We start from the raw sequence: 43575 nt of genomic DNA, 5'->3' as shown, positions 1-43575 counted from the left end.
TAATTAATTCTAGAGCTTGTTCATGGTTCATGCGAGAACACTCTCCTTATCTAAGTCTTTCACGGCTGATTTAATGCGATTAAAAATTTGACCAGCTCCTTTTGGCGTGGTTACGCCAGTATACTCTTCCAAATCTGGGCTCGCAAATCCTACCTCCACCAAACAGGCAAGATCCGCCCTATCAAAGTAGGCTTTATCTAGTAATCTACTGAGATCATATTTACTTTGAGACCAATCGTAGTTTTGACTTGGATCGTACATAGTCACTCGTGACTCCTCCATACGAGCTACACCCTTGCATTGAACGTATATTCTTTTTCCAGATGGGCTAACCACAATTAAATCCAATTGGTTGCGTAGGTCGTCGTTTCTGGACGGTTCTAGTACTTCATAAACTTCTTTACCTCCAATATCTCCAGCTTGGATGGCAAACGCAGTAGCCACTTCTGCCATAACTCCGCGGTATAGTTGATCAATATAAGTAGTACTTGGCTCTTCGCCATTAATTGTTGCTGCCTTATTTATTGTGCGCAGGCCTTCCCAAAAGCTTTTTGCTTCATCGTAGGTTACATTATTATTAAGAAATACTGAAGCTACCAAATGCGTAAATATGGCACCTCTATACGCCGCTTCAGCTCCAACGTCATCTCTTTCCGGTTTAATCCCAAGTCTTGCAGCTTTAACCTCACGAGCACGATTAGTTACAAAAAGTTCTGTGGTCATTGTCATCATTGCGATAAAGCCAATTTCTTCTTTCGACAACTTTTCTCCTCTAAAAACATCTGCGTCACCTACGATTGTGGCGTCAATAAACTCATCCATAAGGGTACAAAATTCTTTAATGGAATCATTAGTTGTTCTTCCTTTACTTCTTTCACCGAAAGATTCGTTGAAGGTACTACTTGCCTCTCTGGCTACGCTTTCAGAGATTTCAGTTATTCGTTCTGATGGCACCATGTTAAATTCTATACTGGCGTTTTTGACGGTAATATCTTCCAGGGTTTGCATAACTTGAATATTATCATATTGGGCTAATTAGGTTAATATAAAAGTTATGTCCGGGAACTTTTCTTTAGAACTTCTGTTTACTTTACTGGCCGCCGTGGTTGGTGGAGCTGTTGCCAAGAAGCTGCGCTTACCGTTGGTCGTTGGTTATCTCGTCGCCGGTGTCGTCATCGGCGTGGCTTTTAAGGTTCGCTTTGGGGTTGGAACTTTAACACCGGCTCTGGCCGAACTCGGCGTTGCCATGCTGCTCTTTTCGGTGGGTCTGGAATTTTCATTATCACGTATTTTCAAAACCGGGCGCCCTGCAATCTTGGGGGCATGCCTTCAGATTCTGGCGACAATCATTGGCAGTACTTTAATTTTTACGATCTTTTTTAACTTTTCTTTATTTAAAGCGCTATTTTTTGGTAGTTTAATCTCTTTGTCATCGACAGCCATTATCGCCAAGAGTCTAGCCGACAAGGGCGCTCTGGAATCCGTTTATGGCGAATTACTCATCGTCTGGCTGCTGATTCAAGATCTGGCGGTGATTCCGCTCCTGGTCATCTTTTCGGCTTCTGGTGATCTTTCCGGCGGTAGTGTTGTCTTAACCATTTTATTATCACTTTTAAAAGCGGGAGCGTTTCTGGTCGTCGTTGTGCTGGTTGGCCGTAAAGTAATACCGTTGATATTCTCTAAACTAGCATTTTTGGGGAGTCGGGAACTACTGACTGTGGCTTCGTTTGCGGCTTGTGTCCTTTTAGGCTTTGTCACATATTCTTTTGGTATCTCCTTTGCCGTTGGAGCTTTCTTAGGTGGCGTCATGCTGGCCTCAGCGGAGCTTAGTCACGAAATCCACGGCATCATTAGGCCCTTGCGCGACCTTTTCGCGGCGGTTTTTTTCGTATCTCTGGGATTCCTAGTAGATCTACCTGTCATAAAAAGTTCGCTGTTTATTATTATAATAATATTTATAATCGTTATAACGATAAAGTTCGCCGTTAGCTTTTTGACAGTTAAATTCTTAGGATACCATCGTCAAATATCTTTTAAAGTCGCGATGGGTTTAACGATGACTTCGGAATTCGCCTTCATCATTGCAGCCCTAGGACTGCGACTTAATCTAATTACCACGGAATTTTATCAAGTTTGTTTGGCGGTTATCATTTTGTCACTTTTAGTTCTGCCGGTTCTCTTTGATAAAGCGGATTATATTTATTGGTGGTTGTCGGGGTTGCTTAATTGGACTGGAGAGAAGCCGGCCCGAGTTGTCATCGCGCGGTCAAATGACACGACTAACCACGTCGTTCTGGTTGGCTATGGCCGAGTGGGGAAGCATATCGCGGAAGCTCTCATCACGGCCAACATTCCGGTCGTGATCGTTGATTATAATCTGCATGCTCTTAAAGAAGCTCGAATGCATGGTCTGTCCTTCGTCTACGGCGATCCTGCCTCCGAAAGTGTTCTTAAGGCGGCCCATATTGAGTCGGCCCGGGCACTCGTCCTAGCTGTTCCTGATGTAATGGCGGAAGAACTGATTATTAAAGAAACTCGTCGGGTGGCCGCAAATCTTAAAATATTTTGTAGGGCGCACACTGCGGTTGATGCTGACTTTTTACGAGGCTTTAACGTCACCGCTGTTGTTGAGCCGGAGCTGGAGGCCGCGAAGAGCATTGTGGAGAAGTTAATATAATAAGAATTTGAAATTTTCAATTTACAATTTGAAATCAATATACGCTCGCTTGGCTCGCTACCAATTTGTAAAGTAACAACAACCGATGTTTGAAACATTTAAAATTTAATATTGAATTCAAATTTCAAATTAGGGACAAAGTGATTGACCGTGGTTACTCTCGCTGCTAAACTAACTTAATGCACTTCGATTTGGTCTCCCTAATCCAAAGTTTTGGGTATGTTGGAATTATAGGAATTGTTTTTGCGGAATCGGGTTTACTCTTTGGTTTTTTTCTACCAGGGGATAGTCTCCTCATTACTGCCGGCTTGCTGGCAGCCCGCGGTCACCTTAACATTTATCTGTTGATCATCTTATCGTCCGTGGCCGCCATTGTCGGCGACTCCGTTGGGTACTGGTTTGGGCGCAGAGTAGGGCACCGGATTTTTAATCGTAAAGAAGGCCTCTTTTTTCACGAAAAAAATATTCAAAAAGCCGAAGAATTTTATAAAAAACACGGCGGTAAAGCCATCATTTTGGCCCGTTTTATGCCTTTTATTCGGACTTTTGCTCCAATTGTAGCCGGCATTGGCAAAATGGATTATCCGCGGTTTTTAGCTTTTAACGTCATCGGCGGTCTGTTCTGGGTCCTTTTAACGTCTCTGTTTGGCTATTTCATTGGCAATTTGATCCCAAATATTGATCGCTATATATTGGTTGTCATCGCGGTCATTGTTGGTCTATCAGTCCTGCCCTCAGCAGTGCATTTTTATAAAGAAAACAAAGTCCTCATCAACGGGAAGCTTCGAAAACTCCTCTTGTCATTCCGGGCTTAACTAATAATCTATTTACGTAATAATTTGAAATTTTCAATTTACAATTTGAATTCAATTTTAAATGTTTAAAAATTTAAATTTTAAAAATTGAATTCAACAATTTGCCACAAATTGGTAGTGAACGAAGTGAACGTTCATTTCAAATTTCGAATTGAAAATTAAATCCATCTTGTTGTCCTCAATATCTCTGTCCATCAAACTCCCTCTTGACGTCACACCCAACCTGAATCTAATATCTACTCAATGCCCAAAAGAGTTACTGCCACTTCACGCCGGAATACTACGAAAAAAGCTTCCTGGAAGGCCGTCCGCAATCGTCATACTTTATCGCACCGGCTAAAACTCGCCGGAATTTCTATTTTAGGGATCCTGGTGGCCGGGGTCGTTTTTGGTGGTTTGTCTTTCGCGCAGTTTATTAAATCACCGTTGTCGCTCGCTTCCGGCAGTTTTCCAGAAGGCCGTGTTTGGAACGACGTCACCCCTTTAAATCTAGTCATTATCGTTACTGATGACCGTTTGGAAGAAGTCAAGAAATTAGGGATAGCGACTTTCGATAAACATCAAAAAAGTCTGTCTTTCGTGTCGGTTCCAACCAACGTTACTGTTGACTACCCATTAGGTCTGGGAGCTGCCCCTTTGTCATCTGCCATTATTTTAGGTGACAGCTTAAATCCCAAAATTGGTTTAGGCTTAATTTCCAAGGTCATCTTAAAGAATTTAGCCCTTCCAATTGACCGTTACGCCTTAATTACCGAGTCGAATTTAGCCAAATGGACTAGTAATCCGGCCGATTTTAAAGAATCATTGCGTTTTAGAAATATCGGGCATTATCCACAAATTCTTACTTTTATAAAAGAAAATATCGTTACCAATTTAAGTCTAACCGAAATGGGGGACGTGCTACTATTTTTAAAGACGGTAGAGCCGCAAAAAACCAACATCGCCGGTTTTTCCGGTCTTGGTGAAACACTAGATAGCCACTGGTCTGATTTTTATACCCGCGGCCTCCTTAAAGAAAAGCGAGTGCCTGTCCTCATCCTTAATGCCACTGACCGCGAGGGCTTGGGTCTGTGGGCGGTGCGATTTATCCAGAATTTAGGCGGCGATGCTTTAACGGCCACTAATGCCACCGGTAATTATGCCAAGAGTTTCATTATTACTAGTGATCCCAGCCTCCCGGTCGTCTCGCTCCTCGGTCGCACTTTAAACATTAGTACCGTTTACAATACTCGTGACTTACCAGCCCAAAAAGAGTACTCCAGCAGCCGCGCCGAGGTCACTCTCGTCCTTGGCCTTGACCAAATGAGCGTTTTGTGATATAAATCCCATTAAGTCTCTCTCTCCTTTCTTCACCCGCCCTCCAAAATTAGGGGGCGGGTATTTAATTGTGGTCATAATTCCTCTTGTCATTCCGGGCTTGACCCGGAATCCAGTAACCTCCGATTTACTCTCATTTGTCATCCGAATTAATCCGAATCGAGTCCGAATATTTCCGAATATCGGTTTAAGTTTTACGAACTTTATGTGGCCTTCTCTCAATCCACGTAGGGGCGCAGCCCCAAAGGGGAGCCTTCGGCTCATGCTGCGCCCATACAAGATCGAGAAGAAGGCCTTTAAAAAGATCACTGACAAATTTATGCTCAAGCAGTAAACTGTCAATCGATGTGACTGGATTCCGGGTCAAGCCCGGAATGACATATTCTAAAAGCACTTGCTTCCTTAATTGTGTCGGACTATACTCCCATTATCCAGCGAATCTTTAAGTACTTAATATAGTGCTGATTACCGTTCTCGTTATATTCGCAATTGTTGCAGTAGCGGGCTATTTAGCCTGGCGGAGTTCCTATGAGCCCCAGAAATCGGTTTCAAAAACTTTTGACAACGCCGTTTTAGAAATTAAAGTTCCCAAAAATAACACCGAAAAATTGTCTGTATTAGATCTTCACAAAGCGCCTATCGCTTCGGAACAGATGTTTTCCTCGTTGCACGGTTTGCTGCAATTGTCTTCAGAAATTCAAGAACACCTATCATTTGAAATCGTGGTTCGCAGCGGCGAAATCGTCTTTTACGCCGTCGTTCCTCGTCATCTCCAGTCATTTGTAGAAGGTCAAATTTACGCTCAATACCCGGATTCTCAAATTAAAGAAGTTAAGGATTATATGACTGAAGTGGCTATTGGTGGTGAAAACGCCGTTACCGGGGCTTATTTATCACTATCAAAACCCACATTTTTTCCGATTAAAAGCTTTTTGGATTTCGAAGTTGACCCGCTATCTGCCATTACCGGCGCTCTTTCCGGCATTAACGATGCTTCTTTGGCCGGTATCCAGATTCTGCTGCGACCGGTCCCCGACAAATGGCAAAAGGCCGGCTATAGCTATGTGGAGAAGATTCGGATGGGGCTAAAACCGGTGACGATATCAATGTCAGAAATTGGTAAAACCTTCACGACGGAATTATTAAGTATATTTTTAGATATTCCCAAAAAGCTTTTCACGACAGCCGCGTATGTACCACCGGCGCGCACTGCCGATAAAAGTCAGCCGGTGCGGCTTTCAGCCGGTCAAGATTTAGAATTAAAGGCGGTCGAAAATAAACTCACTAAGATGGGCTTTGAGGTGGGAATTCGCCTCATCGTCAAAAGCTATACCAAAGCCCTAACCACCGAATATTTGCGGGCTCTTGAGGCTTCTTTTACTCAATTTTCCACTTCTCATTTAAATAGCTTTGCCGCTGCCACGGCCGCTGTTCCCGAAGCTTTTACCGATGACTATATTAAGCGACGCTTTCCCGATGCCTCATCCTACATTCTAAACACGGAGGAGTTGGCCTCTATTTTCCATTTGCCATCAGCCACCGTGGAAACGCCCACCATTTCCTGGGCCTTCGCGCGTCGCAGTGAGCCTCCTTTGAACTTACCAACGAAAGATTGCACTTATTTTGGGGTCACTACTTTCCGCGACAAGGCTCTAAAGTTTGGGATTCGCGATATTGATCGCACTGTTCACATGTACGCGATAGGGAAAACCGGCACCGGCAAGTCGACTATTTTTAAGAATATGATTGTTCAAGACATCGAGCGTGGGGCCGGGGTAGGGGTTATCGATCCGCACGGTCAGCTTATCGAAGAACTCTTAGAATTTGTGCCGGAGCATCGACTAAAAGACGTCGTTCTGTTTGATCCTTCCGACACCGCTCGGCCGCCGGCTTTGAATATTCTAGAGTGCCCGGATCAAGCTCAAAAAAACTTAATGGCTTCGGGACTAGTTGAAGTCTTTAAAAAGAACTTTGAAAATTCCTGGGGGCCACGTTTAGAATATCTCCTTAATAACTGTTTTTTAACGCTGCTGGAAGTGCCGGGGACGACTCTCCTTGGCGTTCTGCGTCTTCTAAATGATGATAACTATCGCAAGTTCATTCTGTATCAAGTAAAAGACCCGGTCATAAAACGCTTCTGGGAGGTAGAGTTCATGGAAATGAAGGGCAACCAAAAGCTAATTACCGAAGCCGTTAGCCCTATTCAAAACAAAGTCGGTCGTTTCCTGTCTTCTTCCACGATGCGCAATATTCTCGGCCAAAAAACCTCTTCTATCAAACTAGACGAGATTATGGACACCGGCAAAATCTTCTTCGTAAGCCTGGCTAAAGGTAAAATTGGAGAAGATAACTCTAATTTACTAGGCTCAATGATCATTAGTCGTTTGCAATTTATGGCCATGCAGCGGGTTACGCGGCCCGAAAGCCAGAGGCCCTACTTCTTCTTATTTGTTGACGAGTTTCAGAATTTCGCCACCGGGGCATTTGCCAACATTCTATCCGAAGCTCGGAAAATGCACCTCTGCTTGCATTTAACTCACCAATACGTCACTCAGCTCCCGGAAGAACTGCAGCAAGCCGTCTTTGGCAACGTTGGCACCTTTGTTGCCTTAACACTGGGCGCGGTTGACGCTAAATATCTGGCTCCCGAATTCGCGCCGGTTTTTAACGAAACCGATCTTATTACTCTAGAACCCCATCACATGTACGTTAAAATGATGGTTAACGGGATGACCTGTATGCCTTTTTCAGCGGCCTCTTTAAAGCCACCAGTGCCCCCGGAGAAGAACTTTAAGGAAGAGGCTCGTCGACTCTCCAGTCAAACCTACGGCACTGATTCCGCCTTTGTAGAAGAGAAGGTAAAATTGTGGATGAATCGACAATTTAACATGGGGATGGCGATCGCCGACGAAAAACGTCACGGTGTTGTACCGCCTTCAACTCCATTGATCAACGTCGATCCCTTATTACCAACGTCAGTACAATCAAAAGACGTGATTGACGATGAGGAGTAGGGGAGTATAGAGTGGTTAGTATCTAGTCATTCCGGCCCCGGAGCCGGAATCCAGTAAACGATCAAAATCCAATCGAATTTACTGGATTGCGGGTCAAGCCCGCAATGACATATTGATTAATATGACAAAAAAGAGTCCTAAAGTGCAAATTCAATTCATAAATCAGGCCTTGCAGCAATCCGCCGCGAGCCTGGCAACAGCTAAGACGCTCATGAAAGAGCTGGAAGATAGCCTTTCCGAATTTTTACCCTCCCCCAAAGACCTGCCCGGCATTATTGGCAAGTTTGACGGCACTTATCTTGTAACCGACGACAACCAAAAATTCCAAGTCCCCGAAAATTACGCCAGTAAATCTAAATTAGTGTATGGCGATACTCTTAAAATGATTGAGGGGGCAGAAGGCGCCACTTTTAAACAGATCGAACGGGTCAAACGAACTATTCTAAGTGGAATTCTCGCCAAGAAGGACGGCAAGTTCGTTGTACTTACCTCTGATGGCAGTCATAACTTAATTCCGGCGGCTGTTTCTTTTCACCATGGTCAAGAAGGCGACGAGGCTCGCGTAATTGTTCCCGAAGAACATCGTAACTGCTCGTTTGCTACTTTAGACGAAATTCCGACTCGTGATGCCGAATTTAAGATTCCGGCTCCGAAAGTGGAAGTTGAGGGAGAACATGAGGTTAAACATGAAGAGACTAAGTCAGTCACTTCTGTTAGCGAAATTACTAGTATTAATATTCCGGAAGTTTTGACCACAAAGCCGGTTGAAATTAAGCCTGTTGTTAAAAAACAGAAAGAGGCTGTTAGGAGTATCACTACTGAGCCGGAGGTCAAACCGAGATTTAGAAAAGTAACTCCAGAATTTGATCCGCGTATTAAGCCAATTCCACAGCCGGAACCATTTCCATTGGTAAAAAAGCCAGCTGCGCCTCTGCAGTCCCCACCTCTTCCACCCCCAGGCAATGGGGCCGTCACCAGCCTAGTTGGCGACGACGACCTTCGGTAATACTTGTTCTACAGGTGTATAATCTTCTCTTAGCAAATAACACATAAGGAGAGTTATGAGAATATTAACCAGTAAGAAACAGGTCGCCAGATTTGGGGATGTTGGAATTGTTTATCTAGGATCAAGTTCACGTTCAAAGGCGACCTATCAAAGAGTCGTCATTTTTTTCGATAACAGTGTCTTAAGGGTGAGACAGATTCATTGCGTGTTGCAAAACCTTGGTTGGGCAGAGGTCACAGTAAACGATGAACCGGACTTTTTAATATTGAATACAGTTTCGATTACGGTTCAGATTCCCATATCCAACCATCCGAAAAATTCTCGAGAGATGATGACAAAGCTTTTGACTGATTTGTGTGAAGCGGTCTCCAGAGTTGTTACTGAACACCCCGTGTGGTGGAGTTATTGAGGTCTGTTCGACGACGTGCCTGAAGTTTTTTCCATGGGGAAGAAATAGCAGGCACGTTTTCATTTTCATACGTCATTCCGGCCTTGGAGCCGGAATCCAGTAAAAGATGCGATCCAACGATGTAGGGGCGGGGTTTTCCCGCCCGCATAGATCCACATCCGTGAAAATCCGTTGATAATCCGTGAAGATCCTGCTTAAGGTTTGGTGTTACTGGATTCCGGGTCAAGCCCGGAATGACTAATCAGAGCTATAACCTTGCGCTTGCAGCTGAAACGCCTTTTCGTAGACCCCATGTTTGTCCAATAATGCTTGATGGATGCCTTCTTCGACAATTTCACCGTGGGCCAGAACGATGATCCGGTCGGCGTTTCTAACAGTCGAAAAGCGGTGAGAGATAATGATTACCGACTTGCCTTTAAACGACTCGTAAATGCGATTAAATATATTGTATTCAGAAACGGCGTCAATCGAGGCCGTCGGTTCATCAAAAATGACGACGGGGGAGTCGCGGTAGAAGAATCTCGCAATGGCTATCTTTTGCCACTGGCCGGTTGATGGTCTATCTATGCACTTTAGCGCCGTCGCTGATACCCTTCTTTAACGAACTTCCTTATTAACTTAATATTCGGCCAACGCAACCGTTATACCCGATAGTATTTGACTTATAGGAGCAAATAAATGGACGCAAAAGAAAGAGAGCAACTGCTTCAGCTAAAGCTCGATCGTAGAACTTCCGTTCGCGGAATGCACTGGGCCAACTTCCTTCCGCAGCAAGGTAGCTACTTAATAGGCTACGGCTGGATCCCGTTGACGGAAGTTAATCTCGACGGAAAGCCTGTTGGTGACGATTTTGAATTTGCCTTTGAGGGTGAATTGCGGTACTTCATCATCAACACCGATTTCGCGAGGGGGTTCGTAGCGATTAGCCTTACTGCATCTGATCGTGGGGAAGCATTGGCTGAGAGCATCACTTTGGCGAAGCATCTATTTTGTTATCGCTCCGAGCTCGTTTTGTTGCGACAAGCCTCGACGGGACGATGATATAGAGGAAGAAATAGCAGGCACGTTTTTTGTTTTTTGAGGGCGCTATGAATGGCGCCCCTACGTTGGTTTTCTGGCGATTAATAAAATCAAACGTAGGGGCTTGATTCATCAAGCCCTCAACCCAACAGAGAAATTTTTGTGATTGTTTCTATCTCGGGCCCATATTTTAGGGTTTAGAACAATGTACGTCCTAATTCGCTTATAATCATCATAATCCCAAATAATATGATCATAATAACCTCGTTGCCAAAGATGCTGACCTATTAAATGCGACGCTTCTGCTTTAAAACTTCTAATCATCTCACCTAAAATATAGACAGGTTTACCATTTTTGCTGGCCTCCTCGTTCATTAAGCTTAAATCTGCATGAATATGGTTTGGCATGATTTGGTACTCATCAAGTTCCACTGGAAACTTCTGGGGTAAATTTTCCCACAAACCTTTAATCTGTTTACCGGTTTCATTTAACTTCATTTCACCTGGCGAGTATTTCGTGATAACGTCTGGGAATTGCGTTCGTGCGATGGTTAAATCGACGCCGGTTGAGGGCGCCATGAATGACGCCCCTACGTTGGGGTTGGAGTCACTTGACGACTCTGTTTCTATTCTAGGATCAGGGATTAGTGCTTCGCCTAAGATAATTGACGGATCCGAATTAATAATCTCTCCAAAAAGATATTTACGATCGGCGGTACAAATTGTTACAAAATAGTCAGCGTCAGATTTGTAGTCGAATCCTTTAAGTCTGGGGTTACGACGATGGTAGTAGGGCATTTACGGTTTAATTATATTATAAATCTTTGAGGGCTTGATAAATCAAGCCCCTACGTTCTTGTTCTACGGTATTACTCTTCAGTCGTTTCGTCTCCTACTTGAAAGCGGGCTTCGGGGTTAATGCCTTGCTTTTCGGCCCGAAATATGGGTTTAGGGCTACGAGCTAACATCTCTACGAAAGTCTGCCGTTCAACTCCCAGGAATGTCGCCGTCATTTCTTTAACACCAAAGACTTTCTTGGCGTTCACGAAGTCTGCAATGTCGGAGCTAACGCAGCCGATGGCCCGATCATTCTTATCTTGCACGATGACCTGGTCGGCATTGATCTTTAAAGTAAACACTTGGCCGGAAACGATTTTGCGAGGATTAATTTTTTGGGAATCGAGGTGAGCGGTGATTTTCTTGGTGGTCCCGGGCTCAATTAAAAAGTTACCGGCAGTTTCGGAGCCGCGATAAGAAGTAGTAACAATGCCGCTTTTAAGCTGATCCAAATTTCGCTGAGCTACGGGGTGAAGTGGGTCAATTTTAAGGACTTTTTTAAAAGTTTCTACCGCTTTGGGGATTTTAGTAAGTTCAATGTAAGCCCGACCGAGTCTGCAAAGAGCTTCCACGTCTTCAGAATTCGCTTTAAGTATTTCTTGATTTAGTTCTACGGCCGCCGGCCAGCGTCTTTCCAGGGCGGCGGTAATTGCTTGGTCTTCCATCGTGTTGAAGGTTACTTGAGTGGGGACGGATTGTCAAGAAGTCACTTTGTCATTCCGGCCCCAACGCTGGAATCCAGTAAACGGTGGAGATGATTAAATTTTTAATTTTTAAAAAACCGGATTTAAAATATTGTAATATTAAAAATTTTTTAAGATATTAAAAATTAAGAATTAAAAATTACGATCCTTTACTAGATTCCGGGTCAAGCCCGGAATGACATGTTTTTTCTACTAATTCACTCTTTCCCTAACCACATATGTCTTCCGTCCGGAGCTTTCAAAATAGGTCCGCATCAACAGCTCCCCAATCAAACCGGTACTTATCATCTGAATACCAATAATTATCATTAAAATCGCAATCGTAAACAGTGGCCTATTAGCAATGGCTTGGCCGAGAATTCTGATGACGACTAAGTAAGCGGTCAGAATAAAGCCGATGCCTGCCACAATACCTCCAGTGACCCCAAAGAGGCGTCCCGGCATCGCCATGAAAGGCTTTTTGGCGAACTTAAGCATAAAGGCCAGCGTCATCAGATCTAAAAGTACTTTAATAGTGCGCTTGTTGCCTTTATAGGCAGAGACGCCAAAGTCGCGATCATTAAATTCGACTTCAAATTCCGTCATCTTCGGGCTAAACACAGTCAAATAATCTGGAATAAAGCGGTGCATTTCTCCGTACAGCTTCAGATTATCCGTCAACACTTTCCTAAAACCTTTAAGGCCGCTTCCTCGATCTTTCATATCAACCCCCGAGATTTTAGTGATCAACTTATTAGCCATTCCGCTTTTAGCGGCTTTTTGACCACCCCAACGGCCTTGTCTATTTGTATTTACAAAGTCATAGCCTTCATTAAGCTTTGCAATTACTTTAGTAACGTTTTCTAAGGGGATTTCTAGGTCAGCGGAAAGGACTAAGACGTAGTCGCCAGTAGCCACATCAAAACCGGCCTGGTAGGCGCAGCTTTGGCCAAAATTACCCATTTGATTGATGCCGACGATATTTGCGTGGTCCTTTGAATAGCTCTTCATGACCTCCCAGGTTTTGTCTTTAGAGCCGTCATTAACGGCAATAATCTCTAAATCCAGTTTTTCCTGTTTGGCCAGGTCCAAAAGACCATCGAAAGTTCGATTAATATTCTTTTCTTCGTTGTAACAGGGGATAATAATAGAAGTTTTCATATTCTTAAATACTATCACGGTAAATCTGCCAGTGTATAGGTTTTCTTTCCTTGACTCTCGAAATAGATCCGAATCAAAAGTTCACCTAGGAGTCCCAGGACCACAAATAAAGCTCCAAGCATCATCATTAAAATAGCCAGTAGGAGTAGGGGACGGTTGGCGATACTGTGATTTAACACCAAGCGTTCAAAAGCCAGCTCAATACTTAAAATAAGACCAATTCCTAGAGAAACTAAACCAGGACCGGCAAAAATCTTTATTGGGGTGGTTGAAAACGGTGGCGTCGTTGCGGAAATTAAGAACTTTAAGAAGAGAATTTCAAGTAAGGCTTCAGGAGCATTAATCGAGTGTTTAGTCTTGTTTTTGCTTTTAGTGGCCACGTGTTCAATGTCTAACTCTTTAAAATTGGCGCCGTGCAGGCTGGCCAGCGCCGGTAAAAATAAATGGTGACTACCGTATATCTTCAGGTTTTTAAGAACACTTTTTTTAGACAGTCGCATCGGCGAAGTAATGTCATAAATTCGTTTGCCAGTGATAGCACTAATTAAGCGATTGCCAATTTTGGCCATAAGCGCTCGAGCTTTATTACTGTGAAGCTTGCCCCGCCGTCGTCCCACAATCAGATCGTAGTCTCCGTCCTTCATAGCGCTTAAAAACTTAGGAAGTTCCTCAGGATGGTTTTCTAAAGTAGGGCTAATAGTGAATACTAAATCACCTTTAGCAGCATCGAAACCAGCTTGCAATCCCGCGGCCATGCCGTAGTGACGGGTAAAAGAGAGGACTTTTATATGGGGGTCAGTTTTCTTTAGAGCCTGGATTTTTTGTAGAGTATTGTCGGTAGAGGCATCGTCAATGAAGACGATTTCGTAAGAAGTTGGGTGCTCCGCCAAAACCTTCTCGAGCCGTTCATAAAGCTCATTTATGGTATCGGCGTTGTTATGTAAATAACTGACAACAGACAGGTTCATAGACGTAAACGAGTATACTCTAGCATTTACGCTATATCAAATTAGACGTTGGGAAGCGTCTTATACCACTCTGGCATCATTTTAAAGACCTCAACTTGCCGCCGCACCCCTTCTTCCAATGTCGCTTGAGGCGTATAGCCGAGAATCTTCTTGGCTTTGCTAATATCGGCGCTGGCGGCCACATCACCTTTGTCTACTTCCACAATGTCGTACGGCACGGGCTTGTTCATGACGACTTCTATGGCTTTAAACCAATCCATAATCGATTTCGGATCCGAAGTTCCAATGTTAAAGATGTCAAACTTCGTAGCATAGTCAAGGCACAGAAGAATACCGGCCACTTGGTCATCGATGTACGTGCTGTCTTTAGCGCTATCTAAGCCTTTGCGACCGTAAATTTGGACGTTTTTGTTGTTGTAGGTGAAGTTAATGGCTCGTTGCATGAGCATTCCGTATGGTCTTTGTAACGGTCCATATATCGGCCCGAAGATGCGGTCGATTACAATGGGGAGACCATAGACGACGGAAGCAGCATGGCAGAGGACTTCACCAGCCACTTTCGTAGCCCCATAAGGTGAGGCGGCGTTGGTCACGTTATCTTCTTCGGTTACTTTCTTATCCTCGCGGTTGCCGTAGACAGACGAGGAAGAGCCGAAAACAAACTTTTTAACGGCATTTTCTTTAGAGACATTTAGTAAATTTATAGTGCCATCAACGTTTACAGAGGTGTAGAGGCGAGGATTCTTGGTCGAAAGGGGCACGCCGGCCATGGCGGCGAGGTGGACCACAGCGTCAAACTTTTCCTTTTCAAAAAGGTATTCTAAAAAGTCGTAGTTTACAATATCGCCTTCAATAAAATTAAAATAACCACGCTCTTTAGAAATCGGATTACGATAGAAAGACTCCATCTGCTTGTAGATCGGTTCAATGGTTTTAATAGGCAGAAACTGAGTTTTACGGCCCGCGGCTAAATTACAGAGGTCAACATTAATTTCTTTACACTCTTTGGGGTAGTAATTATTGAAATTATCAAAGCCGACTACGTCGTCGCCGCGCCAAACAAGAGCTCTGGCCACATAAGACCCAATAAATCCAGCGGCCCCTGATACAAAAACTTTCATACAATCATTTAATCACACCTTGTCAAAAACTAATACTTCTGCGAGTCTTTTGTCTTTTCCGGCAAGATCTAGCAGCACCCCAATTGCAGATATACCTTCGGTTTTGGCGATGATGTCTACTTGCTCTTTTATATTGTCTAAACTTAACGGAAGGGAGTTATCATTTTTGGGCAGCTTCCCTGCGTAAAGAAGGTAATAGAAATAAAAAGTGGTGGCACGAAGGACTTCTATTTCTTGTTGCTCTCTTGAAGCTTTGATACCATTTTTACTTAAAATTTGCTCGAAAGAGTTAACCGCTTGGGTGTTAACGTCACCAATAATGATTCTAGCGCCGGGCTTTGCGGTTCTTAAAGCTTCCGAAACTACTTGTTCTTGCTTGTCTTGAGGAATATACCGCATTACACCAAAAGATATAACCTCATCGATTGAACCTGGAGCAATACCCAGAGCCCCCGCGTCCATTACAAAGTTTTGAATCCGGTCGAATGGTATATTTGATGTAGTATGTGCATGATTGTAGGCTTGGTCGTGGAGGCAAACTACCGGGTTAAAATCGACATCCATGACTGTTAGGTTTTGATTTCTCAATACAGCTGCTCGGCTAAATACCCCCCAACCAGAGCCTATGTTAGCTACAACTCCAGATTGGCCTTTGGCCATATTGCTATACCCAAAGACAAATTCTGTCTCTTCATTAAAAAGCTGTTCTTCTCTTTTAGCTAAAGCTTCAAAAACTTCAGGATTACTAAATATTTCTTCGCGAAGAATTTCTGGATCAAGTATATTTCTTAGTTCTCCGTAAGCGATGCGGGTCTCGTTTCGGTAGCTATCCAGACTGGCTTTAAGATCCGCAAAGCTGTTATTATTTTCCTGCTTTTCTGTCATTGGTTGATATTATACTGCTCTTTGTATAAACTATTGAAGTGCGAGTTTTAGTGACCGGCTCAGCTGGCTTTATTGGCTACAATTTATGTCGAGATCTTTTGTCGCTCGGGCATTCCGTTATCGGTATTGATAAGCATTCTAATGATTACGCTGTCTCTATTAAAGAAAATCATACTGAGGAATTAAAGAAATTTAAAAACTTTGAGTTTATTAAATTAGATATCGTCAATGATGGGTTCGCGTCTATTTTGAGTGGACAAAAAGTCGATTACGTCGTTCACCTTGCCGCTAAAGATCTTTATTATGATTCTCACGATCGTATAGAGTATAGTCCGTATCTAGAGAACAACGTCATTGGGACTTCACGAATGTTTGAATTGGCCAAAACTCTACAAGCAAAGAAGTTTATTTTTGCGTCCACCCATAGCGTCTACGGTGTGACCAAAAAGGGCATATTTACCGAAAAGAAACTAATCCCGCAACCGATTTCACCACATGGCGCTTCAAAACTAGCCGCTGAGCATGTAGTTCACTACATGAGCAACTTTTATGAGCTGCCTTCAGTCATTCTTAGAATCTTCTCGGTTTACGGTCCGGGGATGCGGCCTCACACAGTTATCCCACATATTATTGATCGAATTAATTCCGATCGGCCTCTGGAATTGTATGGTAGTTCTTCTCAAAAGCGAGACTTTATATATATTGATGACGTGATCAGTTACATTAAAGCTGCCTTTAACAAGCGTTTAAAGTATCAGGTAATAAATGTCGCTAGTGGAAAATCGATTTCATTAGAGAGCTTAGCGGGGGAGATAGCCAAAATTTTAGGTCAAGATAATTTGGCTGTCGCTATAAATCGTTCTTCGAAAGATTTTAGTAAAGTGCTTGTTAGTGATGTTTTAGCAGACACCAGTCGAGCTAAAAAGCTTCTTAAACATTCTCCACAAATAACACTAGAAGAAGGTTTAAAGAAGACAGTGGTGTGGTATTTAGCCAACCCCGATATCCTCAAACTCAGCGCATAACTTATAGACCTTGACAAATCTCCTATAGTTATTTATAATCCCTCACAACACATTTGGTATACCGTATTTGTATATCTTTTGTATGTAATCCAAAAAACTTCATAAGGAGACGAGACAGTGGAAACAATTAATGTTTTAAGTCGGATGTATGGTAAGGCTGACGTGGCAGGATTCGTGGCGACAACTCAGAAGGCGTTAGCGCCATATGATTTGCGCTTCGTCATCTGCACGAACGTAGGTGACGCTGTTGCCGATGTGGCCAGTAAGCTTTCGAACGTGTCGGTGATCTTCGCGGACATGAATCGTTTTGATACTCCAGTCAATGCGCTCCTGAAGGTGGCGGCTAAGAATGGTGTGTTCTCACCAAACGCCTTGTTTTTAAGCCCTGGCATCAGCATAACCGCTAACCACATTTTGGCGGCCGATGCTCAAATTCAGACATATGACCTGTTTTCCTTTAGCTGGCAGGTCGAAGGGATGCTCAATGACGGCTCACGTCCTGGTCGACTTGGCTACAACTCAGCGATGCTGTACAACGGTCACCTGCTGTCAAATCACACCGGAAATGTGCCTGAACACNNNGGTGATGTGCAGCACGGTCCAACAGGTGGTGGTGAGGAAACTACCCAGATGGCTTCAGTGCTTAAGCATGGTGATTACAATGCTAACCAGGTGTTATTTGGATTCGACCGGACCGTTATCCCATCAGCGGCTAAGACTTCGACAGGCAACATCGGCTTCGATTGGAAAATCGCTCGAAAAGTTCCGATGGCTCTGAAGTACTTGGAAATGCTGGGGCTGACGGAAGCGGATCTGATGGCACACATCAAGATCTACAGCTAGAAGAATCAAGTGCAGAGGCGTACGACTCTCGGTAAAGATCGTTCGTACACCTCTGCAAGTGACATTTTAGCACTTGTGAGAACAAAAATTGAAGGAAATCATGAATATTAAATTTAGCAGTCAGTTCCGCGACGGAATTTTTAAAGCCTTTAAACTTTGGGACTCAAATGAGGCATATAACGCGAATCGTTACGGTGATATGCCTGAAGTTCCGGAGGAGTTCCAAGACGGTCTGCGTCGCAGTGTTGAGTTAATGCTGGAGTCTTTGGTTCCTTCGGTACTGAAGAGTTCGGGGGCTGAGATTGTTACGCTTTCGACTAGTTTACATGCTAAACCTGAAGACGTAGCGCTTTGCTTTCTGGCCATTAAGTTTGCTAATGATTACGTTCTGGCTAATCCTGATGGGAGACGTATTAATGAGGCAATACTTAAGGTGATGTTTCCTTTCAATCAGGAACTTCTTCAAGCTATTGCCGCTACACTTTTCGCCCGTAACTTTGCGACCGAGAAAATAAGCACAGGCAAATCTTAATAATTCCGCTAGGCAGTACATCTACTTTTCCACGGGGGGAATTTAGATTTACTGCCATTTTTTATTGACTACTTAACGAGCTTTGCGAGTTTAGCAACAATAAATCCTTCTTAGCTTCAGCGCCGGAGTCACTGGATTCCGGGTCAAGCCCGGAATGACATGTGAGTGGGCAGTTGCTTTTTATTTTTTCTGGGGGTATCGTGGAACTTGCTCTTATGTCCTCAGAAAATGCAAAACCAACGATTACGTTTGTGGGAGCGGGGTACGTGGGGCTGCCGTGGGCGGCTTACTTTGCTAACAACGGTCACAAAGTCTTCGCGGTTGACATCGACACCTCTAAAATAGATTGTATTAATTCCGGTAGTTGCCCGTTTGATGAACCTGGCCTTGGAGAAATCGTCGCACGGACGGTTAAAAGCGGAAATTTAGTCGCTACCACAGATTATTCGGTGGCCATTCCTACTTCTGACGTTGTTTTTATTTGCGTTGGCACTCCAGCCGACGAAAGTGGACATGCTGACCTTAAATATCTCTTTGCTGCCGCTACCGAAATCAGTAAAAACTTAGGCGATCATTTTACTGCCATCGTCGACCGGTCAACTGTACCCCCAGGAACCGCCGAAAAAGTCGACGCTTTCCTAAAAGAACATGTTACCGATCCCAAAAAGACTTACGCCGTGGTTTCCAGTCCCGAATTTTTACGTCAAGGCTACGCGGTAGAGGATACCAACGACCCTTCTCGGGTCATTATTGGGACTGAGGACATACGTGCGATTGCCTTGATGCAGGATATTTACAAAGATCTGACCTGCCAAAAACCAGTAATGCGCTGGGAAAGCGCCGAATTAGTTAAGTACGCTTCTAATGCTTACTTGGCTTTACGGATCGTTTTTGCCGATCAACTGGCTAATTTAGCCGAAGGAATTGGGGCAGATGTAAAAGAGGTTATTGCCGGGGCGGCTCTGGATCCCCGAATCGGTAGCCATTTTTGGTACCCAGGCCTTGGTTATGGCGGTTACTGCTTCCCCAAAGATGTTAAAGCCATCGCGTCTGTCTGCAAAGATGTGCGACCTGGCCGGAATATCTTTTCCGATATGGACGAGTTAAATACGACTCGAATTTCAAATTTCAAATTTCAAATTTCAAATTCTTTGGGCGGCTTAAAAGGTAAGAAGATTGCTGTGTGGGGTCTTTCGGCCAAGCCGCAGTCTCCGGATATGCGTGGTTCAACACCCATGCTTTTGGTAGAAGCTTTAAAAGCTGAAGGGGCTGTCATAACAGCGTTTGACCCATATGTCACGTCTGACGTTAAAGATCCGTATGACGCGGTAAAAGACGCTGACGCGCTATTAATTTTGACGGAACATAAGGTTTTTAAAGATTACGATTATGACCTGGTCAAGAAAAGTATGCGAGGGGATGTCATCCTTGACGCAAAGCGGATATTAGATCCTATTAAAATGAAGAGTCTGGGGTATAATTACCTTGGGACTGGTTATGGTAAGTAAGTATTAATAATAATTTGAAATTGAAAATTTGTTTTTACTGGATTCCGGGTCAAGCCCGGAATGACTAGTGAAATTATGTCAGGACATTCTCATTGGGCGACTACTCGCCGTCAAAAAGAAGTTAAAGACGCTAAAAAGGGCCAAATTTTTACTAAACTGGCTCGTAATATTACTATGGCCGCTCACCACGGTGGGAACCCCGATGACAACCCGTCTTTAAGACTAGCCATTGATAAGGCTCGGGAAATGAGCATGCCTATGGATAACATTAAGCGAGCGATAGACCGCGGTACTGGCACCGGCGAGGCTCGCTTAGAAGAGGTCAACTACGAAGGTTACGGCCCGGGCGGAGTAGCGTTTTTGGTTAAATGCGTTACCGATAATAAAAATCGCACTGTTTCCGAAATCCGTAATATTTTTAGTAAATCCGGCGGTAACATGGGGGAGGCGGGCAGTGCCGCTTACGTTTTTGGCGGTGATCCTGAGAACCCGCAATTTACCATTCCGGTAGACGAAGAAACTTATGCAAAAGTCGAGAAGTTGGCTGACAATTTGGAAGATAATGATGACGTGCAAGTAGTTTATACTAATGTTGAGTAGAAACTTACCACCTGTCATTCTGAACTTGATTCAGAATCCAGAAACAGATTAAAATTTTATTGGAATTACTGGATTCCGGGTCAAGCCCGGAATGACATATCTATATATGATTATACTAGGAATAGATCCAGGGACTGCTACAACTGGCTGCGGCGTCATCAAAGTAGTCGGCAAAGGAAAGCCGACGATGATTTCCTACGAAAAAGTCGTTACCGAAGCTGGCAATGAAATGACTGGTCGGCTCCTCAAACTGCACACTAACCTCACCGCCGTTATTAAACATCACAAACCCGATGTAATCGCTGTAGAGCGGCTTTTCTTTAATACCAATGTTAAAACAGCCATGACAGTGGGGCAGGCCCGCGGGGTAATTATGCTGGTAGCGGCTCAAAATAAACTACCTTTTTATGAATACACCGCCCTGCAGGCCAAGAGTATTTTGATATGGGTGAAGAGATTAAATCTGACGACTGCGCCGACGCTTTGGCCATGGCCGTTTGCCATTGGTCTAAATCCACCCAGCCGCAGCTGTCTAAGAAAGAGGCGATTAAGAAATCCGCCGCTTCTAAAAAGAAACTAATCTCCTGAGGCGTGTATAATTAAAACCATGAAAAGAGCCGTTTTCGTAGGATTATCACTTCTCTTAGCTGCAATATCAATCGGACTTTTCTATATCAACAATAACTCCAAATACTGGGTACTATTTGTAATCATTATAATTTCGTCCATACTATCAATTGCTTTTGCCAAGTTCGTACTCAAAAATAACTCATTTCTAGTCATCATCGTTCTTCCGGTAGCACTTGTAGCCGGTTTTGGTTCGGTGAGCCTCTTTTTTCCTAACTTAAATATTTACTTCCGAGGACTATTTTTCTTGGCGGCGGCCGTTAGTTTTTATATCACTTTTTTAACACTCAACGTCTTTACCGTCGTTTTAACTCAAGAAGAAGTGCACGTACCACTCCTCCGGGCCGCCGTAACCGTTGTCTCCCTTCTATTTAGTCTGACTTTATTTCTGTTGTACACTATTATATACAAGTACAGCACTATTTTTGCCGTCCAGAGCGCCATTATCTTCATAATCACCTTCCTTTTAAACCGTTTTTATTTTTGGAGCTCCACCTTAGAAACCCCGGTGGCTTTCGAAAAGGAAGCCTTCATGAGTGCTTTAATCGTTTTTGAAGTCTCTTTAGCCCTGTCCTTTCTCCCAATTGAGGCCTTCTTCCGGGGTTTTGCTCTAGTGGGCGTTGTTTACGTGATCAATGGCCTTCTCTTGGGTCGCCTAAAACACACCTTAACTCGTAAAGTGCAGCTGGAGTACGGGGCCGTGTTACTGTTTGTTTTGGCTTTATTACTAATTTTTAATTTTTAAAATGCCTGTCGAAACTGTGTTTACTGACAACCCAATCGATACCGGAGAAGTAGTGACTAGTATTGACGTTATTACTAATTTCGCCGCTAATTTAAATAGTAATATCGAGGAAAATAGAGTTAACGCTTTAGAAGATTTAGCTTCGGCTACTAGTGATTGTATTTACGAATTAAGGGATCATATTGCCGAAGCTCTAATCTCGGGCACTACGCCAACAGTTAATGCCGGAATTTTTTTATTGTGGCAAGTCGCTAAGCAGGAACAAAGTGGCAGTATTGCTACCGAAATTTTAACCAGTGTTTTAGGGTCTACGCGTACCTCCGAGGCGGCCTATGATAGTTATTTATTCTTTACTTTAGAGGAGTTAGCCACTCGGGTACCAAAATCAGATAATGACGACCCTACTTCCTATAATAATTACCTACAAGTGTTACCTGACTGTTTACTGGAAATAGCCGCTCGGGCTGCAGCTACAAGAAATTCGCCCCTAAATATTCCAGAGGCTGTTGTAGCATATGTTGACACTTTTTATAATAACTCGCCCGTTAACGAAGCAATAGCGGCATCGTATATAACTAACCGTCGGGTTGCGGCTGCTTTTACACTGTATAAAATGGCTATAGAGGCAGAAGAGGATAATTTGTTTACTTTATTAACAGATACCGCGGAGCGTCAAACCATTAGTCACATTGATAAAGTTACTACGCCGGCAGCTTATAACCGATTAACGACTAACTTAAACTCGTTGGGAGCGGAATACCAAGATTACTTCAGTAAAGTGGCTCGATTAGTAACGAAAATAGCTAGCGCTCAAACCAACATTAGTTTAGATTTAGCGGGAGCCTTAGTTACTGGCTTTACTGCTAGTTTTGAGGATTTAGAAATTTTTAGAGATGTGCCACTTGATGGTCGTGCGCTGGTATTGGCTTGGCAATATTCGGCCGCCACCGGGGTGGATCAGAAAGGCGAGAAATATAAGCCCGATTTTGCAGAGGCCGTCAACAGAAATTTACTAGCCATTGAAAAATTAGAAGAAGCTCGCCCTGGGGCTACTTGGGCGTTAAGTGGCCCACCATTTGGCATCGCTAATTTTGCCCGTTACCCCCAAACTTTATTAACAGATCAGTATGATAACATGGATGCCAATTTGCCTTATATTGCTGTATTTAACCCGAAAGGTGAGGGGTGCGATTGGAACGGGGCGTTTTACCAACAGGCATTACTTCATGACTCGATGTTTAGGCAGCTACAGAAACTTCATAACGAAGGCCATCCTCAGTATTTAATACGGGCTTTTGAGGGGGCTAGTACTTCAGAATTCAATAAAGGTTTGATTCTCTTAAAACATCGTTATTACGATGAAGCCATCGAAAAAGATCAACAGGGTCATAGAATTTCTGTACTTTTTGATTCCGGGCATGGGAATGTTAACGAGATCTTAAGAGGTGGGGAAGTGGGGGATAGGCAGCGCACCTTAACTCGCGCTCAAGTGGCCAGTTCCACTAATTTTAGAGGTGACGTTATTTCGGCGGCTGGGGCGAAGCGTTTTTTTGAGCCTCGTTTTACCTATATTCTTAACTCTTGTTCTACCGGAGAATTAGGAGCAATTGGACATGATACACTACAGCAGGCGCTTAATGCTCGAGTATTGGCTCCCCGGACTCCCGCCTATGTTGATAACGTTACCTTTAGCTTCGATGAACACGAACAGCTTATTGCCACCGCCACTCATATTAACAACGAGACTAAAGCTGTAGTCACTACTATTAGTGAAGCGAGCGGTCAAACCCTTGTCAAATTACCAGCTACGAGAGTGGGGGAGTTGACTTGAAAATACCAGTGGTTACAGCCAAAAGGGTACAATCTGTACCCTATAGTTTAGTAGAGTAGGTTAGCAGACCTATAGCGAGAGTGCTAACCCTTCGACTGGCTAAGACCAAGTCCGTAATGCTGTAGGTACAAGTAAATCTATATCAAATATAAATTATGTTGCTATAGCAATGAAAACGATGTATCGAACTTGGCGTGGTTAAGCCATCCTGAGAGCTATAGATTTAGGGTCATATGTGGATAATCCTTCGACAAGCTCAGGACAGGGCGGAGGGGCCTGTCATAGTTTGTCTGGTTCGACCCTTCGACGGGCTCAGGGCAAGCCGGCCCACATCAGAACAGCATTAAGTGGAAAGAGTACCTTTTAATCATTTTTATTTAAAAATCTTACTAGTTATTAATTTGGAATTGAGCGGTAATTATTTATAGATTTATTTCCAAAGCTAATTACATACCCCATTAAAGTTCCCAAGCCTTCCAACCAGCTTAAAATTGATATAATGTCGTTAAACATACATTTTACGACGTTACTCATATCTCTTCCCTAGGGTAGCTGTCGCCGTTGATTTTACAAGAATGCTTATTAATATTATTGTTTGATTAAATAAATTTTATATTTAAGTTACGCCACTTTAGACTTTATTAGTTACTGCCTACCCTGGGATTTGTGTCTACAAATTTCTAATAGCATGTCGTAAATCCTGTAAACGTCGTTTGGGCCGGTCGTGAATATTTTGAATGGGTCTCGCCTATTTTAAATATGAGAAATCATCTTAAAGCTTTAAGGACGGTATTTGCACGGGGTATCCAATATCCTCTATTGAATTCTTTACTCCTTAAATCTAATTGTACAACGTCGTAAATTATATATAAAAACCAAATAAACGTAGGGGTCGCATTCATGCGACCCTCAACAGATCGGTCCGAGGGCGGGATAAATCCCGCCCCTACGTTGCCGATTGATTGATATGAATTGAAAAATAATACCCGCCGCGAATTGGTATTCGAAGCGGGTTTGTACGGACTTATTAGTTAGCTCTTCAGATCTACGTAAGGTATTTTTAATGCGTTAAAGCATTTCTTTACAACGAACTCTAGGTTTTTGTTACTTAGTCTTGGTTGCAGATTACTAATGAATATTAATAGCAAATCTAACAACTGCTGCTTATACTCATCAAAGTTATATTGACAGGGTTCAGCAAGGCTAGAAGCCCAAGCGTCTAACTTTGTGGTAAATTCCTCGATTGTCAGTACATGCGGCGGGGCGTTGTTCGACAGCCCGAAAGCCATTTTTAGCTGGCGTAACGCCTCATTATAGAGTAGATACGGTAAACCAGTGTTACTCTGATTAAGACCGCATAGACTGGCTTGCGAGATTCTAAACTTTACCGGTATTTGCCTGCCCATCTCTTTTCTCCTTTGCAAAGTCGTAAATCTGCCTACTAATCAGCCGTTGCCATACTTAGTTTTCCATTGACCGCAGCTCGTAATTCCGAACAAATTGCAGATCTTTGTTCGCTATTTAACCTGCTATCGCTGTCAACCAGATTTTTGACAGCCTTAACAATTAAATCCGTGATGTCCTTTTTTATAATGGTCCAGCTATAGGGGTAGTTTTGCTTGAATAGCGTAATCCCTGTCATAGTGGCCTCTTGCAACTGCCCAACAGTCACTACGTGTACCGCTCTTTCGGGATCTACCCGGTTCGCTAAAACTAGGTTATTTGTTTCTCGGCTACGGTGTCGGATTCCTACAGACCAAATCAATGCGGCGAAAGCCCACCAACGGTCGTCTTTTCTAACTTTAGATAGCAAGCTTTCCAGGCTCTCAGGATCTTCAGGTCTAACTGGTAGTACCAGCACAATGTCACTATTATCCATTTTGCTCTCCTTTTATTATGTCAATTTGTTGCTAGGATTATGCACCTTGAGAGCCATTTTGTCAGTTGACAGATTTTAACACGTATTAAAAGTTGTCAACGGGATCGAAGGAACAATGGCTGGGTTCGTCAGCCGGAGTTATTGAGTGAGTGCTAGGCTTCGTATTTTGTTGTCACGACTGCTAGAGAATTAGGAATCCAGGCTTCGTTTGGCAAGATGCGCGCGGAGATTTCTAAGAGATGCTTAAGTTCATTATTCGGCTGATTTTGGATTTGATAAGGCTTCAGGGCCGTGTCTTTATTTCGGGCGATGTCCCGAGGGTTAAGAGTGCCTTTAAACTCGATGTTGACTTGATCACCTTTGATATAAGATTCCAGGAATCTAACGGCGTCGGCCAAATGCTGTCTGTCCTCGGTTGTCCTTGGAAAGCCAAGTTGCTCCAGAGTTTCGGCAGCTTCAAATAGCGGTTGCAGACCAAATACCTGATAATGCAAGGATTGACGCTCCCGAAAATCGATTGTTGCTCCAGTATCGTCGACGCTAGTCGCTAAATATTCACTTAAGTCACGATCGGTGTCAAACGCTAGTTTAGTGCCTTTCGCAATACCTCCCAGCTCTAAAACCGCGGCGGCGCTGGCGCGTAGGTTCAAGGAATGACAATAACGATTATTCTGCAGACCTTCGGTTAAATTTTCCAGTGGCAGCCACCAGTTTTGGTCTAATCTAGCAGTTCGGTCAGCCAGCTCGATGGCCGACTGCTGTTCTTCCGTGGTTAAGCCCTTCCAGGTAACTGTTGCTGCATTAAACATTTTGACGAAGATTTTTTGATCTAGCGGCAGGTAGGAGTTTTTAACGGCGTCATTCGAGGGTTTATAAGCTGCTTCCCATTCTGTTAAATACTGACCTAATTTGGCGGCGACTTCCTCTTTGACGACTGCGTCGGTTGCCTGCTCATATTTAGTTGCCAATTTTTCGCAATCACTAGAATCTTGATCCCAGGCCTCCGTCTTTTTATTTTCGCCACTTTTACGGTCAGCGATTGGCACTAATATGTCGTTTGAAGGGTGTGGGACGAAGTGATCGAGGTTGCTGTAATCATTGGTTTCAGAAGCGTTTTTCATAATAGTCCATCAATTATACATAAAATTAAACGTAGTGGTTTAGCCTGTTAAACTCGCAATCTACCTTAAATACGTTAATGACAAATTTGTATTCCAGTGCAAAACTGTCAATCGATGTGCGTCGTAAATGCCGCCACTACGTTTTTTATATCTTGTAAAAACAAAAAAAGCCGGGCGAGGTTTTTTAGGCTTAACCTATTTGACATGAGATTCTTTTACACTAAACTTAAACTATGAAAGCAAAAATTGGTAGCAAACAAAATCCTAGTGAATATTTAAAGGCCGTGATACCTCATATTGAGGTGTTAACAGATCCTCGAGCCGGAAGGGCAAAACTTTTAAGCCCCCGAGAGTTTGGAATATTAGCCAACAGAGTGAGAAAAACATTTAAGAATGAATCTTCTGTATACCCCGACATTAGCAACAAGTCTTAATAGCGCCTTTGTATTTATTGATACATGTACACTAATAGCGGCTTTTTCATTAATACAAAATAATGATTGTGCATTTTGTTCTGTCGGTCCAGTTCAGTTCGAATTTACTCGGGGATCAGATGATATAAATGCTTATACCGATAGGCTAAATTACATGAATACTCTTGTGAGTAGTATTTATCCGATTGAGCGGGAGTTAGAGAATCTTAAAAACTTTACCGTAGTTCTTCAGAAAATCAAGGGAACGATTAGTTACACAGATTTTCTAATGTATTGTTGCTTATATAAATTCCCGAAAGCCTATCTTTTAACCGAAAATCATAAAGATTTTACTACAGAAATACTAGAGAGGCGCTATATTGTAACTATTGATACGGATAAGGAAATTCGACATCAAGCATTTTATCAAATTTCTCTGGATAAATTTAAAAAGGCCGAAGCAGCCTTCGCTAAAAGCAGCCTATCTAGAAAGCAAAAAAAGCCGGGCGAAGTTTTTTAGGCTTGTGCTCGGCTGGTGTTTCACATAATTCTTAAATTTTCGGTGTTTTCGACGAAAGTAAGATAACCTTCAACGTCGTGGTCGCGTTCTCCTTCCCGCGATGGCAGAACGAACATCAGGTTTTTGTAACCAGGGACTCCGTAGTAGTATTCTCTCCGGAATGGGGTTACTTGTAGCCCTGATCTAACGAAAGTCGGAACTTTAGACACTTTTAAGGCATAAATAACATCCTTCATCAGCGGTTCTAGATTTGTCTACCAGAGCGACTGTGGCTTGGCGCTGCCTAGAAATGCGTCAAGCGCGTATATATCCCTCCTAAAATCGTAAATGCTGTCATACTCCTCAAAAAGTCTAATAGCTATTTGGTTTTCCATCTCTTTTCTCCTATTTGGCTTAATTGTTGGTTAGTATATGCGTATAGTAATTATAAATCAAACACAACGACGTTAATCTTGCGGATCTTTGTCAGTTGTGTCACACTTTACATATGAAGTTACAGGAACTTTTGAATGACTATTTGGAATATTTGGAGTTAGAGCGGAATATGGCCCAAGGGACGATTAGAATGTACCACTTCTACCTTACTGACTTCCTAAAGCATTTAAATAAGCCGGAAGCCAGTATCGAAGCTCTTTCGGAAGATGCGATTCATAACTATCGTTTGGACCTGAGTCGTCGTCTTAGCAGTAAGTCGGCGGAGACTATCAAGAAAAATACTCAAAAAGGCTTTTTGGTGGCCTTGCGGGCTTTTTTAAAGTACTTACTAATCACAAAAAATCTAAAAGTGCTTTCGCCGGAGAAAGTGATCCTCGGGAAGGCCGAGCCTTCGATTCCGAAGTTTCTTAATAACGAGCAACTTGACCGCTTACTGAGCGTTCAGAATTTGGATCGCAAAAGTGGTTTGCGGGACAAGGCCATTTTGGAAGTTCTCTTCTCCACTGGGCTCCGAGTTTCAGAGTTGACGCATTTGAATCGAGAAAGTATTAACTTTGAATCCAAGGAGTTTAGCGTTATAGGAAAGGGTCGGAAGGTCCGGACGGTGTACCTATCTGACGCGTCAGTGACTTCACTCAAACGGTACTTGGCGACTCGGAAAGATGCTTTTAAGCCGTTATTCGTGCGTTACAGTGGGAAGACGATGGAAGCCGGTGATTCTGATGGTGAGAGTGCTAGGCTTTCGGTAAGGAGTGTGGAACGGATGCTTGAGAAGTATGTTGGTCGTTCCGGAATTTCAATTGGTGCTACCCCGCATACTTTGCGACATACGTTCGCGACGGATCTACTCTCACACGGCGCTGATCTTAGGAGTGTCCAGGAAATGCTGGGGCATAGCAGTTTGTCGACTACTCAGATTTACACGCATGTAACGAATCAGCAGCTAAAGAGTGTTCATGGGAAGTTTCATGGGAAAGAGGCAGATTTACTGGATTCCGGGTCAAGCCCGGAATGACAATGTTTTTAAGCAGTCCCCTAAAGCAAGCTTCTTCAATTCTCGCCCTAGGGGCTGATCCAACGAATTTTAAGACCTCTCCTAAGTTGAATATTAGCAAGTGCTGTTAAAAAAGCAAATAGAATTGTCATTCCGGCCCCGGAGCCGGAATCCAGTCAACGATAGATCAAAATGCAAAGATCAAAGGTCAAAACCAAGATCAAAATTCAAATATTTTTGATTTTTACATTACTGGATTCCGGGTCAAGCCCGGAATGACAAGTGGTGGTTTTTCATTGGGGCAAAACTTCTTCTATGTATCGGGCATGGTCCGTATTTTGCTAACGCGGACAGATGCAGCTTAGTACCGTAGCCAACATGCTTATTAAAGCCGTACTGCGGGAATTTTAGATGGTACTCCCCCATTATCTTATCCCTCTCGGTTTTGGCAATAATACTGGCGGCGGCGATGCTAAAAACTTGCTGATCACCCCGAATAATGCCTTTTTGGACGTCTTTTTTGACGTCGTTAATCGTAAAGGCGTCGATTAAGTAAAATATTTTGGCAGTTTCCTCCTGGCAACTACGCGGAAGGGCTGCCAGGGCGCGATTAAAGCTTAGTTGCTCGGCTTTAGAGAGTCCTACTTCATCAATTTCAGTATTCTCTACCCTACCCACCCCAACGCCTAAAGCTACGTCGTAAATCCAAGCGGCGGCGGTGGCGAGCTGTTTTTTAGAAAGAGTTTTGGAATCACGGATCGATGGGTAGGTTTGATAGGTAGAATATGTCGAATAGGCAAAGTTTTTTGGGAAGATAACGGCTGCAGCCAACATTGGCCCCGCGAGTGGTCCCCTACCCGCCTCGTCGATTCCGCAGACGAGATCATAGCCTTGGGACCAGAGTGATTTTTCGTAATCGAATGTAGGAGAAACCATTTGTTAGCATGTCGTGACGGCCGCCACTCTGTCCTCCGCATCGAACCTCATTAGCGTTACTCCTTGAGTGGTGCGTGATAACGTGGGAATATCTTTTGCCGGTAGCCGAATCATTTGACCAAGTTTAGAGGTAATTAAAAGATCACACTCCGAAACTTTATCGACGACGAGAGCAGCCACTAATTTTCCAGTCTTACTAGTCACTTTAGCCGTAAAAATACCACCACCACCGCGATTCTGGACCCCATACTCTGTCATTCCCGTCTGTTTGCCGAAGCCACGCTCGGAAATCGTGAATATCTTTTTATCAGAATCTTTATTTATAATCGCCATACCAACGACCTTGTCCCCTACTCCCAGTCGCACGCCCCGTACTCCGGCGGCGCTCCGACCCATTGGCCGGACGTCCTTCTCACTAAAACGAATCGATTTACCCATCGCTGTTACCAGCATTATTTCATCGTTCCCTGTGGTCGTATTAGCCCAGGCTAAACTGTCGCCAACGTCCAGTTTAATGGCGGTAATACCGCCTTTACGGATATTGTCGAATTCTGTAAGTTCTGTTTTTTTAACGGTGCCTTGTTCTGTAGTTAAGAAAATGTATTTGGGAGCTTGGGGTGTTAAGGGAGATGTGGGACTGTCAGTTTTTTGATCGCTGGTGGCGTTAGTTACTGGTAATATAGAGAGAATCTTTTCGCCTTGCTCAATGGCCAACAGGTTAACCGCGTTGCTGCCACGAGCAGTGCGGCTGCCTTCGGGAATATCCCAGGCTCGTTTTTGATAGATTTTGCCTCTGTTCGTAAAGAAGAAAACGTTGTCATGGGTGTTACAAACTAGCATTGTGTCTACTTGATCCTCTTCTTTAAGACTGCCGTTATTAACGCCCTTCCCTCCCCTACCCTGCCTTCGATAAGCGTCTTCCGGCAATCGTTTTAAGTAGCCGTCTTTGGTCATGGTGACTATTACCGTCATTTGGGGCACTAAATCTTCCAATTCAAACTCCCCTACTCCACCAGCGTGGTACTTGGTCTTTCGTTCATCACCATACTTCTCGCGAACCGCTGTTAACTCCGTTTTTACTGTTTCTAAAATCTTCACTCTTGATTCCAGAAGTGCCACCAGTTCTGCTATTGTCTTCAGAATCGCTTTTAATTCATCTTCTATTTTCTGTCTCTCGAGAGCCGCGAGCCGTCTCAACATCATGTCTAAAATGGCGGTCGCTTGAATGTCGTCCAGCCCAAACTTCTTGATTAGTTGAACTTTAGCTTCATCCGCGTCCTTAGCATTGCGAATGGTTTTAATGACTTCGTCCAAATGATCCAGGGCTATTTTAAGGCCTTGCAAAATATGCTCCCTTGCCTTCGCGGCGGCCAGTAAGTACCTCGTCCTCCGCCACACCACTACTTGGCGGTGCTTCACAAATTCTTGAAGGATCATTTTTAAGGTCATCGTTTTCGGCTCGCCGTTAACTAAAGCGACGATGTTGGCGTTAAAAGTTGACTGCAGCGCGGTGTGTTTAAAGAGTTGGTTGAGGACGAGTTGTGGGTTGCCGTCGCGCTTTAAATCCACCGCAATCCGCATGCCAATGCGGTTACTCTCATCTCGTAAATCGGCAATACCATCAATCTTTTTTTCTTTAACCATATCGGCAATTCGAGCTACCAAATCCGATTTATTTACCATGTACGGAATCTCGGTAATGATGATCTGAAAGCCTTTTTTGCCTTCTTCGATGTTGGCCGTTCCTCTCATCAAAACTCGACCCCGACCGGTGGCGTACACATTGGCAATTTCTTTTTTATCGTAAATATGACCGCGGGTAATTCCTTAGTCTTAACGACTTCACCAGGGTTATCAATGGCGTAAAGTAAAGCGTCCACGACCTCACCAAGATTGTGAGGCGGAATGTTGGTAGCCATGCCCACGGCGATGCCAGAGGCGCCATTAAGCAGTAAATTAGGGACAGTTGACGGTAAAACTTCCGGTTCCAAGTAATCTCCGGAATAGTTGGGAATAAATTTAACGGTGTCTTTGTCAATATCCGTTAAAAGCGCATCCGACAGTTTATCTAAGCGACACTCGGTGTACCGCATGGCGGCTGGGGAGTCGCCGTCAATGGAGCCAAAGTTACCCTGGCCGTCTATTAAAGTATATCGTAGGGAGAAATCCTGACCCATGCGAACCAAAGCGTCGTAAACCGCTACGTCACCGTGCGGATGGTACTTTTTAAGAACTTCTCCAACCACGGCAGCGCATTTTTGATAGCGGGTGCCGTAGTGCATGCCTTGTTCGTGAGCGGCGTAAATAACCCGGCGGTGAACCGGTTTTAGGCCGTCACGGCAATCGGGCAGAGCCCGGGCCACAATCACGCTCATAGCGTAATCTAGGTATGACTTCTCCATTTCGGTACTAATTGAGGTCTCGATGATTGAGTTGGCAGGGGCGACGACTATTTCTTCTTCTGACTGTTCTACTGGGGTCTTTGCCATAGCTTAGGTATTATACCTTATTTGAGATGTCTGCAAAAGCGTCAAAACGTAGGGGTTTTGCCTGCAAAACCCGCACACACGGTCATTTATGGTCAGTTGCGGGCTCAGCAGGCTGAGCCCCTACGATGAAGCCGAACGAGTACTTATGAGGATTGAATTTGGTGGTATGGATCTTGGAAACTTTTTTTACCTCTCCTCGCATCTTCTCCACTTCCGGTGTACGCATGTTTTTAACAATTCTGGCAATGGTTGCGGCGCCGACATTAGTTTGCTTTTGGATTTCACGGTAAGTTGCTTTCTTCTCCAAAAGTGCCGCAACATTCACGCGGGTTCGTAATTCCTCTGCTTCTGTTGGAGATAGTATTATAAGAATGTCTTTGGGTATGGCGGTCATCGGGTTTAGTATACAGTGACTGGATTCCGGGTCAAGCCCGGAATGACATATTGACTAGACATCTAGCTCTGCGAGTTTAGCGTTGGTCTGGATAAACCTCTTTCGCGGGGCCACTTCCTCACCCATTAGAATTGTAAAAGTCTCGTCGGCCTTGGCGGCATCCACGACCATGATCTTTTTAAGCTGACGGGTCATCGGATTCATTGTCGTTTCCCACAATTCTTCGGCGTTCATTTCCCCGAGTCCTTTAAAGCGGGAGATCTGGAATTTCTTGCCTGAATTTTCCATAGCTTCGGTAAATATCTTCAGGTCAGCGTCTGTCGCAATGTATTTTTTCTCTTTACCAAATGTGGCTTTAAAAAGTGGTGGCATGGCCACATACACGAAGCCGTTGTCGACCAGGTCTCGTAAATGCCGGTAGAAAAATGTTAAATACAGAGCACTAATATGGCTGCCATCAACATCAGCATCGGCCATAATAATTAATTTGTGATAACGCAGTTTAGCGGGATTATAATGCTCGCCAATTCCCGCCCCCAAGGCTGTAATCAGCACTTTAAATTTGTCGCTATCAATGATCTTATCGAGTCTGGCTCGTTCGGTGTTTAACACCTTACCAAATAATGGCAACACGGCTTGATTTTTACGGTCACGGCCTTGCTTGGCACTACCGCCTGCGGAATCGCCTTCCACAATAAACAATTCGGTCTTTGAAGGATCTTTTTCTTGACAATCGGCTAGTTTACCAGGTAGCACGCCCCCACCTTCGAGAGCAGATTTGCGAATTATAGTCTCTCTGGCCGCCCTGGCAGCAAGTCTCGCCCGTGAGGCCAAGATGTTCTTTTCGCAAATCGCCGCCCCATCGCGCGGGTTTTCTTCCAGATAGGTGTCTAAGGCTTCTTTAACAATCTTTTCGACCGCCCCGCGGGCCTCGGCATTGCCTAGTTTAGCCTTGGTTTGCCCTTCAAATTGCAAAATCTGCGAGTCCAGCTTCACCGATATCACTGCGGTTAACCCTTCTTTAATATCTTCCTGAGTAAACGAATCGTCTTTTTCTTTAAGATAGCCGTTTTTGCGGGCGTATTCGTTGATAGATCGCAGCAGTGCGGCCCGAAAGCCGGTTAAATGACTACCGCCTTCAGGGGTCCGAATGTTGTTGGCAAAGGAAATAACGTTCTCGTTAAAGCTGTCAGTATAGGCAAAAGCCACTTCGCCGTCTATGTTGTCCACTTCACGGTGGGTATAAAAGGTTAACTCCTGCAGCGCCTCTTTGTGGCGGTCCAAAGATTCCACAAAAGACTTAATACCGCCCTCAAAATAGTAACTAGTCCGTAGATCTTCGATTTCTTCGTAAATCTCAAACTTAAGCCCGGCCGTTAAATAGGCATATTCCCGAAAGGCGGCCTTTAAGGCTTTAATATCAAATTCCGTGGTTTGAAAAATCTCGGGATCAGGGCTAAAAACAACATAGGTGCCATTTTTACCGTCATTTCTTTTCCAAATTGGGTTGGGATCTTTGATTGTTTTGACGCTGTATTTAGGGATGCCTTGAGAGTATTCCTGACGACTATAAACGCCTTCGTGGTTGACTTCGACCATCATATATTTAGAAAGAGCGTTCACGGCCTTGGCTCCAACGCCATGCAGTCCTCCACTCCGCTTGTAGCCACCAGCTCCAAATTTGCCGCCCGCATGTAACTTCGTCAGCGCTAATTCTAACGCTGATACCCCATATTCCTTTTTAACTTCCACCGGGAAACCGCGGCCGTCATCAAGAACCGCTACCGAACCATCTTTTCGGAATTCAATATAGACTTTGGTGGCCACTCCAACGACCGCTTCGTCAACCGAGTTATTCACGATTTCGGTTACCAAATGATTAAGGCCTGTTTGATCCGTTGATCCAATGTACATTCCCGGCCGTTTGCGAACTGGTTCTAGGCCCTCAAGAACGGTTATTTGATCAGCGCCGTATTCGGTTGTTGCTTTGTCTTTTATGTCTGTCATTGCTAATTTCAAATTAGGTTAACTTACCTCTTTAGGACTCTGTGAACGACACGCTTCTGTTTCTTTTCTTCGATCTTCGGTTTTGTCACCTCGGCCTGCCCTCTTGCCTCTTCGACTTTACGTTGCACTTCCACTGACTCATGCGTTAATTGCTCCCTGATTTTAGTGCCGTAAGCGCAATCCAGTTTAAAATTATCAGTTTCGTAAATCAAGCAGCATAATAATTTACCACACATTCCCAAATATGCCGAGGGAATGCCATCAATATTTTGTTCAACCAAGGTTTGTGCACTTGGGTTTTGCGGTGACGGCAGCCACTGGTGACAGCAGAGTTCCCTGTCACAGCGCCCTACTCCGCCGAGGAGAGCCGCCACCTCGCGACTGCCAATTATTTGGAGGGTCAAATGTCGCCCTAAAGTAGCCTCTAAGTCATCTTTAAAGCTTTTTAAACCGGACTTAGTATCATTTTTATTTTCTTTGACCTGTTTTAAATAGACAATTAAATCGCCACCGGCTTCTTCGATGATGCTTACCACCTGAATTTCCAAATGACGCTCGTCTTTGAGTTTATTAGCAGCCTTTAGGTAATGGGGGTCAGACAGCACTATGGCTGCATTCTACAGTGAGAGGACAAACTCTTCAACTGCCAGGCGAACGCTAACGTTAGTGGTCAAAATAAGGCTTTTGGCGACCCACAGCTTCTCTAAAGCGCTAATGACGGTCTTTTTTGAAGTGTCGTCTTTTAGCAAAGCGCCGCGCAGTTCGCCTTCCCAACCAGCCATATAATCAGCCATTTTGGCGCGGTCAGTCAGCTCTTCTTTATGCTCGTTAACCCAGTCTACCCAATCGCCTTTAGCCTTTAGCATCGCAGTGATATTCGTGGTCTCTGTCTGCTCTTTAGGGATTCTGTCGCCTAAATTAACAAGGTGACAACGGGAAATAATAGTTGGTAACAAACTAGTCTTTTTATCAGCCGTTAGAATTAAATAGGAGTTGCTTGGCGGCTCCTCTAGAGTCTTTAGCAGACTATTTAAGGCTTCCGGGGTTAGAAAATGCGTTTCCAAAATTAGGCCGACTTTGGCCGAATGGCTAAAAGGCTTGGTTTTTAGAAAATCAATTAGTTCTCGCGACCTTGCGATCCCAACACTCTTTTTATCGTCTTCGTCCATGATTTTATGGGAATCAATGACGAAGAGGTCGTATTTGGGATTTTGATCAGCCAAGATTTCTGCGGTTAGCGCACGCGCTTTAGTGACGCGATCAACGATGGTTGAGCCGGTGATGAGGGTGGTAATAAAGCTAACAGTTTTGATCATATCTTATCCAGTATATACGTCTATTAAACATAAAAGCTAATTTTCAATTTGAAATTTGAAATCAAAGTTTGTAAATTTAAATTTGAAATGTTTAAAATTGTTTTCAAATTTTAAATTTTAAATTTCAAATTAATTGTTTGTGGCTGGATTCCAGGTCTTGTCCCGGAATGACGTTATTGAAATTTTCTGTTCTTAACGTAAGATTAGATCATGGATCTGTCTGCCCAGAGAGATATTTCGGACGTTCTTTTCGCCAAAGATCTTCTTACCACCGATCAACTGGCTTCAATTAAGCTTGAAGTAGCCAACAGCGGCCGGGACGCTCAAACTATTATTAAAGACCGGAAATTAGTGTCGACTCGTGATATTGCCATGGCTCAAGGCGAGCTTTATAAAATTCCCTATCATGAAATCAGTGACGCTCAAATTCCCAGCAATGTTTTAGATCTTGTGGCTGAAAGTGTGGCCAAGAAATACACTTTGTTCCCCTTCGAAGCCACTGATTCAACTTTAAAGCTCGTCATGGTTGATCCGTTGGATCTGCAAATTATTGACTTTTTAGAACGCCAAACTAATCGCACGGTAACAGCTTTTATTGGTGATGTGGTTGATGTAACTCGCGCCATCAATGAGCAGTATGGCAAAAGCATTAGTAAAGACGTCACGGCTGTGCTGGAGGAATCGGGCATGGCCACCAAAATTTCTGAGAATTTGAGTGACATTAACAAGGTTGAAGAGGTGGTGCGGGATGCCCCTGTCGCCCGTATCGTCTCTACAATCCTTGAATATGCGGTTAAAGCCCGCGCTTCTGATATTCACATTGAGCCGGAAGAAGAGCGGACCCGTGTTCGTTATCGGATTGACGGTGTTTTACAAGAAAAACTATCGATTCCTAAAAAAGTTCATAACTCTTTGGTGGCCCGCATTAAAATTTTAGCGAATCTTAAAATTGATGAGCACCGGCTACCGCAAGACGGTCGTTTTAAGGTCCAAGTTGGCACTTCCGAAACTGATTTGCGTATTTCTACCTTGCCAACGGCCATTGGCGAAAAGATCGTCATTCGGTTATTAAAAGAAGAAAGTACCGTCCTCACTTTGCAAGATTTAGGGGTTCGCGGTAACGCTCTACGAAGCCTACAAGAGGCACTTTTAAAGTCTAATGGCATTATTTTGGTCACCGGCCCTACCGGCTCCGGCAAAACAGTCACTTTAGCGGCCTGTTTAACTAAGCTTAATACGGTCCGCGTTAACATCGTCACTTTAGAGGACCCGGTCGAAATTCGACTTCCCGGGGTTAATCAAGTCCAGATCAATTCCAGCATCGGGCTCTCCTTCGCCTCGGTTCTCCGCTCTATATTGCGACAAGATCCCAATGTAATTATGGTGGGAGAAATTCGCGATGGCGAAACGGCCGGACTGGCGGTCAACGCCGCGCTTACCGGTCACTTAGTCTTATCAACTCTTCACACTAATTCCGCATCAGGCGCCATTCCAAGGTTACTAGATATGGGGGTTGAAAACTTTTTGCTGGCTTCCACTATTAATGTGGTGGTGGCCCAGCGCTTAGTTCGTAACCTCTGCCAATACTGCAAAGCCTCCGAAGCGGCTCTACCGGATGTAGCCACGGAGATAAAAAATTCTCTCGGCCCTTTATATAAAGGAGAAGCTAATTCGCAGGTTATGGTTTACAAGGCGGTTGGTTGCGATAAATGTGATCATAGCGGCTACCATGGCCGAGGCGGCATTTTTGTACGGAGATCGAAAAAGTCGCTGTTTCCGAGGGTATGGTAACCTTGATTCAAGATGGGTTTATGAAGGTACTTGAGGGCACGACAACGATGGAGGAAGTATGGAGAGTGGCTAGGAGTTAGTATGTTACTTGACTCATTATTACAAAAAGTAGTCGATCTAAAAGCTTCAGACCTGCACTTAACCGTGGGTTCTCCGCCGTTAGTCAGAATTGATAGCACCTTGCAATCTTTACCAAATTTAGCGCCGTTAACTCGCGAAGACGTTTATGACGCTAGTATTTCCGCCATGAGTGCTTCTCAAAAAAGCATTTATGAATTAAATAAAGAAATTGATTTTTCGTATAGTCTGCCGAGTAATGCCCGCTTTCGCATTAATGCTTTTACTCAACAAGGGCTGCCGGCAGCGGCGATTCGGTATATTCCGGCGATAATTCCCACCATCGAGGAATTAATGCTACCGCAGGTTTTGTATGATTTTGGTAAGTTACCGCAAGGCCTGGTTTTAATCACCGGTCCCACCGGTCAGGGTAAGTCGACCACCTTAGCCTCAATTATTGACTCTATAAATAGTACTCGGGCTTGCCACATTGTGACTATTGAAGACCCTATCGAGTACGTCTTTACGCCCAAAAAAGCCTTAATTGCGCAGCGAGAAATGTATAAAGATACTTTATCCTGGGAAACAGCACTTCGCAGCGTTCTGCGAGAGGATCCCGAAGTAGTTCTGGTTGGTGAGATGCGCGATTTTGAGACAATCGCGGCCGCGATCACCGTTGCCGAAACGGGCCATCTCGTCCTCGCTACTTTACATACGAATTCTGCCGCTCAATCAATTGATCGCATGATTGACGTTTTTCCGGAAAACCAGCAGACACAAGTGCGATCACAATTGGCGTCAATATTAGAGGGAGTGATTTCTCAGCGTCTGGTTCCCAAAATTGGCGGGGGCAGGATCGCCGCTTGCGAGGTTTTAATTAACAATGATGCCATCCGTAATTTGATTCGTGAGGGAAAAACCTTCCAAATTAATAACGTCGTGGCGACGAGCTACGATCTAGGCATGATTACTTTGGAACGGTCTTTAGCATCTCTTGTTAAAAAAGGCACAATTAGCATTGATGAGGCGATTCAGCATACTTTGATGCCGGATGAAGTTCGGAGACTTGCTTTGGGTTAGCTTGTCATTCCGGGCTTGACCCGGAATCCAGTAAACGATCTAACCGTACTTATTGGTTATTGGTGATTGACTATTGATTATTTATTATTGAATTGGTCATTTAACCTCAAATAAATAGTCATTAATAAATAACCAATAGCAAATAACTACGATCCAGTTTTTTAGTTACTGGATTCCGGCTCCGGGGCCGGAATGACATATTATTTATGGCTCTATATACCTACAAAGCCCGGGAAATATCTTCTGGTCACGAACGCAAAGGCTTGGTTGAGGCTAACTCACAACCGTCGGCTCTCACGCTCCTGCGTAACCAGGGGCTGCTCATCATCTCTATGACCGAAAAGAAGGAGGCCGACGATATTTTTAAGTTTGCCAATAAATTTTTTAATAAAGCCTCCGGTAAGGATATCTACAATTTTACGCGGCAATTAAATACCATGATTAGCTCCGGCCTCCCGCTTGTTTCCGCCATTCGAACGCTGCAAGGCCAAACCTCTTCCAAATATTTTAAAGAGTTACTCGATTCAGTGGTCCGAGATATTGAAGGCGGTTCCCAGCTTTCAAAGGCCCTCGAAAAATACCCAACTTCTTTTGACAAACTATATTTAAGTTTGCTGCGGGCCGGCGAGGTTTCCGGGACTTTAGACAAAGTGCTGGATCGTCTTTCCGTCAACTTGGAAAAATCGCGTGAGTTTAAAGGCAAACTCACTGGGGCCATGATTTACCCCATCGTCATTATGGTTATGATGACCGGCGTGGTTGGGGTGATGATGATTTTCGTGATGCCTAAGCTTGGCGAAATGTTTACCAGCATGAACGTTGATCTACCAATCACTACTAAAATTATGTTCGGGGCGTCACACTTTGTGGCTGGTTATTGGTGGGCAATTATTATTGCCGGTGGTGCTTTTGCTTATGGCTTTCGGGCCTTTAAAAAAACGCCTTTTGGTAAACATTTTTTGGACGTCCTGATTTTTAAACTGCCGATCTTTGGCTCAATCGTTAAAATGTCCCAGTTGGCTCAGTTTACTCGAAATTTGGGGGTCCTAATCGGCAGCGGCGTTCCTATCATTGATTCCCTAAAGATCACCAAAGATTCCCTGAGCAACACTTTATTAAGAGATACGATTGATAAATCTATTGGCAGCGTTGGTCGCGGCATGCCCCTCTCCCAAATTATCGCTAGTGACTCCAATTACCCTAAATTGGTTTCGCAAATGTTACAAGTCGGCGAGGAAACCGGCAAGATCGACAAGGTGTTACTTGATATAGCCGCTTACTTTGAAAGTGAGACTGATTTCGCCGTTAAGAACCTTTCTTCGGCTATGGAGCCTTTAATTATGGTCATTTTGGGGGCCGGCGTTGGTGTTTTAATTTTTAGCATTATTACCCCTATTTACAAGTTAACAACTTCGTTCTAAAGTTTAGTTATCTTATGCCTAATCGATCTTTGCAATTTGTTATTGGATTATTAATTATCGTAGTTTCTTTTTTATTTATTTATTCTTTATTTAATCCTCTCGAACGCGATCGTCAAATGATCGACAAAGCGACCTTAACTCACCTCTCAGCTGAAGCCAGCGGCAGCGCTCGTTGCTTTAAACCAATTTCCAAATATTATCAAGAAGATCCGCATACTATATATAATAGTAAAGGATTAATGAGTTTTGAGGGTTTTTATTGCCTAAATTAATTATTACGAAGGAGGTGAAAACATGACTACAAATAAAAAAAATTCCGGTTTCACTTTAGTAGAATTATTGGTGGTCATCGCGATCATCGGTATTTTGGCGGCGGTAGCATTAGTGGCTATCAATCCTTTGGAAATGATTAAGAAGGGTCATGACGCGGCCCGGATTTCCGATTTGGAATCCATTCGCAAAGCGATTGATCTAAGTATTGCCGATAGCTCTATTTCTTTGATTGCGATTACCGAGGTCGACAGTAATACCAGCGGGGCGACTCGATTGGTTGATGGTACTGGTTGGCTGGGTTACACCGTGGTTAAAGCTCCGGGCTTGGGAAAATACTTGCCGGTACTCCCAATTGACCCGATTAACAATGCTACCTATCACTACCGTTTCGCGAGTACTGTGAGTGATGGCTACGAATTGAATTGTCACTTTGAGTCGGCTGATTATCAAGCGAAAGAGGCCAATGATGGTGGTAATTCCGCGGGTTGGTACGAGGTGGGCTCTTATCCGGGCTTAACGCTGCTTGGCGATCCTGTATAAAGACTTAGTGTTCTAGAACATTAAGAAAATCCCTCGAAGAAATTCGGGGGATTTTGGTTTAGTGGATTCTTTTAGAAACCTCCTTTCATTCTGTAGGGACGGGGCATGCCTCGTCCTCGATTAAAGATTAAAATTGTTGGGATTATTCCGATCCCGAAACCAAATCTTGGGATTAAGAACGATGTAATTTCGAATCCGTTTGTAATCGTCGTAACTTCTAATAATGTGGTCGTAATAACCGGTTTGCCAAATCGTTTGGTCGTTTCCTGTTTGTTCATGTATACGTTTGGAAATTTCAGATTTAAACGATCCGATTACATTTCCCAATGAGGTCTGTTTGGACGAGGACGGGGCATGCCCCGTCCCTACAGTTTGGTAGGAGGCCTCCTGAGCAGCATCGCAGAACTGAAGGTCACCTCCTTCCGATCTTGTAGGGATGACGCAGGCGTCATCCTCGATCAGGTTCTCAAGGGTGAGTGTTAAATGCAGGTGGTTTGGCATTATTTGATAGGCCGTAAGGTAAACCTGAAAATGTTTTGGTAATTCTTTCCACACTTCATCAACTATTTTTCCGAACGCGCTTAATTTCATATCACCTGGATGATATTTGGTAATAACATCCGGGAATGCCTTTAGAGCAGCATTAATGTTAAATTCATGATTACTTTCGGTTTCAATTCTTGGGTCCGGAATCAATGCCTCTCCTAAAATAACGTCTGGGTTAAAATTTACAATTTCACCAAAAATAAATCTACGTTCGTGTGTACATATTGTCACGAAATAATCTGTGGGTGATCTATAATCGTGTTTTTTGAGACGTGGGTTACGTCGATCAAAATAATGCATATATTAATATTACACATTTATTTTGAAATTGATCGAGGACGACCCATGGGTCGTCCCTACAGATTTAAAGGAGGTCAGCTGAAGGGCGGAGTCGAAGACGTGTCATTCGCAGTCAACTTGAGGTGATCTCCTTCTAGATTTTGTAGGGACGACCCATGGGTCGTCCTCGATCCGATCACGTAAAAAAACAAACATCTTGATTTAATTATTAACGTCCTCTACTCTACTCATAATGTCCTTTTTAATTAATTTGCTCCCGTGGATTCTGTCGCTGGTCTTTGTTTCTATCCTCGGTCTTTGTCTCGGTTCTTTTGTTGGCGCCTTTGTAACTCGTTATGTTCGATCTGAAAAGGTCACAAAAGGCCGATCACACTGCGATTTTTGCAATCACCTTTTGTCTTGGCGTGAAAATATTCCTTTAATATCGTGGCTTGTTCAGAAAGGAAAATGTCGGCATTGCGGTCATTCTCTGTCGGCTTTTTATCCCGGTGTTGAGCTGGCAACCGCTTTAACCTTTGGTTCTCTGTATTTTTATTTCTTTAAGACCGCTTTGCCTATTTTTATAGCACCAGTAGATTTTATAAGATTTGTAAGTTTTATTTTAGCTTTGTTAATCAGCTTAACTTTGATCGCGATTTTTTTTGCCGATCTGCGCGACGGCATCATTCCTGATGTCTCGTTAATCTGGGGGGTGGCTCTCACTGTCATTTATAAAATCTGGGACGCCGCTTCCGGTTATTGGTTGTTGCGGTCAAATCTTCTAGACCCTGCTAATAAACTGGGAAAGTATTTAATTCAAACCGGCTTCTTAGATTTTCATCTTAAAAACTACTATTTAATACCGCTCGCTTGGGATTTGGGTGGCGCCATTCTCGCTGTCGCCTTTTTCTTGCTCCTTGTACTCGTCACCCGCGGTCGTGGAATGGGTCTTGGTGACGTTAAGTTTGCTTTTTTAATGGGACTGCTCTGTGGCTGGCCTAAAATTGCTGTCGCCATTATGATTGCTTTTGTGACTGGGGCTTTAGTGTCGCTTGTTCTCATGCTATTTAAGAAAAAGGGACTCAAGAGTACGATTCACTTCGGGCCATTTTTGGTCTTAGCTATCCCTATCGCACTACTATGGAGCGACTTTTTACTCCAACTATACTTCAAGATCCGTCCCTCTTGACAGTGGTTTATAAACAACGCATATTTATAGTAGTTAATTGAAATATGAAAATTACTAAGGGGGTGAAATAATGACTCAAATTAAAATAAAAGAAGGTGGTTTCACCTTAGTCGAGTTACTCGTTGTTATCGCTCTTATCGCCATTCTTGGTGTAGTAGCTATTGCAGCCATTAATCCTGCAGCTAAGATTCAAAGTGCTACGGACGCCAGAGCTGTGGCTAATGTTGAATCACTAGGAAAAGCTTACGAATCTTGCGTGGCTGATAAAATG

At 43.8% G+C, this 43575-nt stretch carries 41 protein-coding genes and 1 pseudogene; 25 read left to right on the top strand and 17 right to left on the bottom strand.

Translation table 11 applies throughout. The features are described 5' to 3' along the window. Positions 1–27 precede the first annotated feature (27 nt). Positions 28–1008 carry a hypothetical protein gene (locus NT141_00410; protein MCX6783524.1) on the bottom strand — a complete coding sequence of 327 codons (981 nt, stop codon included), beginning with the start codon at positions 1006–1008 and terminating at the stop codon, positions 28–30. A 46-nt stretch (positions 1009–1054) separates the two neighbouring features. Between NT141_00410 and NT141_00405 the strand changes: the two genes are divergently transcribed. The 8 genes from NT141_00405 to NT141_00370 all read left to right on the top strand — a co-directional run bounded on the left by NT141_00405 (position 1055) and on the right by NT141_00370 (position 10279). Beyond that, a complete protein-coding gene (locus tag NT141_00405; GenBank protein MCX6783523.1) occupies positions 1055–2677 on the top strand; it encodes a cation:proton antiporter in 1623 nt (540 codons plus the stop codon). Positions 2678–2856: 179 nt separating this feature from the next. Then, the gene (locus tag NT141_00400; GenBank protein ID MCX6783522.1) at positions 2857–3492 is read left to right on the top strand and encodes a VTT domain-containing protein; all 636 of its coding nucleotides are present in this window, start codon (positions 2857–2859) and stop codon (positions 3490–3492) included. A gap of 243 nt (positions 3493–3735) precedes the next feature. Further along, entirely contained in the window at positions 3736–4809 is a 1074-nt protein-coding gene (locus NT141_00395; GenBank protein ID MCX6783521.1) for a LytR C-terminal domain-containing protein, read from the top strand. Positions 4810–5267: 458 nt separating this feature from the next. Continuing rightward, positions 5268–7823, top strand: coding sequence for a type IV secretion system DNA-binding domain-containing protein (locus tag NT141_00390; protein ID MCX6783520.1), 2556 nt, complete (start codon positions 5268–5270; stop codon positions 7821–7823). Between the two features lie 121 nt (positions 7824–7944). Continuing rightward, positions 7945–8829, top strand: a complete 885-nt coding sequence (locus tag NT141_00385; GenBank protein MCX6783519.1) for a hypothetical protein — start codon at positions 7945–7947, stop codon at positions 8827–8829. A gap of 55 nt (positions 8830–8884) precedes the next feature. After that, complete coding sequence (locus NT141_00380; protein MCX6783518.1) at positions 8885–9238, top strand: hypothetical protein; 354 nt, start codon at positions 8885–8887, stop codon at positions 9236–9238. A 312-nt stretch (positions 9239–9550) separates the two neighbouring features. Next, positions 9551–9793, top strand: coding sequence for a hypothetical protein (locus NT141_00375; protein MCX6783517.1), 243 nt, complete (start codon positions 9551–9553; stop codon positions 9791–9793). Between the two features lie 123 nt (positions 9794–9916). After that, positions 9917–10279, top strand: coding sequence for a hypothetical protein (locus tag NT141_00370; protein MCX6783516.1), 363 nt, complete (start codon positions 9917–9919; stop codon positions 10277–10279). A 111-nt stretch (positions 10280–10390) separates the two neighbouring features. Here the strand turns inward: NT141_00370 and NT141_00365 are convergent, their stop codons facing one another. From NT141_00365 to NT141_00340, 6 genes are all read right to left on the bottom strand, one after another. After that, complete coding sequence (locus tag NT141_00365) at positions 10391–11056, bottom strand: hypothetical protein (GenBank protein ID MCX6783515.1); 666 nt, start codon at positions 11054–11056, stop codon at positions 10391–10393. Positions 11057–11127: 71 nt separating this feature from the next. Beyond that, complete coding sequence (locus NT141_00360; protein ID MCX6783514.1) at positions 11128–11760, bottom strand: hypothetical protein; 633 nt, start codon at positions 11758–11760, stop codon at positions 11128–11130. 231 nt (positions 11761–11991) lie between these two features. Further along, complete coding sequence (locus NT141_00355; protein ID MCX6783513.1) at positions 11992–12939, bottom strand: glycosyltransferase family 2 protein; 948 nt, start codon at positions 12937–12939, stop codon at positions 11992–11994. Positions 12940–12953: 14 nt separating this feature from the next. Continuing rightward, positions 12954–13907 carry a glycosyltransferase family 2 protein gene (locus tag NT141_00350; GenBank protein ID MCX6783512.1) on the bottom strand — a complete coding sequence of 318 codons (954 nt, stop codon included), beginning with the start codon at positions 13905–13907 and terminating at the stop codon, positions 12954–12956. Between the two features lie 41 nt (positions 13908–13948). Further along, complete coding sequence (locus tag NT141_00345) at positions 13949–15028, bottom strand: GDP-mannose 4,6-dehydratase (protein MCX6783511.1); 1080 nt, start codon at positions 15026–15028, stop codon at positions 13949–13951. A 12-nt stretch (positions 15029–15040) separates the two neighbouring features. Further along, the gene (locus tag NT141_00340; protein ID MCX6783510.1) at positions 15041–15913 is read right to left on the bottom strand and encodes a class I SAM-dependent methyltransferase; all 873 of its coding nucleotides are present in this window, start codon (positions 15911–15913) and stop codon (positions 15041–15043) included. A gap of 38 nt (positions 15914–15951) precedes the next feature. Between NT141_00340 and NT141_00335 the strand changes: the two genes are divergently transcribed. From NT141_00335 to NT141_00305, 7 genes are all read left to right on the top strand, one after another. Further along, positions 15952–16938, top strand: coding sequence for an NAD-dependent epimerase/dehydratase family protein (locus tag NT141_00335; GenBank protein MCX6783509.1), 987 nt, complete (start codon positions 15952–15954; stop codon positions 16936–16938). 943 nt (positions 16939–17881) lie between these two features. Then, on the top strand, positions 17882–18313 hold the full coding sequence (locus NT141_00330; protein ID MCX6783508.1) for a hypothetical protein: 432 nt from the start codon (positions 17882–17884) through the stop codon (positions 18311–18313). Positions 18314–18528: 215 nt separating this feature from the next. Further along, on the top strand, positions 18529–19821 hold the full coding sequence (locus NT141_00325) for a UDP-glucose/GDP-mannose dehydrogenase family protein (protein ID MCX6783507.1): 1293 nt from the start codon (positions 18529–18531) through the stop codon (positions 19819–19821). Between the two features lie 75 nt (positions 19822–19896). After that, on the top strand, positions 19897–20421 hold the full coding sequence (locus tag NT141_00320; GenBank protein MCX6783506.1) for a YebC/PmpR family DNA-binding transcriptional regulator: 525 nt from the start codon (positions 19897–19899) through the stop codon (positions 20419–20421). Between the two features lie 106 nt (positions 20422–20527). Next, the gene (locus NT141_00315) at positions 20528–21001 is read left to right on the top strand and encodes a crossover junction endodeoxyribonuclease RuvC (GenBank protein ID MCX6783505.1); all 474 of its coding nucleotides are present in this window, start codon (positions 20528–20530) and stop codon (positions 20999–21001) included. Positions 21002–21028: 27 nt separating this feature from the next. Continuing rightward, complete coding sequence (locus NT141_00310; GenBank protein ID MCX6783504.1) at positions 21029–21793, top strand: hypothetical protein; 765 nt, start codon at positions 21029–21031, stop codon at positions 21791–21793. 16 nt (positions 21794–21809) lie between these two features. Beyond that, entirely contained in the window at positions 21810–23624 is a 1815-nt protein-coding gene (locus NT141_00305; protein ID MCX6783503.1) for a hypothetical protein, read from the top strand. 1441 nt (positions 23625–25065) lie between these two features. Here the strand turns inward: NT141_00305 and NT141_00300 are convergent. Together NT141_00300 and NT141_00295 are read right to left on the bottom strand one after the other, a co-directional pair. Continuing rightward, the gene (locus tag NT141_00300; GenBank protein ID MCX6783502.1) at positions 25066–25503 is read right to left on the bottom strand and encodes a hypothetical protein; all 438 of its coding nucleotides are present in this window, start codon (positions 25501–25503) and stop codon (positions 25066–25068) included. Positions 25504–25655: 152 nt separating this feature from the next. After that, positions 25656–26624, bottom strand: a complete 969-nt coding sequence (locus NT141_00295) for an alginate lyase family protein (protein ID MCX6783501.1) — start codon at positions 26622–26624, stop codon at positions 25656–25658. A 233-nt stretch (positions 26625–26857) separates the two neighbouring features. On the opposite strand from NT141_00295, the gene NT141_00290 reads away from it, so the two are divergent. Together NT141_00290 and NT141_00285 are read left to right on the top strand one after the other, a co-directional pair. Beyond that, on the top strand, positions 26858–27058 hold the full coding sequence (locus NT141_00290) for a hypothetical protein (protein ID MCX6783500.1): 201 nt from the start codon (positions 26858–26860) through the stop codon (positions 27056–27058). A 154-nt stretch (positions 27059–27212) separates the two neighbouring features. Continuing rightward, positions 27213–27557, top strand: a complete 345-nt coding sequence (locus NT141_00285) for a hypothetical protein (GenBank protein ID MCX6783499.1) — start codon at positions 27213–27215, stop codon at positions 27555–27557. 20 nt (positions 27558–27577) lie between these two features. Here the strand turns inward: NT141_00285 and NT141_00280 are convergent, their stop codons facing one another. Beyond that, positions 27578–27793 (bottom strand): hypothetical protein, encoded by a 216-nt coding sequence (locus NT141_00280; protein ID MCX6783498.1) that lies wholly within the window; start codon positions 27791–27793, stop codon positions 27578–27580. 251 nt (positions 27794–28044) lie between these two features. Between NT141_00280 and NT141_00275 the strand changes: the two genes are divergently transcribed. After that, positions 28045–29007: a tyrosine-type recombinase/integrase gene (locus NT141_00275; GenBank protein MCX6783497.1), complete on the top strand. Its 963-nt coding sequence runs from the start codon at positions 28045–28047 to the stop codon at positions 29005–29007. Positions 29008–29250: 243 nt separating this feature from the next. Here NT141_00275 and NT141_00270 read toward each other — a convergent pair whose 3' ends face one another. The 6 genes and pseudogenes from NT141_00270 to NT141_00245 all read right to left on the bottom strand — a co-directional run bounded on the left by NT141_00270 (position 29251) and on the right by NT141_00245 (position 36128). Next, positions 29251–29922: a ribonuclease HII gene (locus NT141_00270; GenBank protein MCX6783496.1), complete on the bottom strand. Its 672-nt coding sequence runs from the start codon at positions 29920–29922 to the stop codon at positions 29251–29253. Between the two features lie 3 nt (positions 29923–29925). Continuing rightward, positions 29926–32411: pseudogene (gene gyrA / locus NT141_00265) on the bottom strand (DNA gyrase subunit A). A gap of 82 nt (positions 32412–32493) precedes the next feature. Further along, positions 32494–32805, bottom strand: a complete 312-nt coding sequence (locus NT141_00260) for a Trp family transcriptional regulator (GenBank protein MCX6783495.1) — start codon at positions 32803–32805, stop codon at positions 32494–32496. Between the two features lie 54 nt (positions 32806–32859). After that, positions 32860–34812, bottom strand: a complete 1953-nt coding sequence (locus NT141_00255; GenBank protein MCX6783494.1) for a DNA gyrase subunit B — start codon at positions 34810–34812, stop codon at positions 32860–32862. A 23-nt stretch (positions 34813–34835) separates the two neighbouring features. Next, a complete protein-coding gene (locus tag NT141_00250; protein ID MCX6783493.1) occupies positions 34836–35417 on the bottom strand; it encodes a hypothetical protein in 582 nt (193 codons plus the stop codon). A gap of 12 nt (positions 35418–35429) precedes the next feature. After that, the gene (locus NT141_00245) at positions 35430–36128 is read right to left on the bottom strand and encodes a hypothetical protein (GenBank protein ID MCX6783492.1); all 699 of its coding nucleotides are present in this window, start codon (positions 36126–36128) and stop codon (positions 35430–35432) included. 210 nt (positions 36129–36338) lie between these two features. Here NT141_00245 and NT141_00240 point away from each other — a divergent pair, with 210 nt between their 5' ends. The 5 genes from NT141_00240 to NT141_00220 all read left to right on the top strand — a co-directional run bounded on the left by NT141_00240 (position 36339) and on the right by NT141_00220 (position 41290). Continuing rightward, the gene (locus tag NT141_00240) at positions 36339–37919 is read left to right on the top strand and encodes a GspE/PulE family protein (GenBank protein ID MCX6783491.1); all 1581 of its coding nucleotides are present in this window, start codon (positions 36339–36341) and stop codon (positions 37917–37919) included. A gap of 81 nt (positions 37920–38000) precedes the next feature. Beyond that, positions 38001–39056, top strand: a complete 1056-nt coding sequence (locus NT141_00235; GenBank protein ID MCX6783490.1) for a type IV pilus twitching motility protein PilT — start codon at positions 38001–38003, stop codon at positions 39054–39056. 206 nt (positions 39057–39262) lie between these two features. After that, on the top strand, positions 39263–40477 hold the full coding sequence (locus NT141_00230; protein MCX6783489.1) for a type II secretion system F family protein: 1215 nt from the start codon (positions 39263–39265) through the stop codon (positions 40475–40477). A gap of 14 nt (positions 40478–40491) precedes the next feature. After that, positions 40492–40749, top strand: a complete 258-nt coding sequence (locus NT141_00225; protein MCX6783488.1) for a hypothetical protein — start codon at positions 40492–40494, stop codon at positions 40747–40749. 22 nt (positions 40750–40771) lie between these two features. Further along, positions 40772–41290 carry a type II secretion system protein gene (locus NT141_00220; protein MCX6783487.1) on the top strand — a complete coding sequence of 173 codons (519 nt, stop codon included), beginning with the start codon at positions 40772–40774 and terminating at the stop codon, positions 41288–41290. A 120-nt stretch (positions 41291–41410) separates the two neighbouring features. Here NT141_00220 and NT141_00215 read toward each other — a convergent pair whose 3' ends face one another. Further along, positions 41411–42136, bottom strand: a complete 726-nt coding sequence (locus tag NT141_00215; protein ID MCX6783486.1) for a hypothetical protein — start codon at positions 42134–42136, stop codon at positions 41411–41413. Positions 42137–42368: 232 nt separating this feature from the next. Between NT141_00215 and NT141_00210 the strand changes: the two genes are divergently transcribed. After that, a complete protein-coding gene (locus tag NT141_00210; GenBank protein ID MCX6783485.1) occupies positions 42369–43304 on the top strand; it encodes a prepilin peptidase in 936 nt (311 codons plus the stop codon). Positions 43305–43374: 70 nt separating this feature from the next. Further along, on the top strand, positions 43375–43575 hold a 201-nt coding region (locus NT141_00205), incomplete at its 3' end, for a prepilin-type N-terminal cleavage/methylation domain-containing protein (GenBank protein ID MCX6783484.1).

The organism is candidate division WWE3 bacterium (assembly GCA_026396615.1).
Classification (GTDB): domain Bacteria; phylum Patescibacteriota; class WWE3; order JAPLWK01; family JAPLWK01; genus JAPLWK01.
Note: the sequence above shows the minus strand (reverse complement) of the source record. Positions and strands in the feature narration are given on the sequence as shown.

What these genes read in the sequence shown, in the direction of transcription:
- NT141_00355 (MCX6783513.1), bottom strand. Translation starts at nt 12,939, where the DNA reads ATGAAAACTTCTATTATTATCCCCTGTTACAACGAAGAAAAGAATATT.
- NT141_00310 (MCX6783504.1), top strand. Translation starts at nt 21,029, where the DNA reads ATGAAAAGAGCCGTTTTCGTAGGATTATCACTTCTCTTAGCTGCAATA.
- NT141_00270 (MCX6783496.1), bottom strand. Translation starts at nt 29,922, where the DNA reads ATGGTTTCTCCTACATTCGATTACGAAAAATCACTCTGGTCCCAAGGC.
- NT141_00215 (MCX6783486.1), bottom strand. Translation starts at nt 42,136, where the DNA reads ATGCATTATTTTGATCGACGTAACCCACGTCTCAAAAAACACGATTAT.
- NT141_00380 (MCX6783518.1), top strand. Translation starts at nt 8,885, where the DNA reads ATGAGAATATTAACCAGTAAGAAACAGGTCGCCAGATTTGGGGATGTT.
- NT141_00405 (MCX6783523.1), top strand. Translation starts at nt 1,055, where the DNA reads ATGTCCGGGAACTTTTCTTTAGAACTTCTGTTTACTTTACTGGCCGCC.
- NT141_00300 (MCX6783502.1), bottom strand. Translation starts at nt 25,503, where the DNA reads ATGGATAATAGTGACATTGTGCTGGTACTACCAGTTAGACCTGAAGAT.
- NT141_00210 (MCX6783485.1), top strand. Translation starts at nt 42,369, where the DNA reads ATGTCCTTTTTAATTAATTTGCTCCCGTGGATTCTGTCGCTGGTCTTT.
- NT141_00295 (MCX6783501.1), bottom strand. Translation starts at nt 26,624, where the DNA reads ATGAAAAACGCTTCTGAAACCAATGATTACAGCAACCTCGATCACTTC.
- NT141_00280 (MCX6783498.1), bottom strand. Translation starts at nt 27,793, where the DNA reads ATGAAGGATGTTATTTATGCCTTAAAAGTGTCTAAAGTTCCGACTTTC.
- NT141_00260 (MCX6783495.1), bottom strand. Translation starts at nt 32,805, where the DNA reads ATGACCGCCATACCCAAAGACATTCTTATAATACTATCTCCAACAGAA.
- NT141_00410 (MCX6783524.1), bottom strand. Translation starts at nt 1,008, where the DNA reads ATGCAAACCCTGGAAGATATTACCGTCAAAAACGCCAGTATAGAATTT.
- NT141_00345 (MCX6783511.1), bottom strand. Translation starts at nt 15,028, where the DNA reads ATGAAAGTTTTTGTATCAGGGGCCGCTGGATTTATTGGGTCTTATGTG.
- NT141_00365 (MCX6783515.1), bottom strand. Translation starts at nt 11,056, where the DNA reads ATGCCCTACTACCATCGTCGTAACCCCAGACTTAAAGGATTCGACTAC.
- NT141_00220 (MCX6783487.1), top strand. Translation starts at nt 40,772, where the DNA reads ATGACTACAAATAAAAAAAATTCCGGTTTCACTTTAGTAGAATTATTG.
- NT141_00315 (MCX6783505.1), top strand. Translation starts at nt 20,528, where the DNA reads ATGATTATACTAGGAATAGATCCAGGGACTGCTACAACTGGCTGCGGC.
- NT141_00360 (MCX6783514.1), bottom strand. Translation starts at nt 11,760, where the DNA reads ATGGAAGACCAAGCAATTACCGCCGCCCTGGAAAGACGCTGGCCGGCG.
- NT141_00225 (MCX6783488.1), top strand. Translation starts at nt 40,492, where the DNA reads ATGCCTAATCGATCTTTGCAATTTGTTATTGGATTATTAATTATCGTA.
- NT141_00320 (MCX6783506.1), top strand. Translation starts at nt 19,897, where the DNA reads ATGTCAGGACATTCTCATTGGGCGACTACTCGCCGTCAAAAAGAAGTT.
- NT141_00285 (MCX6783499.1), top strand. Translation starts at nt 27,213, where the DNA reads ATGAATACTCTTGTGAGTAGTATTTATCCGATTGAGCGGGAGTTAGAG.
- NT141_00400 (MCX6783522.1), top strand. Translation starts at nt 2,857, where the DNA reads ATGCACTTCGATTTGGTCTCCCTAATCCAAAGTTTTGGGTATGTTGGA.
- NT141_00385 (MCX6783519.1), top strand. Translation starts at nt 7,945, where the DNA reads ATGACAAAAAAGAGTCCTAAAGTGCAAATTCAATTCATAAATCAGGCC.
- NT141_00370 (MCX6783516.1), top strand. Translation starts at nt 9,917, where the DNA reads ATGGACGCAAAAGAAAGAGAGCAACTGCTTCAGCTAAAGCTCGATCGT.
- NT141_00350 (MCX6783512.1), bottom strand. Translation starts at nt 13,907, where the DNA reads ATGAACCTGTCTGTTGTCAGTTATTTACATAACAACGCCGATACCATA.
- NT141_00290 (MCX6783500.1), top strand. Translation starts at nt 26,858, where the DNA reads ATGAAAGCAAAAATTGGTAGCAAACAAAATCCTAGTGAATATTTAAAG.
- NT141_00325 (MCX6783507.1), top strand. Translation starts at nt 18,529, where the DNA reads ATGTCCTCAGAAAATGCAAAACCAACGATTACGTTTGTGGGAGCGGGG.
- NT141_00330 (MCX6783508.1), top strand. Translation starts at nt 17,882, where the DNA reads ATGAATATTAAATTTAGCAGTCAGTTCCGCGACGGAATTTTTAAAGCC.
- NT141_00235 (MCX6783490.1), top strand. Translation starts at nt 38,001, where the DNA reads ATGTTACTTGACTCATTATTACAAAAAGTAGTCGATCTAAAAGCTTCA.
- NT141_00340 (MCX6783510.1), bottom strand. Translation starts at nt 15,913, where the DNA reads ATGACAGAAAAGCAGGAAAATAATAACAGCTTTGCGGATCTTAAAGCC.
- NT141_00245 (MCX6783492.1), bottom strand. Translation starts at nt 36,128, where the DNA reads ATGATCAAAACTGTTAGCTTTATTACCACCCTCATCACCGGCTCAACC.
- NT141_00255 (MCX6783494.1), bottom strand. Translation starts at nt 34,812, where the DNA reads ATGACAGACATAAAAGACAAAGCAACAACCGAATACGGCGCTGATCAA.
- NT141_00275 (MCX6783497.1), top strand. Translation starts at nt 28,045, where the DNA reads ATGAAGTTACAGGAACTTTTGAATGACTATTTGGAATATTTGGAGTTA.
- NT141_00395 (MCX6783521.1), top strand. Translation starts at nt 3,736, where the DNA reads ATGCCCAAAAGAGTTACTGCCACTTCACGCCGGAATACTACGAAAAAA.
- NT141_00375 (MCX6783517.1), top strand. Translation starts at nt 9,551, where the DNA reads ATGGATGCCTTCTTCGACAATTTCACCGTGGGCCAGAACGATGATCCG.
- NT141_00230 (MCX6783489.1), top strand. Translation starts at nt 39,263, where the DNA reads ATGGCTCTATATACCTACAAAGCCCGGGAAATATCTTCTGGTCACGAA.
- NT141_00240 (MCX6783491.1), top strand. Translation starts at nt 36,339, where the DNA reads ATGGATCTGTCTGCCCAGAGAGATATTTCGGACGTTCTTTTCGCCAAA.